Below are 56,960 nucleotides of genomic sequence, written 5' to 3' on the forward strand. Positions count from 1 at the left end.
AGTAAGCCGGTGCATAAATCCGGTGGTTACAGAAGTATTCGGTGGAGCGGTAGTTCAGTCGGTTAGAATACCTGCCTGTCACGCAGGGGGTCGCGGGTTCGAGTCCCGTCCGTTCCGCCACTTATTAAAAAAATTAAGCCTGCTGATTAAGCAGGCTTAATGATAAGAAACTTTAGGGGCGTAGCTCAGTTGGTAGAGCACCGGTCTCCAAAACCGGGTGTCGCGAGTTCGAGTCTCTCCGCCCCTGCCATATAATAATCCTTTGCTCAGGCAAAGGATTTTTTTTGCTTTAAATTTCCCTTCGTTCATCCTCCGTCCCTGGAGGAGTCATCCTATCCTAATATGCTGTGCTTCAGGATCTCACGGATTTGCGCTTGCTTATCGCTGTTCTGTAGCCAAATCGCATAAAGAGGCCTTGAAAGCGTCACGCTGTCAGTGACAGTATGCAGGTTATTTTTTTCCTGCGCCCAGAGTACAGGCAACCACGTGCAGCCGTTAAGCGCGCTGAGCTGCTGATACGCTAATTCGGCAGAACTGGTGGTCAGGAGAGGAATATCATCATTTCCGATCAATCCCGCTTCATTTTGTTGAAAGTCAGGGCCCCATTCCAGGCGCAAATAATTCAATTCATTTGTATTTTTAGCCGGCGAGGCGCAATAAAGCGCTAAGGTAAAATTACCCAGCAACTGGCTGCTTAGTTCATCCATCTTCGGCGATTCTGTCGTGATCAGTAAATCAAGCTGACGTTCGTGCAGCTGTTTGACCAACGATTGCCTCTGCGCGATTCGCGCCTCAAATTGTAGGTTATAGGGCTCTGTATAGAGCTTTCCTAACCACTCGTTAAGCAGGCATTCCCATAGCGAAGCGCTGGCTCCGATTGAAAATTCGTTATGCCGGGAGGCATTTGCGACCTCCTTGCGCGCAGCTTGCCAGGTGTTCATCAGGGTTTCGGCATAGGGCAGCAGTTTCTCTCCGGCTGAAGTCAGGCGGATATTATTGCGATGGCGGGTAAAAAGATTCACCCCCAGCTGGTTCTCCAGCTGACGAATACGAAAGCTAACTGCTGACTGCGTCAGATAAAGCGCCTCTGCGGCTCGGCCAAAGTGGCGAGTTCTGCTCACCTCGAGGAAAGTCTTGAGCAATTCCGTATCCACACTCTTCTCCGCAAAATTATTTGTCGTGATGATTTAAATGTTTTGTTTGACGCTCTGTCAAGCGTAACTAATACTCCGCGCCATAAATAGCTCGGCCAAAGAATCAGGAGCGTGTAGGATGGCGGAAAGCTTTACGACAACTAATCGTTTTTTCGACAATAAAAATTATCCGCGCGGGTTTTCCCGTCATGGAGATTTCACCATCAAAGAGGCGCAACTGCTGGAACGTCATGGTTATGCCTTTAATGAACTCGAACTAGGTAAACGCGAGCCTGTCACCGACGATGAAAAACAGTTTGTTTCGGTCTGCCGTGGTGAACGTGAGCCCGCAACGGAAGCAGAACGCGTCTGGATCAAGTACATGGCGCGCATTAAGCGTCCGAAGCGTTTCCATACTCTTTCCGGCGGCAAGCCGCAGGTGGAAGGCACGGAAGATTACACGGAAAGCGATGATTAAGAAAAAGGGCGTAAGCCCTTTTTTTACGTCATCATTTTTTGCAGATGGCTCAACATTCTGTCTATTGCCCGATAGCCAAGAGCCTCCTGCAAATGACGGCGTTCAATACGATCGACCTTCTCAATATCGGCAATCGTGCGTGAAACTTTAAGCAGGCGCTGCCAGGCCCGGATTGAGAGCCCCAGTTGCGTAAGCGTCTGCTCCAGCCAGATTGCGTCATCTTGATGAAGCTGGCACCAGATTTTCATCTCATTATTCCCCAGATTTGCATTGAGTTTTTTCTGTCGTGACAGTTGCCTTTCGTGCGCAGCCAAAACGCGTTGGCGTACGCAGGCGCTGCTCTCTTCTTCGTTTGTTCCCCGGCTAAGCACCCCCGGCGGCGGCAGAGGAATTTCCAGTGAGAGATCGAAACGGTCAAGAAATGGGCCAGATAAACGGGCCAGGTAGCGTAGCGTCTGTTCTGGAGATGCGCGATTATGCTGACCCTGATAGTGGCCCGTGGGGCTGGGATTCATTGCTGCAATAAGCTGAAAACGGGCGGGATAATCGATTTTCGCGCGCGTGCGGGAGATATGGATTACCCCGGATTCAATCGGTTCTCTTAATGCATCCAGAACCCTGCGTTCAAATTCGGGCAGCTCATCCAGGAACAGCACGCCATTATGAGCGAGAGAGATCTCTCCCGGTGTTGGAATAGAGCCGCCACCCACCATCGCAGCCAGGGACGCGCTATGATGCGGAGCTCGAAATGGCCTGCGGCGCCAGTTTTTCATCGCATAACTGGAATTGACCAGGCTAAGTATTGCCGCGCTTTCCAGCGCTTCCTGGTTACTCAGCGGCGGTAGTAGCCCAGGCAGCCGACTCGCAAGCATCGTTTTCCCTGTGCCGGGTGGGCCTATCATCAGCAGGTTATGTCCGCCTGCAGCGATAATTTCCAGCGCTCGCTTTCCTTGCTGCTGACCAATAACCTCGCGCAAGTCTAATGAAGACTCATCTGAGGTCTCCGCTTCCGGAATAGGATGATTTAGCGGGTTTTTTCCCTCCAGAAAGGCGCAGACCTCCTGAAGATGGGCGGCGATAAGACAGTCACTGCCGCCAATTAAACCCACCTCAGGAGAATTCTCATGAGAGACAATAATCTTTCTGCCCGCTCTTATCGCCTCCATCGCGCTGGATATAGCCCCAGGAACGCCACGTAGAGCGCCTGTAAGCGCCAGCTCGCCGACAAACTCGTATTGATTTAGCCTGGGAGCATTTAGCTGCTCAGAGGCCACCAGAAGCGCGAGAGCGATAGGTAAATCATATCTTCCCCCTTCTTTTGGTAAATCGGCTGGCGCCAGATTGATGGTGATTTTTTTCGCCGGCCAGGCGTAGCCGCTGTTGATAATCGCACTACGTACCCGGTCACGCGCTTCTCTGACCGTTGTTTCAGGCAACCCTACCATCGTCAGGCCAGGGAGTCCGTTGCTGATATGAACTTCAACTGTGATAAGGGGGGCGCCGATCCCAAGAGCGGCGCGGGTGTAAACAATGGCGAGTGACATAAAACCTCCTGAGAGCCGGCATTATGTCGGGGATTTTTTGTCGGGTAATTCAGCAATTTTAAATTTCAGGCGTTCGCTTCCAGCCAATTTTCCGTGAATTGCCGCTTTGCACTCGTTGCGGATACAGACTCGCAAAACATTGTTATCAGCCAGCGATGCGAGAAAAAGCTGTGGCGCTCGCCACAAATTGAAATATTTTCATTTCCTGTTTTTCCTATTAAAAACAATTGTTTTTTCGTAAATGGTTAGCAAGGTAAGAAATAGGGTCATAAAAAAATCTTGTATTTGATGCGATGTCTGTGGTACCTCTTTAGGTATTCCTTCGAACATGAAGCCAGAAAGAACATAAAATGACAGCCCTTCTACGAGTGATTAGCCTGGTCGTGATTAGCGTGGTGGTGATTATTATCCCACCGTGCGGGGCTGCACTTGGACGAGGAAAGGCTTAAAAAACAAGCCTTAACGAACTAAGACCCCCGCACCGAAAGGTCCGGGGGTTTTTTTATAACTTAAAAACAGAAAAGAGGAGCAGATGATGGTTGGCAGCATAAAATTCTGTTTCTCTCGATCTACGACGGGGAAGTAACTATGAATGGGGCGCGGTGGGTGGTACATGCTTTGCGAGCACAGGGTGTCGATACTGTTTTTGGCTATCCGGGTGGCGCAATTATGCCGGTTTACGATGCATTGTATGACGGCGGCGTGGAACACTTACTGTGCCGGCATGAACAAGGCGCAGCCATGGCGGCTATCGGCTATGCCCGGGCTACTGGCAAAACCGGCGTATGTATTGCGACGTCAGGACCGGGCGCAACCAACCTGATTACCGGCCTCGCCGACGCGCTGTTGGATTCCGTTCCCGTCGTTGCCATCACCGGCCAGGTTGCCGCTCCGTTCATTGGTACTGATGCATTCCAGGAAGTGGATGTTCTCGGTTTATCGCTGGCATGCACTAAGCATAGTTTTCTGGTGCAGTCGCTGGAAGAGCTGCCGCGCGTCATTGCCGAAGCATTCCATGTGGCAAACTCAGGGCGCCCCGGCCCGGTACTGGTCGATATCCCCAAAGACATCCAGCTGGCTCAGGGCGATCTCGATCCGCATTTCTCCATGGTAGCCGATGACGTTGACTTCCCATATGCGGATATCGAATACGCTTTGCAGATGTTGACTCAGGCGCAGAAGCCGATGCTCTACGTTGGCGGCGGCGTGGGTATGGCGCAGGCGGTACCGGCGCTGCGTGAATTTCTTGCCGTCACGCAGATGCCGGCAACGTCTACCCTGAAAGGGCTGGGCGTGGTGGCAGCTGATTATCCATACTATCTGGGCATGCTGGGGATGCATGGAACTAAAGCGGCCAATCTGGCGGTACAGGAGTGCGATCTGTTGATTGCCGTAGGCGCTCGCTTTGACGATCGCGTGACCGGCAAGCTGAATACGTTCGCCCCGCACGCCAAAGTTATCCATATGGATATCGATCCGGCAGAACTGAACAAGCTCCGTCAGGCGCATATTGGCCTGACTGGCGACTTGAACGTGATGCTGCCGGCGTTGCAACAGCCGCTGCCCATCGACGCCTGGCGTCAACGTAATGCTCAGCTGCGCGCCGAGCACGCGTGGCGCTACGATCATCCGGGCGAGGCCATCTATGCTCCATTGCTGCTGAAGCAGCTTTCCGAGCGCAAACCAGCAGATTGCGTCGTGACCACCGATGTGGGCCAGCATCAGATGTGGTCAGCGCAGCATATGACCTATACGCGTCCGGAGAATTTCATCACTTCCAGTGGATTAGGGACCATGGGCTTTGGCCTGCCGGCAGCAGTGGGCGCGCAGGTGGCCCGTCCTGATGATACGGTAATCTGTATCTCCGGTGACGGCTCCTTCATGATGAACGTGCAGGAGCTGGGCACCGTAAAACGCAAGCAGTTGCCGCTGAAGATAGTGTTACTGGATAACCAGCGTTTAGGAATGGTTCGACAATGGCAGCAGCTGTTTTTCCAGGAACGTTATAGCGAAACCACCCTTACCGATAATCCCGATTTTCTTACTCTGGCCAGCGCCTTCGGCATTCCTGGTCAACACATCACCCGTAAAGACCAGGTTGAAGCGGCACTCGACACCATGCTTTCGAGCCAGGGGCCTTACCTGCTTCATGTCTCAATCGACGAACTTGAGAACGTCTGGCCGTTGGTGCCGCCCGGTGCCAGTAATGCAGAAATGCTGGAGAAATTATCATGATGCAACATCAGGTCGCCTTGCAGGCTCGCTTTAATCCAGAAACCTTAGAACGCGTGCTGCGCGTCGTGCGTCATCGCGGGTTCCAGATTTGCGCGATGAATATGGAAACCGCCGCCGATGCCCGGAATATTAATATCGAACTGACCGTTGCCAGCCAGCGGCCCGTCGAATTACTGTTTAGTCAATTAAGCAAACTGGTGGACGTCGCCTGCGTCGAGATCCAGCAACCTACATCACAACAAATTCGCGCCTGAGCGCAAAGGAAGAATAATGACGACGAAAAAAGCTGATTACATTTGGTTCAATGGCGAGATGGTTCCGTGGGGAGAGGCGAAAGTTCACGTGATGTCCCATGCGCTGCACTACGGGACTTCCGTATTTGAAGGCATCCGTTGCTACGACTCTCACAAGGGGCCGGTTGTGTTCCGTCACCGTGAACATATGCAGCGTCTGCATGACTCAGCCAAAATTTATCGTTTCCCGGTTTCGCAAAGCGTTGATGAGCTGATGGAAGCCTGCCGTGAAGTCATTCGTAAAAACAATCTGACCAGCGCCTATATTCGCCCGTTAGTTTTTGTCGGCGACGTGGGCATGGGCGTCAACCCGCCTCCGGGCTATAACACTGACGTGATCATCGCGGCGTTCCCGTGGGGCGCCTACCTGGGTGCCGAAGCTCTGGATCAGGGGATCGATGCGATGGTTTCTTCCTGGAATCGCGCAGCGCCGAACACCATTCCGACCGCGGCCAAAGCCGGCGGTAACTATCTCTCTTCGCTGCTGGTCGGCAGCGAAGCGCGTCGTCATGGCTATCAGGAAGGTATCGCGCTGGACGTGAACGGCTATATCTCTGAAGGCGCCGGTGAAAACCTGTTTGAAGTGAAGGATGGCGTGCTGTTTACCCCGCCGTTCACCTCCTCCGCGCTGCCGGGCATCACCCGCGACGCGATCATCAAACTGGCGAAAGAGCTGGGTCTGGAAGTGCGCGAACAGGTATTGTCTCGCGAGTCGCTGTATCTGGCCGATGAAGTATTTATGTCCGGCACGGCTGCAGAGATTACGCCGGTGCGCAGCGTTGATGGTATTCAGGTGGGCGAAGGACGCTGCGGCCCGGTCACCAAACGCATTCAGCAAGCATTCTTTGGCCTCTTTACCGGTGAAACCGAGGATAAATGGGGCTGGTTGGATCAGGTTAATAACTAAGTATAAAAAGATGGGGCGGCACGCAACGCCCCATTTAACAGACACTGGGAGTAACTAAAGCATGCCTAAGTACCGTTCCGCCACAACCACTCACGGCCGTAATATGGCGGGTGCCCGCGCGCTGTGGCGCGCCACTGGAATGACCGACGATGATTTCGGTAAGCCGATTATCGCCGTGGTGAACTCTTTCACCCAGTTCGTGCCGGGGCACGTTCACCTGCGCGATCTCGGCAAGCTGGTTGCTGAGCAAATTGAAGCCGCTGGTGGCGTCGCTAAAGAATTCAACACCATTGCGGTGGATGACGGGATCGCGATGGGGCACGGGGGTATGCTTTATTCACTGCCATCCCGCGAACTGATCGCTGACTCGGTGGAGTACATGGTTAACGCCCACTGTGCTGATGCGATGGTCTGTATCTCCAACTGCGATAAAATCACTCCCGGGATGTTAATGGCGTCTCTGCGCCTGAATATTCCGGTAATTTTTGTTTCCGGCGGCCCTATGGAAGCCGGGAAAACCAAACTGTCCGATCAAATCATTAAACTCGACCTGGTCGATGCGATGATTCAGGGCGCTGACCCGAAAGTCTCTGACGATCAGAGTAATCAGGTTGAACGCTCCGCTTGCCCGACCTGCGGTTCCTGTTCCGGGATGTTCACCGCCAACTCCATGAACTGCCTGACCGAAGCGCTGGGCCTGTCACAGCCGGGTAACGGCTCGCTGCTGGCGACTCACGCCGATCGTAAACAGCTGTTCCTCAATGCGGGTTCGCGTATCGTCGAGCTGACTAAGCGTTACTACGAGCAGGACGACGCTTCTGCGCTGCCGCGTAATATCGCCAGCAAAGCGGCGTTTGAAAACGCCATGACGCTGGATATCGCCATGGGCGGTTCCACCAATACCGTCCTGCATCTGCTGGCGGCAGCGCAGGAGGCGGAAATCGACTTCACCATGAGCGATATCGATAAGCTTTCACGCAAAGTACCGCAGCTGTGTAAGGTGGCGCCAAGTACGCAGAAATATCATATGGAAGACGTGCACCGCGCGGGCGGCGTATTGGGTATTTTAGGCGAGCTGGATCGTGCCGGACTGCTGAACCGCGATGTGAAGAACGTGCTCGGTTTGACCCTGCCGCAGACGCTGGAGCAGTACGATATCACCGTCACGCAGGATGAAGCGGTTAAAAAGATGTTCCGCGCCGGGCCTGCGGGTATCCGCACGACGCAGGCTTTCTCTCAGGATTGCCGCTGGGACAGCCTGGATGACGATCGCGCAGAAGGCTGTATCCGCTCGCTGGAACACGCTTATAGCAAGGACGGCGGTCTGGCCGTTCTGTACGGCAACTTTGCCGAAAATGGCTGCATCGTGAAAACTGCCGGCGTAGACGATAGCATCCTGAAATTCACCGGCCCGGCTAAGGTATACGAAAGCCAGGACGCGGCCGTGGATGCCATCCTCGGTGGTAAAGTGGTTGCGGGTGATGTGGTGGTTATTCGCTATGAAGGTCCGAAAGGCGGACCGGGGATGCAGGAAATGCTCTATCCGACCACCTTCCTGAAATCCATGGGGCTGGGTAAAGCCTGCGCGCTGATTACCGACGGTCGTTTCTCCGGCGGCACTTCAGGCCTCTCCATCGGTCACGTTTCTCCGGAAGCCGCCAGCGGCGGCAATATCGCGATCATTGAAGATGGCGACATGATCGCCATTGATATCCCAAATCGCGGTATTCAGCTGCAGCTGAGCGATGCTGAGATCGCGGCGCGCCGTGAAGCTCAGGAAGCACGCGGTGATAAAGCCTGGACGCCGAAAGATCGCGAGCGTCAGGTTTCCTTTGCCCTTCGCGCCTACGCCAGCCTGGCAACCAGCGCCGACAAAGGCGCGGTGCGCGATAAATCGAAACTTGGGGGTTAATGATGGCCGAGTCGCAACCCCTGTCCGCCGCCCCTGAGGGGGCGGAATACCTCAGAGCCGTACTGCGCGCGCCGGTATACGAAGCCGCGCAGATTACGCCGCTGCAAAAAATGGAAAAGCTCTCGTCGCGCCTCGATAACGTTGTGCTGGTGAAGCGTGAAGATCGTCAGCCGGTGCACAGCTTTAAGCTGCGTGGGGCGTACGCGATGATGGCCGGGCTGACGGAAGAGCAAAAATCGCACGGCGTGATCACCGCTTCGGCGGGTAATCATGCGCAGGGCGTGGCTTTCTCCGCCTCTCGCCTGGGCGTGAAGGCGCTAATCGTCATGCCAACCGCCACCGCGGATATCAAGGTCGATGCGGTGCGCGGCTTCGGTGGTGAAGTGCTGCTGCACGGCGCGAACTTCGATGAAGCCAAAGCCAAAGCTATTGAGCTGGCGCAGCAGCAGGGATTCACCTGGGTACCGCCTTTCGACCATCCGATGGTGATTGCCGGGCAGGGGACGCTGGCGCTGGAGCTGCTGCAGCAGGATGCCCATATCGACCGCGTATTCGTACCGGTTGGCGGCGGAGGTCTCGCGGCGGGCGTGGCGGTGCTGATCAAACAGCTCATGCCGCAGATTAAGGTCATTGCGGTTGAAGCTGAGGATTCTGCCTGTCTGAAAGCCGCCCTGGATGCGGGCCATCCGGTTGATCTACCCCGCGTGGGGCTATTTGCCGAAGGCGTGGCGGTTAAACGTATTGGTGATGAGACTTTCCGTCTCTGTCAGGAGTATCTTGACGACATCGTCACCGTTGATAGCGATGCCATCTGCGCGGCGATGAAAGACCTGTTTGAAGACGTGCGTGCGGTAGCAGAACCTTCCGGCGCGCTGGCGCTGGCGGGAATGAAAAAATATATCGCTCAGCATAATATTCGCGGCGAACGCTTGGCGCACGTGCTTTCCGGTGCGAACGTCAACTTCCACGGTCTGCGCTACGTTTCCGAACGCTGCGAACTGGGAGAACAACGTGAAGCGCTGCTGGCGGTCACCATTCCTGAAGAGAAGGGCAGCTTCCTCAAGTTCTGCCAGCTGCTGGGTGGCCGGTCGGTGACCGAGTTTAACTACCGCTTCGCCGATGCAAAGAATGCCTGCATTTTTGTCGGTGTGCGCCTGAGTCGCGGTCTGGAAGAGCGGAAAGAGATCCTCAATCTGCTGCATGAAGGGGGCTACAGCGTGGTGGATCTCTCCGACGACGAAATGGCCAAGCTACACGTACGCTACATGGTCGGCGGGCGACCTTCGCAGCCGTTGCAGGAACGTTTGTTCAGCTTCGAGTTCCCGGAATCGCCCGGCGCCCTGCTGAAGTTCCTGCATACGCTGGGTACCCACTGGAATATTTCACTGTTCCACTACCGCAGTCACGGTACCGATTATGGCCGCGTGCTGGCGGCATTCGAACTGGGCGATCACGAGCCTGATTTTGAAACCCGCCTGCATGAGCTGGGCTACGACTGCCACGATGAAACCCATAACCCGGCGTTCCGGTTCTTCCTGGCGGGGTAGTTATTATGATGACCGGAAGAAACCGCCTCTTCCGGTCATCTGTCAGAATGACATAAATGGCAGCATGGGTTACTTCATCACCGTCCCACGTACATACTTATCCAGCTTGTCCGATTCATAAAAGTTCATGCATTGCGCCAGCACGTTATTGGCAGTCTGAGCATGGTCAGGGTGTAATGACATCGTTAGCCGATCAAAATCTTTCGTCTCTTTGGCGACGAACGTCTGAAATGCCTTCCACACGCCGGCATTATCCAGGGCGTATCTCTCAATCATAAATGACGCATCCTGCGACGGGGCCGATCGCGCGCCTTCAGGCGTTCGGGCTTTGTAATTCGCCACCAGGCATTGCTGAAGCGCCAGATGTTTGATATCCAGCACGGTAATGCCCTTCGGTTTTGCCTGGACGGTACAACATAACACCATGGCTATGGTTAATAGCAACGTCCCTGAACGCATGTTATCTCCTTATTTTGTTTGAACGATTTCCCAGAACGCATTAATCAGCGGTTCATGCAGTCGCTTTTTGGGCGCGCAGACGCCCAGTTCAAAAGGGGTTTTTTCGTCGCTACGCTCCAGAATCATTACGCGATTGCGCACCGGCTCCGGGCTATTTTCCAGCACCACTTCCGGCAGCAGCGCGACGCCGCAGCCGAGCGCCACCATGGATACCATGGCTTCATGTCCGCCCACCGTCGCGTAAATTGATGGATTACTGATTTTATGGCGACGAAACCACAGCTCAATGCGGCGGCGCACGGGGCCCTGGTCGGCCATGATAAAGGGTACCGTTGCCCAGTCAGGCTTCTCCACCGAGACCTGGTTGCGAACCGGACAAGGCAGCGCCGGGGCGATTAGCACCACCGCCAGATTTTCCAGCATTGCGAAGGCCACCGCGCCGGGAAGCGTTTCTGGCTTACCGGCTATTGCCAGATCGGCTTCACCCGTCACCACTTTCTCCATCGCATCGGCGGCATCGCCGGTGGTGAGCTTAATTTCCACCGAAGGGTGCTCGGCGCGAAAGCGATCGAGTATGGGAGGCAGGTGGCTGTAGGCGGCGGTTACCGAGCAGAAGATATGCAGCTCCCCCGACAGCGACGGCCCTTGCTGATCGATAGTGTGGCGCAGCTGCTGATACTGCAGCAGCGTCTGCTGGGCAAACGTTCGTAGCTCTTCTCCCGCTTCGGTAAGCGTCACCGTGCGGTTATCGCGGACAAACAGCGGCTGCCCGAGGTCTTCTTCCAGGCGCTGAATTTGCCGGGACAGTGTGGAAGGGCTGACGTGCATTGCCCGCGCGCTGCGGCCAAAATGGCGGCTTTCCGCCAGATGCAGGAAGGTTTTTAGATCGCGTAAATCCACCGGCGGCACTCCACGATTTTACATTGCAGAAATTGCAACGTGACGTTGTGAATATATCAATTTCCGCAATAAATTTCCTGTTGTAATGTGGGTACATTCTCGCTGAACCGCGAACCGAACAAAATAAGACACACAACATCACGAGGTATCACCATGGCTAACTACTTTAATACACTGAACCTGCGCCAGCAGCTGGCGCAGCTGGGCAAATGTCGCTTTATGGGTCGCGACGAATTCGCCGATGGCGCAAGCTACCTTCAGGGTAAAAAAGTGGTCATCGTCGGCTGTGGCGCTCAGGGTCTGAACCAGGGCCTGAACATGCGTGACTCCGGTCTCGATATCTCCTATGCGCTGCGTAAAGAAGCGATCGCCGAGAAGCGCGCATCGTGGCGTAAAGCGACCGAAAACGGCTTCAAAGTGGGTACCTACGAAGAGCTGATCCCGCAGGCTGACCTGGTGGTTAACCTAACGCCGGACAAGCAGCACTCTGACGTTGTGCGTTCCGTTCAGCCGCTGATGAAAGACGGCGCGGCGCTGGGCTACTCTCACGGTTTCAACATCGTGGAAGTGGGTGAGCAGATCCGTAAGGATATCACCGTTGTGATGGTAGCGCCGAAGTGTCCGGGTACCGAAGTGCGCGAAGAGTACAAACGTGGTTTTGGCGTACCGACTCTGATCGCGGTTCACCCGGAAAACGATCCGAAAGGCGAAGGCATGGCCATCGCTAAAGCCTGGGCTGCGGCCACCGGCGGTCACCGTGCGGGCGTTCTGGAGTCTTCCTTCGTGGCGGAAGTGAAATCCGACCTGATGGGCGAGCAGACCATTCTGTGCGGTATGCTGCAGGCTGGCTCTCTGCTGTGCTTCGACAAGCTGGTGGAAGAAGGTACCGACCCGGCATACGCTGAGAAACTGATTCAGTTCGGCTGGGAAACCATCACCGAAGCGCTGAAGCAGGGCGGTATCACCCTGATGATGGATCGCCTGTCTAACCCGGCTAAGCTGCGTGCTTATGCGCTGTCCGAACAGCTGAAAGAGATTATGGCGCCGCTGTTCCAGAAACATATGGATGACATCATCTCCGGTGAATTCTCCTCCGGTATGATGGCTGACTGGGCCAACGACGATAAAAAACTGCTGACCTGGCGTGAAGAGACCGGTAAAACCGCGTTCGAAACCGCGCCGCAGTTTGAAGGTAAAATCGGCGAGCAGGAGTACTTCGATAAAGGCGTTCTGATGATCGCGATGGTGAAAGCAGGCGTTGAGCTGGCGTTCGAAACCATGGTCGATTCCGGCATCATCGAAGAGTCCGCTTACTATGAATCGCTGCACGAGCTGCCGCTGATCGCCAACACCATCGCCCGTAAGCGCCTGTACGAAATGAACGTGGTTATCTCCGATACCGCAGAATACGGTAACTACCTGTTCTCTTACGCTTGCGTACCGCTGCTGAAAGAGTTCATGACTACCCTGCAGACCGGCGACCTGGGCAAAGCGATTGCCGAAGGCGCGGTAGATAACGCTCAGCTGCGCGACGTGAATGAAGCTATTCGCAGCCACGCTATCGAGCAGGTTGGTAAGAAACTGCGCGGCTATATGACCGATATGAAACGTATTGCGGTAGCGGGCTAATTCCCCGTCGCCTTTCAACTTGCAGATGCGTTGGCTGCGTTCGTACACCCCAGTCACATAGTTATCTATGCTCCTGGGGCTGTACTCACTTGCCGCCTTCCTGCAAGCTGAAATCCTTAGGGGAAAGCTGTGAGATAAAAAACCGGTGCAAATAAGACACCGGTTTTTTTATTTGCGGTACAGCACCTTGATGATGTGATAACCAAACTGAGTGTGCAGCGGGCCGGTTGGCTCCAGCTCCGGGCAGGAGAAGACGACTTTATCAAACGCCGGCACCATCTGACCCTGGCGGAATTCACCTAAATCGCCGCCGCGTTTGCCTGACGGGCAGATCGAGTGCTTCTTCGCCAGTTTGCCGAAATCGGCGCCGTTTTTAATTTGCTCCAGAAGATCCAGTGCCAGCTTCTCTTCTTTAACCAGGATATGCAGTGCTGCTGCCGTTTTTGCCATGATCGTACCTTGAGTGAATGGGGGATAAATCAGGGCGCAATAGTAGCATGGGCTAGCGGCGATAGAGCACCTTAATGATGTGGTAGCCGAACTTGGTTTTGACCGGTCCATATGGCTTGAGCAGCGGGCAGCTGAAGACCGCTTTATCAAACGGCCCGACCATAACGCCTTGATTAAACTCCCCAAGATCGCCGCCGTTGCGTCCTGATGGACATTTCGAATAGCGCTTTGCCAGGTGATCGAAGCTGACGCCACGTTCCAGTTTGGCGAGGATCTCGTGCGCCAGTTTCTCTTCTTTAATCAGGATGTGCAGGGCTGCTGCGCTTTTTGCCATTATGGTGTTCTCAGTCGCAAAGATATCCCGTTACTTTACCACCCGCTTTGGCCGTGGACCTATACTCTTCGCCATCGCGGGACAGATGTCTCGCCTGATAAACGGAAGCGGGAGATGAGCAACACTTTTATCCGGCGTATTCCCTCTGGTCGGGGACAGCCGTCCTGTCCTTATAGTCCTGGAGCGAGATAACATGGATACAATGAAAAAACCTGAATTTTCAGTTGGCTGGCTTTCGGGGCTGAGTGATATCGTGAGCGATCCACAGCTCTATGAATTACTAAAATATTGTCCCCTCGAGATCATGCAGCGCTGGCGCTTCGAAGAGATCCCGCGCGGCGATTTTATCTGTCGACAGGGGGAGGTGTGTCAGCGCTTTTCGCTGATTATCGCCGGTGAGGTGGATGTTTTCTACGAGGCTGAAGATGGGCGCCGCTATCGCCAGGCCCGCTACCGAAAAGGCGATATGGTGGGCGAGCTCGAGATCTTTGAGTCGCGTCAGTACATCTGCTCGGTGGCGGCGGTGGGGCATGTGCAGCTTCTCAGCCTGTCACAGGAATATTTCTGCCGCTGGCTGGCGTTAGATAACCATTTTAACCAGCGGATGCTGCGCTTCTTTAGCCAGCAATATTACCAGCTGTCGAAAAAGGCCAGCAGCGACAATCTTTATTCGTTGCATCAGCGGGTGTGCCAGGCCCTATGGCTGCGTTATCAGCAGGATGGCGCCAATGAAATCTTGCTGGATAAGCAGAATCTCAGCCAGGAATTTGCGGCGACGACCCGCAGTATTAACCGTATTTTGCATGATCTGAAAGCGCTACAAATTATTGATACCGATGGTGAACGCATTGTGTTGTTAGCTCCTGAAAAACTTAAACAGGAGGCTGATATCGGATAACCGCAAGAGTGAAGGAGGCGCGAGTATGTCGCTGCAACCCCATATCCAGTTAAACAAAGAGATGACCGGCGCGCGGTACGCGCTGCTGCCGGGCGACCCCCAGAGGGTCGACCGTATCGTCAGTTTTCTTGATAATCCCGAGCCGCTCGGTCAGAACCGGGAGTTTCGCGCCGCACGCGGCTGGTACCAGGGCGTGGAAATTTTGGTGCTCTCTACCGGAATTGGCGGCCCCTCCACTGCGATCGCCATTGAAGAGCTGCGCCAGATCGGCGTTACGACCCTGATTCGTATCGGCAGCTGCGGCGCCCTGCAGGATAATCTTGCGCTCGGCGACGTAATTATCGCCCACGGCGCGGTTATGGATGACGGCACCAGCCGAACCTATGCGCCGGCAGGCTATCCGGCCTGCGCCGACCCGCAGCTGACCTGGGAGCTGATGGCGCAGGCGCGGCAAATGAATATCCCCGCCGCGTGCGGACTGGTGCGCAGCCATGACAGTTTTTATACCGATCGCGAGGCGGAGCTGGATGCACAGTGGTCGGCGCTTGGTATTCTGGGTGCAGATATGGAAAGCGCCGCCCTGATGACCATCGGCGCGCTGCGCGGGTTACGTACAGCCTCATTGCTCAACGTAGTAGTTGCCCACAACGGTTGCCTGGATAGCAGCATCAATGATTATGTCCAGCAGGAGGCTCTGTGCCAGCAGGGCGAAGAACGGCAAATTACCCTGGCGCTGCGCGCCATTTATTCCGCTAGCCAGCAAGGAGGTTTATGATGGACTTTTTTAGCATTAACAATGTGATGGTCAATATTCCTCTCGGCGAAGGCGGCTATGCGCTATCGTGGATTGAAGCCATCGGTACCGTATTCGGCCTGCTGTGCATCTGGTGCGCAAGCCGGGAAAAAATCATCAATTATCTGTTTGGCCTGATTAACGTCACGCTGTTTGCGGCCATTTTCTTCCAGATTCAGCTCTATGCCAGCCTGCTGCTGCAGGTATTTTTCTTCGCCGCCAACATTTACGGCTGGTACGCATGGAGCCGGCAAAACGAGGCGCAGGAAGCTACGCTCAAGGTTCGCTGGCTTTCCCGTCAGCAAACGCTGGTGCTGGGTGCCGTTTGCGCGGTGGCGATCGTGCTGATGACGCTGTTTATCGATCCGGTGTTTGCGATGCTGACCCGCATCATGATTGCCCTGCTGCAAACGTTCGGCATGCAGGTGGCGATGCCCGACCTCCAGCCCGACGCCTTCCCGTTCTGGGATTCCACCATGCTGGTGTTGTCAATTGCCGCCATGGTACTGATGACGCGTAAGTTTGTCGAAAACTGGCTGCTGTGGGTCGTTATCGACGTGATTAGCGTGGTTATCTACGCGGTACAGGGCGTTTACGCAATGTCGCTTGAGTATGTTCTGCTGACGGCTATCGCGGTCATGGGCTCATACAGCTGGATCAAGAGCGCGCAGCGTAATGGCTATGCGCCGCTTGCCGCCGCCGGATCCTGATTTAGCGATTTACAGGCTGCCTGAAAGGGCAGCCTGTTGCTCTCTGTGCCCCTCTTTCTGCTACAATCCCCACCCCGTTCGAAGATTGAGCAAAAGACTCCCATGCGTTTAAACCCTGGCCAACAACAAGCCGTCGAATTCGTTACCGGACCGTGCCTGGTGCTGGCGGGTGCCGGTTCCGGTAAGACCCGCGTTATTACCAATAAAATCGCCCACCTGATCCGCGGCTGCGGCTATCAGGCGCGCCATATTGCGGCAGTCACCTTTACCAATAAGGCGGCGCGCGAAATGAAAGAGCGCGTCGGGCAAACGCTGGGGCGCAAAGAGGCGCGCGGGCTGATGATTTCCACCTTCCATACGCTGGGGCTGGACATTATCAAGCGCGAATACGCCGCGTTAGGGATGAAATCAAACTTCTCGCTGTTCGACGATACTGACCAGGTCGCGCTGTTAAAAGAGCTCACCGAGGGGCTGATCGAAGACGATAAAGTGGTGCTTCAGCAGCTGATCTCCACGATCTCCAACTGGAAAAACGATCTGAAAACACCTTCTCAGGCCGCCGCCGGCGCGAAAGGGGAGCGGGATCGGATCTTCGCTCACTGCTACGGCCTGTACGATGCGCACATGAAAGCCTGCAACGTACTCGATTTCGACGATCTGATCCTCCTGCCAACGCTGCTGCTGCAGCGTAACGAAGAGGTGCGGGAACGCTGGCAGAATAAGATCCGTTATCTGCTGGTGGATGAATACCAGGACACCAATACCAGCCAGTACGAGCTGGTAAAACTGCTGGTGGGACAGCGGGCGCGCTTTACCGTGGTCGGCGATGACGATCAGTCGATCTACTCCTGGCGCGGCGCGCGGCCGCAGAATCTGGTACTGCTAAGCCAGGATTTCCCGGCGCTGCAGGTGATCAAGCTGGAGCAAAACTATCGCTCATCAGGGCGCATCCTGAAGGCGGCGAACATCCTGATCGCCAATAATCCGCACGTTTTCGAGAAGCGCCTGTTTTCCGAACTGGGCTATGGCGTAGAGCTGAAGGTGCTCTCCGCCAATAACGAAGACCATGAGGCGGAGCGCGTTGCCGGTGAACTCATCGCTCATCACTTTATTAATAAAACCGCCTATAAGGACTACGCGATCCTGTATCGCGGCAACCATCAGTCGCGGGTTTTTGAAAAGATGCTGATGCAGAACCGCATCCCGTACAAAATTTCCGGCGGCACGTCGTTCTTTTCCCGCCCGGAAATTAAAGACCTGCTGGCCTATCTGCGCGTGCTGACTAACCCTGATGATGACAGCGCCTTCATGCGCATCGTCAATACGCCAAAGCGCGAGATCGGTTCGGCGACCCTGAAAAAGTTGGGCGAATGGGCGATGGGACGCAATAAAAGCATGTTTACCGCCAGCTTCGATATGGGGTTGACCCAGACGCTGAGCGGACGCGGCTACGAGTCTTTGACCCGCTTCACCCACTGGCTGCGTGAGATTCAACAGCTTTCCGAGCGCGAGCCGATTGCGGCTGTCCGCGATCTGATCCGCGGCGTGGATTATGAATCCTGGCTTTATGAGACCTCGCCCAGCCCGAAAGCCGCCGAGATGCGGATGAAAAACGTCAATACGCTGTTCACGTGGATGACCGAAATGCTCGAAGGCAGCGAGATCGATGAACCGATGACGCTTACCCAGGTCGTTACCCGCTTTACCCTCCGCGACATGATGGAGCGCGGCGAGTCGGATGAGGAGACGGATCAGGTGCAGCTAATGACGCTTCACGCATCAAAGGGGCTGGAGTTTCCCTACGTCTATCTGGTTGGTATGGAAGAGGGGCTGCTGCCGCACCAGAGCAGCATTGATGAAGACAACGTCGATGAAGAGCGTCGCCTTGCCTACGTTGGTATCACCCGCGCGCAGAAAGAGCTGACTTTTACCCTGTGCAAAGAGCGCCGTCAGTACGGCGAACTGGTGCGGCCAGAGCCGAGCCGTTTTCTGCTGGAACTGCCGCAGGATGATCTGATTTGGGAGCAGGAGCGCAAAGTTATTTCGCCGGAAGAGCGCATGCATAAAGGGCAAGCGAACGTCGCCAACATCCGGGCGATGCTGGCGAAAGCGCGTAAATAGCGGCTAGCGGCCGTTGCCCTCTCGACGCTGGAACTGGCGTAGCTCTTCGCGATTCGGAGCGCCGTCTGAACCAGGTTTGCTGACAACAATGGCCGCCACTTGATTGCCCAGCCGCGTTGCCTGCTGCAGATCCATCCCGCAGGCCAGCCCGGCGATAGTACCGGCACAGTGGCTGTCTCCTGCGGCAATCGTGTCGTGAACCTGTACACGGTAGGCCGGAATATGCTGCGGTTGCGCGTCAGGTTCAACCACCCACGCGCCATCCTTATCAAACCGACAAATTGCTCGTAGCTGCCAGTCGCTGGCGAGCCGAGTGGCGTCGTCAAGCGTGGCGCCATCCCGATCGTATAAACGCGCGCATAGCACCCTAAGTTCATCGCGATTAAGGGTGAGAACGGGGCGTTTGCGCAGCAGCGCCTGAATAAAGCGAATATCCAGATCGCCCAGGCGTGGGCCAAAATCGACAAACAGCGTTTTATCTTCTGCCTGGGCAAGGAGCCACTGGCGCAGCGCTTCGCTGGCCAGTTCGTAGCCCGAGACGTAAATAATCGCGTCATTCGGCAGCGGTATTTGCGCTAATAGTTCATCAGTCCAGTGCTGTTCGCAGCCCTCAATGGTGATAAACGTCCGCTCTTTGTCGGCTTCAACAAGAGCCAGACACCAGCCGTTATCGTGGGTGGGATGACGCAAGAGGACGGGCAAGTTTTCCAGCGCCATTTTTTGCGCAACGGCCTGCCCCCAGTCGCCATTGCCTACCGGTATGGCGTTAACGGGAAACAACTCGAGGCGCGAGAGCGCACGGGCGACGTTAAACGCGCAGCCGCCAATCTGCCGTCCGCCGTCGCGCGCGGGGACATCGCTACCGCTTTGCGGCAGCGCATCGAGATGGAGAATTATGTCGCCAAAAGCGGCGCCGATCACCACGATCGGCCGCCGCGGCGATAGCTGGTCAGCGCTGATTGTCACGGCTGTCCCCCTTTTTTGGTCCGAAGACAAGATAGAGCACCAGGCTCAGAATAAAAGAGACGAATAACCCGAGGCTGGAGTCCGCGAAAATGCCGACCGCGAAAGGTCCGTCGATAAACCCGGTTTTAGAGACCATCAACCCCGCCAGCGCGCCGACAATCCAGCAGCCCAGCGCGGTACGGTTGGCACCGCTTTCTCTGAACAAATCAGCTTCAGAATAGCCGACACGGCGGTGCATCCGATAAAAATCGACCATAAAGATGGCGGCCCAGGCGGCAAGAAATACGCCGCAGAAAATCAGAAACGCGATGAACGGCCCGAGAAAATCTTTCGAGACAAACAGCACGTAGAGGGCGATCCCCAGAACCAGCACGGCATCAATGGCTACGGCGGAACGCTGCTGCAGTTTAATTCCCATGCTTAACAGGTTAAGGCTGGCGGAATAGAGACTCAGCACGGCGATAGTCACAACCCCGGCGGTAGCTGCAGCCAGATAGGGGATTGCCATCCATGAAGGCAGCAGTTTACCGATCGCTGAAATGGGGTTTTCGCTGGAGGCCAGATCGGGGATTTGGGCGGTGAGCAGTATTCCGGTCAGCATTAGCAGCAGCAGGGGAAGGGCTGCGCCGCTGACAACGGCGAGGAAAATCCCCTTTTCGCCGGAGTCAGGGCGCTGATCGCGGCTATAGTCGGCGCCGGCGATCGCCCAGCTGATGCCGGTGCCCGCGGCAATAATAGAGACCGCCGGTAGAAAGCCCGTCAGCCAGCTACCTGACGGCAGCGCGAGTATGGCCTGCCAGTCCGCGGTGAAGAGCAGATAAATGACGACCAGCAGCGTCATGGCGCCAAAGATGCGGGTGATCCACTTTTGCATCATCAGCACGGCATTTTGGCCGAGCACGCTAACCAGCACGGTCAGGCCGCCAAACAGAAAAAGCGACAGCGCGGTGGTGGTCAGGCTCTCTTCAAAACCCATGGCGGCAAACAGCGCAACGAGGGTGAGCGTACCGGTAATGATATTGACCGACTCCCAGCCCATCAGGTTTACCCAGCAGAAGCTGGTAGGTGCAATGTTGCCGCGCTTGCCAAAAATGACGCGTGAAAGCGTCAGCGTCGTGGTGCGGCCGATTTTTCCGGCGATACTGGTGACGCCGACCAGCGCAAAGGAGGCGACGCCCGCCACGGCGGCAAGAATCGACTGCCAGAAGGAGAGGCCGAACGATACAATGACGGCGCCGTAAACGACGCCAAGAATGCCGATGTTTGCGGCGCACCAGACGAAAAATAGCTGGATCGGTTTTTGGGTCTGGTGGACCGGGGGGACCAGATCAATCCCCAACTCCGCCATTCCGGGATCTGCTGTCTGGATATTTCCATCGTATGAAGCTTTGCTGTCCATATTGATGCCCTCTGTCAATTAAGCGAAGCGGTATCCTGCAAGCCGCTGTGCGTAAGGCGCGAAGTCTATGCTATTGGCCCGATTAATCTGTTGGATATGTTCCTCAGGAAACGCCTCTATGCCATGAAGCGCGCCGCAGATGGCGGTTGCCATCGCGCCTATCGTGTCGGTGTCGCCGCCTAAATTGGCCGCCAGCATAGCGCATTTCATAGGCTGCGTTTTTGCCAGCTCGACCAGCGCAATCGCCGCGGGGACAGACTCGATAATATCCATTCCGGCGCCGATATCCTCATAAATACGTTCAATTCCTGTCAGATGGTCGGTTTCGCTGGCGATCGTGGTCAGCGCGAGATTAATTCGGTTACCGAGAAGTGGACTAAAAGTGGACTCATACTGGCGCTGGGTTTCATTGGCGAGCGATGCCAGCTCCGTTTTAATTAACAGCCATCCGGCTCCTTCAATGGCGCGACTGATCGCCCAGGCGATAACTACCGCGCCGGCGATGGCGATATCTGATTTGTGCGTCGGCAGGCAGGAGAGGCGAACTTGCTCAATGAAAAATGCCTTATTCCGGGTCGGCAGCAGACAGCCCATGGGCGCCACGCGCATTGCCGCACCGTTGGTCACGCCGTTGGCCGCGATCTCATCGAGCGCTTGCCCCTGTTCAAGCGCCAGCAGGGAGGCCTTCGAGGTTGGGCCGAGAATATTTTTTTCAAAAGCCTGGCAGCGTCTGGCCCATAGCAGAATATGCCTGGCAATAGCCAGTGGATCGGTCACACCGTTGGTATCATTCAGGGCATCCATTAGTGCGATGCACTGATGGGTGTCATCGGTAAACTCTGCGGCGTGAAATTCGCAGGCCGCAATATTCTCTTTCGGTCCAGGAAGGAAGCGTTCAATCCAACCAAAGTGATTGATAATGCGGCGTTTAGGCCACAGTTCGGAAGGCATGCCCATCGCATCACCGATGGCTTGCCCGTAAAGACAGCCAAGGATGCGGCTTTCGGCGGTATTAGTAGGGCGAATATCAGACATCGTCGACTCCCGGAAACAAGTGAATAAAAGTTATCCTAAAAATAGATCCAGATTAAGTCCAGTTAAAGTCCTTTATGGTCATGCTGTGATCGCAGGCGCATTCTGCAAGAAAAATGCGGCGCTCAAAAGGGCGGGGAGACGTTATGATGGGGCTACTAATTCCAGTATGGATCCACTAGGATAAATCCACTGCTACTAAATTCCGGAAGGCCACGAAACGATGTCGCAACCGTTGCTTGAGTATATAAAAGGGCGTCTGAATGCAGAGGCCCCCGCGCCGCTTTATATTCAACTTAAACAAGCCATTGAAGCGGCAATGACGGAGCGGCTGCTGACGCACGGCAGTATTTTGCCCTCAGAACGTAAAATGTCGCAGACGCTTGAGCTATCGCGCGTGACGGTGGTGAAGGCGCTGGATGCCCTGCTGGAAGCCGGGCTGGTGATTAAGCGTCACGGAAAGGGTACCGAGGTCAATTTGCCGGTAAGCTATAACCTTGCCAGCGGGGGATTTTCTGCCCAGCTGCAAAATTCGGGGACGGTATCTAACCGATGGCTGGTGAGGGAAAAACTGGCGGCGGATGATTTTTTGGCTCGTGAACTGGAGATCGCCGTCGGCGATCGGGTGGCGAAAATAAAACGCGTGCGTTTAGTCGATGCGCTTCCGGTCTCCATCGAAACCATGTTTATTCCCGAGCGTTTTTTACCCCGTCCGGATCTGCTTGAAGGGTCGCTGTACGCGCACTGGGCGGAAAATAATATTTTTCCCGATCTCCAGGACTACTCACTCACGGTACATATCCCTTCCGGCGAAGAACTGAATTTGCTCGACCTGCCGCAAGGCGTGCCATTGATGAAAATTACGCTGAAAAGTCGTAATGCTCAGGGAGAGGTGCTTGAGTACGGTACTGCATTTTGCCTGAGCAATTACTTTAACTTTGATTTCCGGGTGAAACTCCAGTCTGCGTCTGGCGGCAAACCGGGTAGCGCTCACAAAAAAGACGCGTAACACCAGCATCCGGGCGATGCTGGTACCATAGCGAGCGTTCAGGCGATCAACTGTTGCCAGGCGGCGGAGAAGGGCATCACCAGCAGTAGCGATGGCAGCATGTTCGCCGTCGGAAAAGCGCGAATCCCGCAGAGTCGAAAGCCCGTTGCCAGCATGATGATGCCGCCGCAGGCAGTAAAATCCGCGATCATTGAAGGGGTGATTAACGCCATAATAACGCTGGCGGCGAAGAAAAGGATCGCGAATACAATAAGCTGGGGCACAAAGATAACGGCGATGATGTACCCCAGCGCGGAGGCAAAAATAGCGGCGGTGAAAAAGTCGAGAATGGATTTGGTGAGCAGTATGGTCGCATCTCCTGTCATACCTTCGGTTAATGCGCCAAAAATACCGGTTCCGCTGGCGCAAAACAGGATCAGTACGGCGATAAACTGATTAGTGAAATCCTGGGGATCAATATCGGCACTGCCTTTGCCGGGAAATACTTTCTCAACGGGGCCCCGAAGCTTTATACCGGCATTTTCGATAACTTTTTCGATATGCAGCAGGCTACCGATAATGGTGCCGACGATGACAGCCAGGGCAATGGGCGGCAGATTCATCAGCTTATTGAGAAAAAACACGCCCATGCTAATAGAAATTAACCCGGCGATTAAAGGTAAGGTCTTTTTTAAATGTTCGGGAATAAATCGATTGAGCGATGCGCCAAAAATTGCGCCGACAAGTAGCGAGCCACTGCAAACAAAGATTCCTACCGGCATGATATATTCTCCATAAATGAAAGGGCCTGATATCAGGCCCTTTCATTAATACTGGATGGAATTATTTAATATTAAATACGCGGCTGGCATTACCCCAGGCGATTTTATTCTTCAGTTCACTATCCATTTCCAGAGGATCGAACCAATCACAGGCCTGATGAATATCTTCATACGGATAATCGACGGAGAACATCACGCGATCCGGACCCATAATAGCTAGCGCATTTTGCAGAGAGTAGGTATTAAAATGGCCGCTGGTGGTGACGATAAAGTTATTCTGCAAATAGTGCATTAACGGTTTTTCTGCTTTGCCCAGGCCGCAGCCGAAACGCTGACGATAGAGACGGTGTTGGGTGCGTGGCAGCATATGAACCAGGCCTTCGCCTAAGTGACCCAACACCAGATTCAGATTGGGATAGCGATCGAACAACCCGCTCATCATCAGGCGAATCGCATGAACCGCGGTTTCCTGGGCAAAGCCCCAGGCGGATCCGATCAGGCTTTCATAACCGGTGTAGATGCCGCGCGCCGGGCCTTCTAAGGGCTCACGCGGATGCAGGTAAACGGGAACGTTCAGTTCGTTGACTTTATCCCAGAATACCAGCATTGATTCATCATCCAGGTACAGACCGTGCTCGTTATCCTTGACGTTGGTGTAACCGTTAATCAGCGCGCCTTTCATGCCCAATTTTTTTACCGCACGCTCCAGTTCTTCGGCCGCAGCTTCGGGGTTTTGTAATGCCAGAGTAGCGAATGCGCTAAATTTATCCGGATTAGGTTTAACATAATTCTCGATGATGTAGTCGTTGGTTTCGCGCGCAAAAGATACGGCTGTGGCTTTATCCAAAATAGATTGGGCGCCTGGGGAAGTTAGAGAAAGAATAACATGGTCGATATTTCTCTGGGCCATTTCATCCAGTTGATAGCTACGATCTAATAAGCGGCGCTCAACGTCCATCATATATTCAGAACCGTTTCTTGAGGCTTCACCCGTAGAGTCCCAAAGGCTGTTGTTTGTAGGTGTTGAAACGTGTTCTTCTAACGCGATTTTTCCACGCATACTCTATTCCTCTATTTGGTTTTAATATGACCTGATGCGAGGAGAATAGGATTTTTTACGTACTGGCAGCAATAAACAGAATGCAATACTGGGTATCAGAAAAGCTAATACAGCATGACCTCCGGGAGCCGGAAAATTAATAGGGAATTTTGCTACTGCCGGTTGTGGGTAAGTTTACGATCAGCGACCGCAACCAGATGTGCCCGGGATCGCGGTGCAGACGCTGATGCCAGACCTGGCGAATAGCAATTTCCGGCAGCGAAAATGGCAGCGGCCAGCTGCAGCAGGGATAGCGAGTAATAATATGATTTGCCAGCTGCTCGGGGACGACGGCAATCAATTCACTGCCCGCAACCAGCTCGCCTGCGCCTAAAAAGCTGGGAAGAGTGAGGGCGATGCGTCGCGGCATACCGTACTCGTTAAGTAATCTATCGATATCGCCATGCCCGGTCCCGTTGACGTGAACGGCCAGATGCTTTTCCTGGCGCCAGTTCTCGGCGGTAAACGCGGCTCGGATCCGCGGATGGTTTTCTGCTGTCAGGCATACGTAGGATTGATCAAACAGGCGCTGCTGGTAAATGTTATCCGGTAGCTGCCTAAGATAGCCTATAGCTAAATCGCACTTCCCAGACTCAAGCGCGCCCAATGTTTGATCGTCGATATTCAGCACCGAAATAGTAATGCCTTCGGCGTTAAGCTGCTGTAGCTGTGCCTGCAACGGCGGCAACAACGTCATCTGGCTGATATCAGTCATGCCGATAGTGAAATTACGTGTGCTGGTTTGGGGGTTAAATTCAGGGTTGCCAGGGAGCTGGTTATCGACCAGTTGAAGAATAGTAAAAACGGTCTGAGCAATATCATCTGCGCGCGGCGTGGGCACCATACGCTGTCCGATTCGCACAAACAGGGGATCGTCGAAATGCTCGCGAAGTTTTTTCAACAATAAGCTGCCGGTCGGCTGGCTGATATTAAGCGCTTCGGCGGCGGGAGAGACATTGCCCAGACGGAAGAGGGCGGAAAAAAAACGCAGCGATTTGAAGTCCAGTTCTTCTCGCATGGTATCCCCCTGATTGGGCTATATTGCTGCGCTATCCTCGATAATCTGCAGCGGCCAGTGAACGTAGCTCTGCCACTGGCACTCCTGCTCGACCATTTCCCGACCCAGAGGATGGTTTTCCAGCCATCCCTGCGGCAGGGTCAGCGTCAGGCGCTCATCTTCAGCGGCCAGCGTCATCATCGGCAGCAGATCGTCGCGTCGGCGGTTGGCAAATAAAATAGCCAGGCGCAGCAGACGGCACATATGCTCAGCGACTCTCGGCGGCACCGCGTTCTGTTGATGAATGGAAGAAAGATCGACGGCGTTGGTTTGGTTTAACAGCAACGTCGCCAGCAGCTTCTTTTGCGCGGGGGTAAAGCCGGGCAGGTCCAGGTTGCGCACCAGCCAGGCGGCGTGCAGCGGAGCCTGTTTGTACTCCACGCTCAAACCGATTTCATGCAACTGGCAGGCGCTTTGCAGCAAATCAAAGCATAACGGCTCAATTTCCCAGCTCTTTTCTACCTGATGAGCGAAATGGGCGGCTAACTGAGCAACGCGCTGTGCCTGCTCGGTATCTACCAAAAACCGGCGCTGAATATTGCGTAACGTACGGCTGCGAATATCCTGATCGACCGACAGATGCAGCATGCCGTAAACGAGGCCTTCGCGCAGTGCCCCGCCCGCGAGAGTCATGCACTGAATATTGAGCTCGCTGAAAATGGCAATCAGAATCGCCAGGCCGCTAGGAAAGACGAGCGCGCGTTCAAGCGTCAGGCCTTCAATTTCGAGCTCTTCCAGACGTCCGCACTGAATCGCGCGCTGTTTGAGCTGCTGTAGCTTGGCTAAGGTGATGCGTTCATCCATCCCCTGCGCCATCATGATTTCCTGTAACGCCTGCACGGTGCCGGATGCGCCGACGCACACTTTCCAACCGTGGTAGCGCAGAACATCGGCGACGGGGCGCAGCACTTCACGCGCAGCGGTTTCGGCCTGGCTAAAGTTCTCTTTGGTCAGGCTGCGATCGGCAAAGTAGCGTTCCAGCCAGGTCACACAGCCCATCGACAGGCTGAAAAGCGAGGTCGTTTGCGCACCGGTGCCGGTAACCAGTTCGGTACTGGCGCCGCCAATATCCACAACCAGACGCTGATCTGCACCGCCGGTTGTATGGGCCACGCCCTGATAAATCAGGCGTGCTTCCTCTTCACCGCTGATAACCTGCACCGGGCAGCCGAGAATGTCCCGCGCTTTCTCCAGAAACTCGCCGGCGTTAACCGCCAGCCGCAGCGTCGCGGTAGCCACCACGCGGGTTTGCGCCGGAGGAATATCCTGCAAACGCTCGGCAAACAGGCGTAAACATTGCCAGCCGCGTTCCATAGCTTCCGCAGAGAGCGTGTTGTCGCTGTTCAGGCCTGCGGCCAGACGTACTTTGCGTTTGATGCGACTCAGGGTCTGGATGCTTCCGGCCACCTCGCGTACAACCAGCATATGAAAGCTATTAGATCCCAGATCGATAGCGGCATAGAGCGAGGTGGAACTCATACACTTCATCTTTCAAACTGCCTCTGTGTTGGCTGCGTTCTCTGTACCCGAATCGCTGACCAGCGTCAGCTTGTTGCGATTCGCTTTCTTGCGGCCTTGATGCTGCTTGAACGATTTTGTGTATGGCATATTTCTTTAACCTGAACGACGACGATTACGTGGCGGACCGTTGCGGCGCGGGCCGTTGCCCGGACGCGGGCGCGTGAGGCGCAGCGGCTTAGGCAGGTCAGTCATGAGCGCGTCCGAATTGTATTTGCTCACCGGAATCGAATGACCAATATAGGTTTCAATCGCCGGAAGGTTCAGCGCGTACTCTTCACAGGCCAGGCTGATGGAGTGACCGCTGGCGCCAGCGCGGCCGGTACGGCCAATACGGTGAACGTAGTCTTCGCAATCGTCCGGCAGATCGTAGTTAAAGACGTGCGTCACGGCTGGAATATGCAGACCGCGAGCAGCTACGTCGGTTGCGACCAGAATATCGATATCGCCGCGGGTAAATTCGTCGAGAATACGCAGACGTTTTTTCTGCGCGACGTCGCCGGTTAACAGGCCAACGCGATGGCCGTCCGCCGCCAGGTGACCCCAGATATCTTCACAGCGATGCTTGGTATTGGCGAAAATAATCGCGCGATCGGGCCACTCTTCTTCCAGCAGCGTCTGCAGCAGGCGCATTTTTTCTTCATTGGAAGGGTAGAACAGTTCTTCTTTAATTCGGTGGCCGGTTTTCTGCTCTGGCTCAACTTCAACGTACTCGGCGTTGTTCATTTGTTCGAACGCCAGTTCACGTACGCGATAAGAAAGGGTGGCGGAGAAAAGCATGTTCAGGCGCTGATTCGCGGGCGGCATACGGCGGAACAGCCAACGAATATCTTTAATAAAGCCGAGATCGTACATGCGATCGGCTTCGTCGAGCACGACAACCTGAATAGCGCCGAGGTTAATATGGTTCTGTTTAGCGTAATCGATAAGGCGACCGGTGGTACCGATCAGAATATCCACGCCGCTTTCCAGCACTTTCAGCTGCTTATCGTAGCCGTCGCCGCCGTACGCGAGTCCCAGCTTCAGACCGGTCGCCTGCGCCAGTGGTTCAGCGTCGGCATGGATCTGTACCGCCAGTTCACGCGTCGGCGCCATGATTAGCGCCCGCGGCTGATTGACCTGACGGTCAGCGATAGCCGGGTGTGTGAGAAGATAATGAAACGTTGACGTCAGAAACGCCATCGTTTTACCGGTACCGGTTTGCGCCTGCCCGGCGACATCGCGACCTTCCAGCGTTAGCGGGAGGGCGAGGGCCTGAATGGGTGTGCAATTATGAAACCCTTTCTTTTCAAGGGCTTCAATCACTGCCGGGTGCAGGGCGAAGTCGGAAAACTTCTGTTCTGTTAAATGTGTTTTGCTCATAGTGTGGTAGAATATCAGCTAACTATTGCATTAAGAAAGCGTATCCGGTGAAATAACGTCAACCTTTCGTTGGCTATGTATGAAATTATTCAAGGTGCGTCTGCGGCAACTGAACGAATCTTCGAAAGCTTAGACTACTAAGCAAGGCGAGGGTGACAAATCTGCGATAAGCCGGTTTGAACGCTGGTTGCTTTAACTTCTGTGGGACAAAGTTCATGATGGACATTGTGACGCAGAGCGTTATAAAAGAGGCATTCTGAAGAACAGCGTGCATAACGTAGCATTGACACGTCGTTGATGACTGCGACACCAACACACCAGGCTTATTCCTGTGGAGTTAAATATGAGCGATAAAATTATTCACCTGACTGACGACAGTTTTGACACGGACGTACTCAAGGCTGACGGGCTAACCCTCGTCGATTTCTGGGCAGAGTGGTGTGGTCCGTGCAAAATGATCGCCCCGATTCTGGATGAGATCGCTGAAGAGTATCAGGGCAAACTGACCATTGCGAAGCTGAACATCGATCAGAACCCGGGTACTGCGCCGAAATACGGCATTCGCGGCATCCCGACCCTGCTGCTGTTCAAAAATGGTGAAGTTGCAGCGACTAAAGTCGGCGCGCTGTCTAAAGGCCAGCTGAAAGAGTTCCTTGACGCCAACCTGGCGTAAGCGGCTTGCTGTTCCGGCGTCCAGGCTCCTATTTTTTGCGGATCTCTGGACGCCCGGCGAGAGTCGTGCTAAGTTAATCTCAGACTTCGTTTTAAACATACCTTTGTTTGAATCTTGTTTTACCCAAAGCGTCCCGCAAAAATGCGCGTGAGGCTTATAATCCGGGCTTATCACTCATTCCGTTTAGTCGTTTCAGTTCTGCGTTCTTTCCTGTGACCAGGCAACGTACAGACACGAGATGAAGGCCGTTAACAGGCATGGATGTTCCTGCCATACCATTCACAACATTAAGTTCGAGAATTACCCCGAGTTTAAGAACCCACACCATTATGAATCTTACCGAATTAAAGAATACGCCGGTTTCTGAGCTGATTACTCTCGGCGAAAATATGGGGCTGGAAAACCTGGCCCGTATGCGTAAGCAGGATATTATTTTTGCCATCCTCAAGCAGCATTCGAAGAGTGGCGAAGATATCTTTGGCGATGGCGTACTGGAGATACTGCAGGATGGATTTGGTTTCCTCCGTTCAGCAGACAGCTCCTACCTCGCCGGTCCCGACGACATCTACGTATCTCCCAGCCAAATCCGCCGCTTCAACCTCCGCACTGGTGACACCATTTCCGGTAAGATTCGTCCTCCTAAAGAGGGTGAGCGCTACTTTGCGTTGTTGAAAGTTAACGAAGTTAACTACGATAAGCCGGAAAACGCCCGTAACAAGATTCTGTTTGAGAACTTAACCCCGCTGCACGCAAATTCACGTCTGCGTATGGAACGCGGTAATGGCTCAACGGAAGACTTAACCGCTCGCGTGCTGGATCTGGCATCGCCGATCGGCCGCGGTCAGCGTGGTCTGATTGTTGCGCCGCCGAAGGCGGGTAAAACCATGCTGCTGCAGAATATTGCGCAGAGCATTGCGTACAACCATCCTGATTGCGTGCTGATGGTACTGCTGATCGACGAACGTCCGGAAGAAGTGACCGAGATGCAGCGTCTGGTTAAAGGCGAAGTGGTTGCTTCTACCTTTGACGAACCGGCCTCTCGCCACGTTCAGGTTGCCGAAATGGTTATCGAGAAGGCGAAGCGTCTGGTTGAACACAAGAAAGACGTTATCATCCTCCTCGACTCGATTACCCGTCTGGCGCGCGCCTACAACACCGTAGTTCCGGCTTCCGGTAAAGTGTTGACCGGTGGTGTGGACGCCAACGCCCTGCATCGTCCGAAGCGTTTCTTCGGCGCCGCGCGTAACGTGGAAGAGGGCGGTAGCCTGACCATCATCGCAACAGCGCTGATCGATACCGGTTCTAAAATGGACGAAGTTATCTACGAAGAGTTTAAAGGCACCGGTAACATGGAGCTTCACCTCTCACGTAAGATCGCTGAGAAACGCGTCTTCCCGGCTATCGACTACAACCGTTCCGGTACCCGTAAAGAAGAGCTGCTCACCACTCAGGAAGAGCTGCAGAAGATGTGGATCCTGCGTAAAATCATTCACCCGATGGGTGAAATCGACGCGATGGAATTCCTCATCAATAAACTGGCGATGACCAAAACTAACGACGACTTCTTCGATATGATGAAGCGCTCGTAAGTTAACAAAGCCAGAGAACGCCACGCTATTGCGTGGCGTTTTGTTTTCCGGGTTTGTATGATCCAGGAAGGGAAAACAAAATGGGCGTTAACGTATGATGTGCGCAGCAGGATGGCAGGCAGAGACAGCTTTAACAGTCTAAAATTTCTACAATAAATTTGTAATGTTCTGCTTTGCCCCTTCTGGAGTTGAGGCATCGTCGTTATACTTCCCGGATTAACTATGCTGAGAGCACATGCGTTGTGAATTTACTCACTGCTATTACTGAATTAATCAGTATTTTCTTATTCACCACCCTGTTTATATTTGTCGCCCGCAAGGCGGCAAAAAGAGTTGGGCTCGTGGATAAACCTAACTATCGTAAACGGCATCAGGGTTTGATTCCGTTAGTCGGTGGTATTTCAGTTTTCGCAGGTATTTGTTTTACGTTTGCCATCGCCGATTATTACATTCCCCACGCAAAGTTATACCTGGGGTGTGCCGGGGTGCTTGTGCTGGTCGGCGCGTTAGACGACCGCTTTGATATCAGCGTAAAAATTCGCGCGGTAATTCAGGCCGCCATCGCCGTCATTATGATGATGGTGGGAAATCTTCATCTAAGTAGCCTCGGCTTTATATTTGGCTCATGGGAGCTGGTGCTCGGCCCCTTTGGCTTCTTCCTCACGCTTTTCGCCGTTTGGGCCGCGATCAACGCCTTCAATATGGTTGATGGCATCGATGGCCTGCTGGGCGGCCTCTCCTCCGTCTCTTTTGCGGCAACCGGTATCATTCTGTGGTTTGATGGCCAGTACAGCCTGGCAATGTGGTGTTTTGCGATGATTGCCGCCATTTTGCCCTATATTTTACTTAACCTCGGGGCGCTTGGCCGTCGCTATAAAGTCTTTATGGGTGACGCCGGCAGCACCATGATTGGCTTCACTATCATCTGGATCCTGCTGGAGACCACGCAGGGAAAGACGCATCCCATTAGCCCTGTCACTGCGCTATGGATTATTGCGATCCCGTTGATGGATATGGTGGCGATTATGTACCGCCGCCTGCGTAAAGGAATGAGTCCGTTCTCCCCGGACCGTCAGCATATTCATCACTTGATCATGCGCGCCGGGTTTACTTCCCGCCAGGCATTCGTGCTGATCACCCTGGCCGCCGCGCTGCTGGCGCTGGTTGGGGTGGCAGCGGAATACACCCGTATTGTTCCTGAATGGGTGATGTTAATACTCTTTTTGGTGGCCTTCTTTCTTTATGGCTACTGTATTAAACGCGCCTGGAAAGTGGCGCGCATGGTTAAGCGCATTAGACGCAGAATACGGCGACACAGCGGCAATAATCCAAATTAACCAAGTCAATCTGGGGACGTGATGACTCAACCATTACCGGGAGCACAAACAGTGAACGTTGAGAATGAGCTGGATATTCGCGGGCTGTTTCGCGCCCTGTGGGCAGGAAAAAGCTGGATAGCAGGTTTCGCGGTGCTCTTTGCACTGATTGTTCTGGTCTATACCTTCTTTGCTCGCCAGGAGTGGAGCGCGACGGCAATTACCGACCGGCCGACGGTGAACATGCTGGGCGGGTACTATTCGCAACAGCAGTTTTTACGCAATCTCGATATCAAGGCCAATCTCGTCTCGGTCGATCAACCTTCGGTAATGGATGAAGCGTATAAAGAGTTCATTATGCAGCAGGCGTCATGGGATACCCGCCGCGATTTCTGGCTGCAAACGGACTACTACAAGCAGCGCCAGTCGGGTAACGCCCGCGCCGATGCCGCTTTGCTGGACGATCTGATTAACGACATTCAGTTTATGCCCGGCGATGCGCTCAAAAGCGTTAACGACAGCGTGAAGCTGACGGCGGAAACCGCCCCGGATGCCAATAATCTGCTGCGTCAGTATGTCGCCTTCGCCAGCCAGCGCGCGGCGGGTCACCTGAATGACGAGCTTAAGGGCGCCTGGGCCGCGCGAACCGTGCAGATGAAAGCGCAGGTTAAGCGCCAGGAAGAGGTGGCGCGCGAAATTTTCAATCGCCGCATGCATAGCGTGGAGCAGGCGCTGAAAGTCGCCCAGCAACACAATATTTCCCGCAGCGAAACCGATATTCCACCAGACCAGCTGCCGGATTCCGAACTGTTTTTACTGGGCCGGCCGATGCTGCAGGCCCGTCTGGAAAATCTGCAGGCGGTCGGGCCGCAGTACGATCTTGATTATGACCAAAGCCGCGCCATGTTAACGACGTTAAACGTGGGACCGACCCTGGACCCGCGTTTTCAGACTTACAGGTATTTGCGAACGCCTGAAGAACCGGTAAAACGCGATAGCCCGCGCCGCGCGTTTCTGATGGTGATGTGGGGGATTGTGGGCGCGCTCATCGGCGCAGGCGTTGCGTTAACGCGTCGCCGTGTCCAGTGAATGCGACCTGTGGTGAAGGACATCCAGCCTTCATCGCCTAATCGAAGAGAATCGATGTGAAAGTACTAACGGTATTTGGCACGAGACCAGAAGCCATCAAAATGGCGCCTCTGGTTCATGCGCTGGCAAGGGATCCTCATTTTGAGGCGAAAGTTTGCGTGACCGCGCAGCATCGGGAGATGCTCGATCAGGTGTTGAAACTTTTTTCTATTGTTCCGGACTACGACCTTAACATTATGCAGCCGGGTCAGGGGTTGACGGAGATTACCTGTCGCATCCTTGAGGGCTTAAAGCCGGTGCTGGAGTCGTTTAAGCCAGATGTGGTGCTGGTGCATGGCGATACCACCACGACGATGGCGGCAAGCCTTGCCGCTTTCTATCAGCGCATTCCGGTGGGGCACGTGGAAGCCGGACTGCGCACGGGCGATCTGAGCTCGCCGTGGCCGGAAGAGGGGAACCGCACGTTGACCGGGCATCTGGCAACGTACCATTTTGCGCCGACGGAAACCTCGCGGCAGAACCTGCTGCGGGAAAATATTGCCGATAATCGGATCACGATAACCGGCAATACGGTTATTGATGCGCTGTTTTGGGTGCGCGATCGGGTACTGAGCGATGAAGCGCTGCGTAACGAGCTGACTCAGCGTTATCCTTTTCTCGCCAACGGTAAGAAGATGATTCTGGTCACCGGGCATCGTCGGGAAAGCTTTGGCCGCGGTTTTGAGCAAATCTGCCACGCGCTGGCAGAGATCGCTGCCAATAACCCGGACGTACAGATTGTTTATCCGGTGCATCTGAACCCGAACGTCAGCGAACCGGTTAACCGTATTCTCGGCCACGTTGAGAACGTCATGCTTATTGAGCCGCAGGATTATCTGCCGTTCGTCTGGCTGATGAATCGCGCGTGGTTGATTCTGACCGATTCCGGCGGTATCCAGGAAGAGGCGCCATCGCTCGGCAAACCGGTGCTGGTAATGCGCGAAATGACCGAGCGTCCGGAAGCGGTCAGCGCGGGAACCGTATGCCTGGTGGGTACCGACAGCCAGCGCATCGTCAATGAAGTCACGCGCTTGCTGCATGATGAGTCCGCCTGGCAGGCCATGAGCCGGGCGCATAACCCGTACGGCGATGGACAAGCGTGTCATCGTATTTTGTCTGCACTTAAAAATAATCAGGTAACGCTATGAATTTTTCTACCATTTCAGTGATTGGCCTTGGATATATTGGCCTGCCAACCGCTGCCGCGTTCGCCTCCCGGCAAAAGCGGGTGGTCGGCGTTGATGTCAATCAACACGCCGTGGAGACCATTAACCGTGGTGAAATTCATATCGTGGAGCCGGATCTGGCGAGCGTCGTTAAAACGGCGGTCGAGCAGGGCTATCTGAGCGCCACCACCGCGCCAGTAGAAGCTGACGCCTATCTGATTGCGGTGCCGACGCCGTTTAAAGACCTGCACGAACCGGATATGGTTTTCGTCGAGTCGGCGGCTAAATCTATCGCGCCGACGCTGAAGAAAGGTTCGCTGGTTATCCTCGAGTCCACTTCGCCGGTAGGTTCAACCGAACAGATGGCGGACTGGCTGGCGGAAATGCGCCCCGATTTGAGCTTCCCGCAGCAGGCTGGCGAAGCGGCGGACGTGAATATCGCCTACTGCCCGGAGCGCGTTTTGCCGGGTCAGGTCATGGTTGAGCTGATCAAAAACGATCGCGTGATCGGGGGTATGTCGCCGGTTTGCTCAGCCCGCGCCAGCGAGCTGTATAAAATTTTCCTCGAAGGCGAATGTGTGGTGACTAACTCTCGCACCGCCGAAATGTGCAAGCTGACAGAAAACAGCTTCCGCGACGTTAATATCGCTTTTGCCAATGAACTTTCGCTGATTTGCGCCGATCAGGGGATTAACGTCTGGGAACTGATTCGCCTGGCGAATCGCCATCCGCGCGTGAACATTCTCCAGCCCGGTCCGGGCGTTGGCGGCCACTGCATCGCGGTCGACCCGTGGTTTATCGTGGCGCAAAACCCGCAGCAGGCGCGGCTTATCCGTACCGCGCGTGAAGTTAACGACCATAAACCAGAGTGGGTGATCGATGAAGTTAAAGCGCGGGTCGCCGACTGTCTTGCCGCCAGCAACAAACGCGCCAGCGAGATAAAAATCGCCTGCTTTGGCCTGGCGTTTAAGCCGAATATCGATGATCTGCGCGAAAGCCCGGCCATGGCCATCGCCGCACAAATCGCCCGCTGGCACGGCGGCGAAACCCTGGTTGTTGAGCCGAATATCCACCAGTTGCCGAAGAAGCTTGATGGCCTGTGCGCTCTGGCGTTGCTCGACGAAGCGCTGGCGAGCGCCGATGTGCTGGTGATGCTGGTCGATCATAAAGAATTTAAAGCGATTAGCGGGGATAGCGTCAGCCAGCAGTTTATCGTCGATACCAAAGGGGTATGGCGGTGAGAACGATTCTGGTCACCGGCGGCGCCGGTTTTATCGGTTCTGCGGTGGTGCGTGAAATCATCACTGTAACCAGCGATAACGTGGTGGTGGTTGATAAGCTGACCTACGCGGGGAATCTGATGTCGCTGGCGCCTGTCGCCGGGGATCCGCGTTTTGCTTTTGAACAGGTGGATATCTGCGATCGCGCTGAACTGGACCGGGTATTTCGCCACTATCAGCCCGATACGGTGATGCATCTGGCCGCTGAAAGCCACGTTGACCGCTCTATTGACGGCCCGGCGGCGTTTATCGAAACCAACATTGTCGGTACCTGGACGCTGCTGGAAGCGGCCAGGGCCTGGTGGAATACGCTGGCGAACGATAAAAAATCCGCCTTTCGTTTCCACCACATCTCAACGGATGAGGTCTATGGCGATCTGCACGACAGCGGCGCGTTTTTTACCGAAACCACGCCCTATGCGCCCAGCAGCCCCTATTCGGCGTCGAAAGCCAGCAGCGATCATCTGGTGCGCGCCTGGAAGAGAACCTATGGCCTGCCAACGCTGGTCACCAACTGCTCGAATAACTACGGACCGTATCATTTCCCGGAAAAACTGATCCCGCTGACTATCCTGAACGCGCTGGCGGGTAAACCGCTGCCGGTTTATGGCAACGGGCAGCAGATCCGCGACTGGCTGTACGTTGAAGATCACGCCAGGGCGCTCTATCGGGTGGCAACGAGCGGTGAGCCGGGCGAAACTTACAATATCGGCGGCCATAACGAGCGGAAAAATATCGAGGTAGTGGAAACCATTTGCGATCTGCTGGAAGAGCTGGCGCCGCGCAAACCGGAAGGCTTTGCGCGCTATCGCGATCTCATCACCTTTGTTGCCGATCGTCCCGGCCACGACCTGCGCTACGCTATTGATGCGGCGAAAATAGCGCGTGAACTGGGCTGGACGCCGGCCGAAACGTTCACCAGCGGGATGCGCAAAACCGTTGCGTGGTACCTGGCTAATGAAGCCTGGTGGCAGCAGGTGCTGGACGGCAGCTATCAGGGTGAACGCCTGGGGCTGCAAGCCTGAGCGCTTGAGGGGGTAAAATGAAAGGTATTATTCTGGCAGGCGGATCGGGTACCCGCCTGCATCCGATCACGCGCGGCGTCTCAAAACAGCTGCTACCCATCTACGATAAGCCGATGATCTACTATCCGCTCTCGGTGCTGATGCTGGCCGGGATTCGCGAAGTGCTGATCATTACCACTCCGGACGACCAGCGCGATTTCCAGCGCCTGCTTGGCGATGGTTCGGAGTTCGGCGTTCAGCTCAGCTACGCCGCGCAGCCAAGCCCGGACGGGCTGGCGCAGGCCTTTATCATCGGCGAGGCGTTCCTCAAGGGTGAGCCCTCATGCCTGGTGCTCGGCGATAATATCTTTTTCGGCCAGGGCTTTAGCCCGAAGCTCCGTAGCGTCGCGTCCCGCACTTCCGGGGCGACGGTGTTTGGTTATCAGGTGATGGACCCGGAACGCTTTGGCGTGGTGGAATTTGATGACGATTTCCGCGCGATTTCGCTGGAGGAGAAGCCAAAGCAGCCCAAATCCAACTGGGCGGTAACCGGCCTCTATTTCTACGACGGTAAAGTCGCGGAATACGCAAAACGGGTTAAACCCTCGGCGCGCGGCGAACTGGAGATCACCTCCATCAATCAAATGTATCTCGACGATGGCGCGCTAACGGTTGAGCTGCTGGGCCGCGGTTTTGCCTGGCTCGATACCGGCACGCACGATAGCCTGATCGAAGCCAGCATGTTTGTGCAAACGGTGGAAAAGCGTCAGGGTTTCAAGATTGCCTGCCTGGAAGAGATCGCCTGGCGCAACGGCTGGCTGGACGACGACGGCGTGAAGCGCGCGGCGAAACGGCTGGAAAAAACCGGCTACGGTCAATACTTACTGGATTTACTCCGTGCCCGCCCGCGCCAGTATTGAGTCCCTGGAGTGGGAGAACCGCTTCTTCGGCGTCAATAGCGCTATCCTGCGCTTTGGCGATGATGCGCCGCCGCTGACGGTGGACGCGCTGGCGAACTGGTCGCGGGTACAGGCGAAAGTTGCGGCGGATGATACCGCACGCCTGGATGCGCTGCAGGCATTGGGCTTCCGACTGGTGGAGGGCGAGGTCGATCTCGCGCTTTCGCCAGCCGCTTATGGTGATAGTGGCGCCGAGCCGGCGACCGAGGCGGATATTCCCCGGCTGCGTGAACTGGCAGCGCTGGCCTTTGCGCAGAGCCGTTTTCGCGCGCCCTGGTACGCAGCCGATGCCAGCGGCCGTTTCTATGCCCAGTGGATTGAAAATGCGGTGCGCGGCACCTTCGATCATCAGTGTCTGGTGTTTCGCGCCTCTGGCGGCGATATCCGCGCTTTTGTCTCCCTGCGCCAGCTTAGCGCGCACGAGGCAAGGATTGGCCTGCTGGCCGGACGCGGAGCCGGAGCGGAATTAATGCAGGCAGCTCAGGGCTGGACCGCGCTGCGCGGGCTGAAGACACTGCGGGTGGCGACCCAGATGGGCAACACCGCCGCGCTTAAACGTTACATTCTTAGCGGTGCGAATGTCGAAAGCACCGCGTACTGGTTATACAGGTGACATGATGATTCCATTTAACGCGCCGCCGGTGGTGGGAACCGAGCTTGATTATATGCAGTCCGCGATGGGAAGCGGCAAGCTGTGCGGCGATGGCGGTTTTACCCGCCGCTGCCAGCAGTGGATGGAGCAGCGCTTCGGTACTGCCAAAGCCCTGCTGACGCCGTCCTGCACCGCTTCGCTGGAAATGGCGGCGCTGCTGCTGGATATCCAGCCGGGCGATGAAGTGATTATGCCGAGCTATACCTTCGTCTCCACCGCCAACGCCTTTGTGCTGCGTGGCGCAAAAATCGTCTTCGTTGATATTCGTCGCGACACCATGAATATTGATGAAACGCTGATTGAAGCGGCGATCACCGACAAAACCCGCGCGATTGTGCCGGTCCACTACGCCGGCGTGGCCTGCGAAATGGACACCATTATGGCTATCGCCAGCAAACATAATCTGTTTGTCGTGGAAGATGCCGCTCAGGGCGTGATGTCGACCTATAAAGGCCGGGCGCTCGGTACTATCGGCCATATTGGCTGCTTCAGCTTCCATGAAACCAAAAACTACACCGCGGGCGGTGAAGGTGGCGCGACGCTGATTAACGATCGCAAGCTGGTAGAGCGCGCGGAGATCATTCGAGAAAAAGGCACCAACCGCAGCCAGTTTTTCCGTGGTCTGGTGGATAAATACACCTGGCGCGATATCGGCTCCAGCTACCTGATGTCCGATTTACAGGCGGCCTATCTGTGGGCGCAGCTGGAAGCGGCGGAGCGAATTAACCAGCAGCGCCTGGCGCTGTGGCAGAACTACTACGAGGCCCTGCTGCCGCTGGCGCGCGCCGGGCGTATCGAGCTGCCGATCGTGCCTGCCGACTGCGGGCACAATGCGCATATGTTCTACATCAAGCTGCGCGATATTGACGATCGCAGTAAGCTGATTGCCTGGCTGAAAGAGGCGGAGATTCTGGCCGTGTTCCACTATATTCCGCTGCATAGCTGCCCGGCCGGGGAGAACTTCGGCGTGTTCCACGGGACGGATCGCTTCACGACTCAGGAGAGCGAACGCCTGCTGCGTTTGCCGTTATTCTACAACCTGTCGAGCGTAAACCAGCGCACGGTGATTAACTCGCTGCTGAGCTATTTCTCCTGATATGTCGCTGGCTAAAGCTTCTCTGTGGACTGCAGCGTCCACGCTGGTCAAAATCGGCGCCGGTCTGCTGGTGGTTAAACTGCTGGCGGTGTCGTTCGGCCCGGCAGGCGTGGGGCAGGCGGGCAACTTCCGCCAGTTGGTGACCGTGCTTGGCGTGCTGGCGGGGGCCGGAATCTTTAACGGCGTCACGAAGCTGGTAGCCCAGCATCATGACGATCGCCGGCAGTTGCACAACGTCGTCGGCACCGCTTCAGCGATGGTGCTGGGGTTCTCCACCCTGCTGGCGCTGATATTCCTGCTGGCGGCGGCGCCGATAAGCCAGGGTCTGTTCGGTCATCAGCATTATCAGAATCTGGTACGGCTGGTGGCGCTGGTACAGATGGGCATTGCCTGGGCGAACTTCCTGTTAGCGCTGATGAAGGGGTTTCGCGATGCGGCGGGCAATGCGCTGTCGCTTATCGCCGGGAGCCTGATTGGCGTGGCGGCGTACTATGCCTGCTACCGTTTCGGCGGCTATCAGGGCGCATTGCTGGGACTGGCGCTGGTACCTGCGCTGGTGGTCGTGCCGGCGGCTATCGTACTGTGGCGACGCGGCAATATTCCGCTGAGCGCGCTGCGTCCGCGCTGGGACAACGGCCTCGCAGGGCAGCTGTCGAAATTTACCCTGATGGCGCTGATTACTTCGGTGACGCTGCCGGTAGCCTACGTGATGATGCGTAACCTGCTGGCGGCCCACTATGGCTGGGACGCGGTGGGGGTCTGGCAGGGGGTAAGCAGCATCTCCGACGCCTATTTACAGTTTATCACCGCATCATTTAGCGTTTATCTGTTACCGACATTGTCCCGCTTGACGGCGAAAGCGGATATCACCCGTGAGATTGGCAAATCGTTAAAATTTGTTCTCCCGGCGGTAGCTGCAGCCAGCCTGACCGTATGGCTGCTGCGCGATTTCGCTATCTGGCTGCTGTTTTCCGACCGCTTTACGGCAATGCGCGATCTGTTTGCCTGGCAGCTGGTGGGCGATGTGCTGAAGGTCGGGGCATATGTTTATGGCTATCTGGTGATCGCCAAAGCCTCGCTGCGTTTTTATATTCTGACGGAAATCAGCCAGTTCACGCTGTTGACCGCATTCTCGCACTGGCTTATACCGGCGCACGGCGCAATCGGCGCGGCGCAGGCGTATATGGCTACTTATATTGTTTATTTCGCCCTCTGTAGCGGCGTGTTTTTACTTTGGCGTAAACGGGCATGACAGCACTGATACATGTACTGGGATCGGATATCCCGCACCACAACCAGACCGTTCTGCGGTTCTTTAATGATGAGCTGGCCGTCAATGACGAGCAGGCTCGCCTGTTTATGGTCGTCGGTGATGCGACAGGAATTCGCGAAGCGTACCCCGCGCTCTCCATCAGCTGCTATCCGGGGAAGAAGTCGCTGGCAAAGGCGGTTATCGCGCTGGCAAAGGCGAACCGGCAGCAGCGCTTTTTCTTTCACGGCCAGTTTAATACCGGCCTGTGGCTGGCGCTGCTCAGCGGGGGGATCCGCCCGGCGCAGTTTAACTGGCACATCTGGGGGGCGGATCTGTATGAGAATTCCGCCAGCCTGAAGTTTCGCTTGTTTTATCCGCTGCGGCGCCTGGCGCAGGGGCGGGTAGGGCGCGTCTTTGCGACCCGCGGCGATCTCAGTTGGTTCGCCGCCCGGCATTCGGGCGTGCCGGGCGAACTGCTCTATTTCCCGACCCGCATGGATCCGGCGCTGAACTCGCTTGCTGAAAGCGCGCCGCGCGGCGAGACGCTGACTATCCTGGTGGGGAATTCCGGCGACCGCAGCAACGAGCATATCGCCGCGCTGCGCGCGATTCATCAGCAGTTTGGCGATACGGTCAACGTTGTCGTGCCGATGGGTTATCCGGCCAATAATAGCGACTACATCAATGAAGTTCGCGCGGCCGGCGAGGCGCTGTTCAGCCCGCCGCATCTTCAGGTACTGGGCGATAAGCTGGCGTTTGATGACTATCTGGCCCTGCTGCGCCGCTGCGATCTTGGCTACTTCCTGTTTGCCCGCCAGCAGGGGATCGGCACGCTGTGTCTGCTGATTCAGGCGGGGATCCCCTGCGTGCTGAACCGGGAGAATCCCTTCTGGCAGGATATGTCGGAGCAGCATATTCCGGTACTCTTTACCAGCGATACGCTGGACGCGGCCGTGGTGCGTGAAGCGCAGCGCCAGCTGGCCGGCGTGGATAAGAATCAGATTGCCTTTTTCCGTCCTAATTACCTGACGGGCTGGCGACGGGCGTTGCGGATTGCCGCGGGGGTGGATGCATGACATTAATGCAATTTAGCGGACTGCTGCTGGTTTGGCTGCTGTCGACGCTTTTTATCGCCACCGCCACCTGGTTTGAGTTTCGTCGGGTGCGCTTCAACTTCAACGTCTTTTTCTCGCTGCTGTTTCTGCTGACCTTTTTCTTTGGCTTTCCGCTGACCAGTATTCTGGTGTTTCGCTTCGACGTGGCGGTCGCCCCGCCGGAAATTCTGTTGCAAACTCTGCTGGTTTCCGTCTGTTTTTATGCGGTTTACTACGTGACTTATAAAACGCGGCTACGCTCGGCGGCGCAGAGCCATCAGCATCGTCCGCTGTTTACGATGAACCGCGTGGAGACCCATCTGGCCTGGGGGATTTTGCTGGGACTGGCGCTGCTCTGCGTCGGGATCTTCTTTGCGCATAACGGCTTTCTGTTATTCAAGCTCAACTCCTATAGCCAGATCTTCTCCAGCGAAGTTTCCGGCGTGGCGCTAAAGCGTTTCTTCTACTTTTTCATTCCGGCAATGCTGGTGGTCTATTTTCTGCGTCAGGATTATAAAGCGTGGATATTCTTCCTCGTCAGCACCGTCGCATTTGGTCTGCTGACTTACGCCATCGTTGGCGGGACCCGGGCGAATATCATCATTGCGTTTGCCATCTTCCTGTTTATTGGCATCATTCGCGGCTGGATAAGCCTGTGGATGCTGGCGGCGGCGGGCGTACTGGGCATCGTCGGCATGTTCTGGCTGGCGCTCAAACGCTACGGAATGAACGTCAGCGGCGATGAAGCGTTTTATACTTTCCTCTATCTGACCCGCGATACCTTCTCGCCGTGGGAGAACCTGGCTCTGCTGCTGCAAAATTACGACAAGATTGAGTTTCAGGGCCTGGCGCCAATCGTCCGCGATTTCTATGTTTTTATCCCCAGCTGGTTGTGGCACGGTCGACCGACAATGGTGCTCAATACTGCGAACTATTTCACCTGGGAAGTGCTGAATAACCATTCTGGCCTGGCGATTTCGCCAACCCTGATTGGCTCGCTGGTGGTGATGGGGGGCGTCTGGTTCGTGCCGCTGGGCGCGGTAGCGGTTGGGCTGATTATTAAATGGTTTGACTGGCTGTACGAGCTTGGCAACCGGGAAACGAACCGCTATAAAGCGGCGATCCTGCACAGTTTCTGTTTTGGCGCTATCTTCAACATGATCGTGCTGGCGCGTGAAGGGCTGGATTCCTTTGGCTCTCGCGTGGTTTTTTTCCTCGTTATCTTTGGGATCTGCCTACTGGCGGCGAAACTGCTGTACTGGTTCCTCGATAGCGTCGGGCTGATTCATAAGCGGGCTAAACCGCTGACGCAACCTCAAGTCTGATAAGGGTGTACATGACTGAGACTACATCCGCGCCGTTGTACCTGCTGAGAGGGTTGCAACTCATTGGTTGGCGCGATATGCAACATGCTCTGGACTATCTGTATGCCGATGGCGAGATCCGTACGGGTACGCTGGTGGCGATTAATGCAGAGAAGATGCTGGCGGTAGAGGATAACCCCGAAGTTCGGGCGCTGATCGAAGCCGCAGAGTTTAAATATGCTGACGGCATCAGCGTGGTGCGCTCATTACGTAAAAAATACCCTCAGGCGCAGGTATCGCGCGTCGCCGGGGCTGATTTATGGGAAGCGCTGATGGCGCGCGCTGGCGCTCAGGGAACGCCGGTATTTCTGATCGGCGGTAAGCCCGAAGTGCTGGCGCAGACGGAACAGCAGCTTCGTCAGCGCTGGAACGTAAACATCGTCGGCAGCCAGGACGGCTATTTCGCTGCTGACCAGCGTCAGGCGCTGTTTGAACGTATTCGCGATAGCGGGGCGAAGATCGTCACCGTGGCGATGGGGTCGCCGCGTCAGGAGATCCTGATGCGCGATTGCCGGGAAGTTTATCCGCAGGCGCTTTATATGGGCGTAGGCGGAACCTACGATGTCTTTACCGGTCATGTTCAGCGAGCGCCGAAGTTCTGGCAGGACCTGGGGCTGGAGTGGTTTTATCGCCTGGTTTCGCAGCCGAGCCGAATAAAAAGGCAGGCGCGTCTGCTGCGCTATTTACGCTGGTATTATACCGATAAGCTTTGATATTCCACTGCGAGCGGGCGGGTTTACCTGGATATTCTGTGTAATGTCTTCACTCGCCTGATACTTTATTTGCCATTTCCCTCAAATTCATTAACCATTCGCATGCTTAAAACGCGACGGTAAGGTATACCGTCGCGCAGGCAGGGCTATTCGTTCATAAAAATAACCGGCATAAGCCCATCTCGCCTGGGATGCGCTTAAATCCGGAGCAGGGCAAACACAAGAGGCTATATGACTGAGAAAAAAGCGGAACTTCAGCGGGGACTGGAGGCGCGGCACATTGAGCTAATCGCCCTTGGCGGCACGATTGGCGTGGGACTATTTATGGGGGCGGCAAGTACGCTGAAGTGGGCCGGACCTTCGGTTCTGCTGGCGTATATTATCGCGGGGCTCTTCGTCTTCTTTATTATGCGTTCGATGGGCGAAATGCTGTTCCTCGAACCGGTTACCGGCTCGTTCGCTGTTTATGCGCACCGCTATATGAGCCCGTTTTTTGGCTATCTGACCGCCTGGTCCTACTGGTTTATGTGGATGGCGGTCGGGATATCGGAGATTACGGCGATCGGGGTCTATGTCCAGTTCTGGTTCCCGGAGATGGCGCAGTGGATACCGGCGCTTATCGCGGTTGGGCTGGTCGCGCTGGCGAATCTGGCGGCGGTACGTCTGTACGGCGAAATTGAATTCTGGTTTGCCATGATTAAAGTGACCACCATTATTGTCATGATCGTGGTGGGGCTGGGCGTCATCTTCTTTGGCTTTGGCAACGGCGGACACTCCATTGGCTTTAGCAATCTGACCGAGCACGGCGGTTTCTTTGCCGGCGGCTGGAAGGGCTTTCTGACGGCGCTATGCATCGTGGTCGCTTCCTATCAGGGCGTCGAGCTTATCGGGATCACCGCCGGTGAAGCGAAAAATCCGCAGGTCACTCTGCGTAGCGCGGTCGGCAAAGTGCTGTGGCGAATCCTGATTTTCTATGTCGGGGCGATTTTTGTGATCGTCACTATTTTCCCGTGGGATCAGATAGGCTCCAACGGCAGTCCGTTCGTGCTGACCTTTGCCAAAATCGGTATCACCGCAGCGGCAGGGATTATCAACTTTGTGGTGCTGACGGCGGCGCTTTCCGGTTGTAACAGCGGAATGTATAGCTGTGGACGGATGCTCTACGCGCTGGCAAAGAATCGCCAGCTGCCTGCGGCCATCGCCAGAGTTTCGCGTAACGGCGTGCCGTCGGCGGGCGTGGCGCTGTCGATCCTGATTCTGCTGGTCGGTTCGTGCCTGAACTACATTATTCCTAATCCACAGCGGGTATTTGTTTACGTCTACAGCGCCAGCGTGCTGCCGGGAATGGTGCCATGGTTCGTAATTCTGATTAGCCAGCTACGTTTTCGTCTGGTACATAAAGAAGCGATGGCCAGCCATCCTTTCCGCTCGCTGCTATTCCCGTGGGCAAACTATTTAACCATGGCGTTCCTGGTTTGCGTGCTGATAGGGATGGGATTTAACGACGATACGCGTATGTCGCTCTTTGTCGGAATTATTTTCCTCGCCGCCGTGACGCTTATTTATAAGGTATTTGGCCTTGGTCGACGCGGAAATGTTGATAATGTGGCGTAATAAGCAACAAAACGCACAAAGCATGAGCAAACGATAATTTTCTTTTAAAAGGCACTAGACAGCGGGGTAGGAAGTCCGTATTATCCGACCCCGCAACGGCGCTAAGCGCCCGTAGCTCAGCTGGATAGAGCGCTGCCCTCCGGAGGCAGAGGTCTCAGGTTCGAATCCTGTCGGGCGCACCATTTACCCGGTGCTGGAGCTGCGGTGGTTTCAATACCGCGTAAAAGATTTGCAGTGGTGGCTATAGCTCAGTTGGTAGAGCCCTGGATTGTGATTCCAGTTGTCGTGGGTTCGAATCCCATTAGCCACCCCATTATTTAGAAAGTTGTGAAATTGCGAAGGTGGCGGAATTGGTAGACGCGCTAGCTTCAGGTGTTAGTGTTCTTACGGACGTGGGGGTTCAAGTCCCCCCCCTCGCACCACGACTTTATAAAGAATTGAACTAAAAATTCAAAAAAGCAGTACATCGGCGAGTAGCGCAGCTTGGTAGCGCAACTGGTTTGGGACCAGTGGGTCGGAGGTTCGAATCCTCTCTCGCCGACCAATTTTGAACCCCGCTTCGGCGGGGTTTTTTGTTTTCTGATTCTGCAGAAAAACGTTTATCTCCCTGATATCGCAAACAATACTTCGTTAACCCTGACGTCATTTATTGTCCAGAATAGTCCCAATTCTTTGTTCAGATAGATGCATCTTCTCCTGATCCTGTGCGATAATAATCGGGTAGATGCTCATTCCATCTCTTATGTTCGCCTTAGTGCCTCATAAACTCAGGAATGATGCAGAGCCGTTTTACGGTGCTTATCGTCCACTGACAGATGTCGCATTTTATATGCTAAATCATTCATGATGTGTCGAGACGGCCAGCACGGGAATCCCCAGGAGCTTACAAAGGTAAGTGACTGGAGTGAGCGTGTGCAGCTAACGAAGAGACAGCGTGAAGGATGAAGCATATAGCCTCATCAAACACCATGGACACTACGTTGAGTGAAGCACCCAATTTGTTGTCAAACAGACCTGTTTTAACGCCTGCCCTGGTTTCAGAGCAGGCGTTTTTTTCTTTTCAGGGAGCGGGAAACGTTCCGGCGGGAGAGGAAGTGATTCTCGCCCCCGGCGGAGGCGAGAGTGACATTACTGCTGCGGATTGTTTTGCAGGGTTAACAGCAGGCCGTCGCGACGCATCGTCGCCGCTTCTTCCGGCTGATGCAGGCGGTCAAGAGTATCCGCCAGCCATGCGTAGTCAAACGCATCCGGGCGCTGCTTGAGGGCTGCGCGGAACGCGATGCTGGCCTCCTGCCACTCACCGTGGCGCATCAGCGATTGCCCCAGCGTACTCCACAGCAGCGGACGATCGCCGACCGTTTTAAGCTGCTGACGCAGCACTTTTTCCAGCTGCTCAGGGTTATTGGTTTTCAGCCGCGGAATCGGCATAACCAGACGGTCGTCATAGTGCTTTTTCAGACCTTCGATAATAATCTGCTGCGCGGTATCATGATCGTCGCTTTCGATAAGACGATTCGCCATCGCCACCTGTAGCGCCACCTGGCTGCGGGTTTTACGGCTCTGGCTTTTCCACCAGTCGCGCAAACCTTCGCTACCGCCGTCGGCCAGCGTTTTATCCATCAGACCAATCCACGCCAGCTGTTCCAGTTCAGCGCGATGCTCTTCATCGCTGACGTTGGCTTTCGCCATTGACGGAATGATATCCAGCAGCGAATTCCAGGCGCCGGTACGGATGTAGGCCTGCTCGGCAAGGCGCAGAACCTCCGGATGACGCGGCGTGATTTCCAGCAGCCTGTCAATACCGTGGCGGGCGGCGTGGTTTTCATTACGCGCCAGCTGCAGACGTACGCGGGTTATTTCGACAGGGATCAGATCGTCACCGGCTAATTCAGCAGCGCGCTCCAGATGTTGGTTAGCGCGAGCTTCATCTCCACGCTGCTGGGCGGCTTCCGCTGCCAGCAGGTAGTTCACAACGGGCTGTTCAGCGTGATCGGCATTTTTCGCCATCAGCTTCTCAACCTGCTGATAATCACCTTCCGCCAGCTTCAGCAGCGCCTGCTCGGTTTGCTTACGGGCGCGACGACGCTTACGGCCAACGAACCAGCCGCGGGTGTGTGCGCCGGTGCGGAAAATCCGCCGCAGTAGCCACTCAATGGCAAACAGTACCACCATGGTGAGGATCAGGATGATCGCAAGCCCGGTCACGCTGGTTTCAATATTGTAGTTATCGGTCTGGATTAGCACGTAGCCCTGATGACCCGCGATCATCGGCCCGACCACAATCCCGGCAAGCAGCAGCGCGAAGAGTAAGAGAATTTTCAACATGCGTTACTCTCCTTGTGGCGCAGGCGTTGGCGCGTGGGCTGCAGGTGCAGGGGCAGGTGCCGGCGCGCTGGTCTGGGGTTCAGCCGGCTGCGCCATCAGATTACGCACTCGCGTCTGCATTAGTTTCTCAAGCAGCGCCTGGCTTTGCAGGTTTTCCGGTACGTTCATGGTGATGCTTTGCTGGCTGAGCTTATCCACATCCTCAAGGAAGGCTTTGGTGGTGGCGTCTTCCGTGTCGTAGTAAGCGCGAACCCAGGTCGAGACGTTATCCAGAGCCTGTTTGTAGGTTTCTTCCTGATGGCGAGGGACGGCCTGCGCTGCGACCAGCAGACGGGAGCGAATATTTTCGCGCAGGTAGACGTCCTGGTTCGGCGCCAGCAGCGGCACGGCGGTTTCATCGCGGCGGCGAACGGTAATAAAGCTGTCCATAAAGTTCTGCCAGCTTTTTTGCAGGTTTACACGCCATTCGGTAATGGAGCTGGATAGCTCATCGCTATCGGAATCCATCGGCGTGTCGTCATCGTTGTTGTCCGCCAGACGGAGATTATCGATCTGGTTGGCGAGCTGGTTCACCTTCAGAATGATGCCGTCGTAGTCGACCTGACTCACGGCAGAAAGCGAGGCAATATCGTCGGTAATGGCGCGGCGCGCGGCGATCAGGCTCGGATCGTTCATATCGGCGAGGCTGGCGTCGGCGCTTTTCAGCAGCGCGGCAGCGGTCGTTACGTCCTGATCGCTCCACAGCTTACGTCCGGCCAGTTTCACGAGGAAATCCGCCTGCGCGAGCAGCCAGGTTTTTGCGTCGCTGCCGGAAATAACCGCAACCTTCTCCTGAACTTCTTCCAGCTTCTTCGCCAGAGCCTCCTGCTGACGCTGCGCTTCCGTCAACTGGTCGGCCTGCTGCTTAATAATGCCTTCGAGTTCGCTTTTTTGGCTTTCCTGGGCTTTTTGCAGCGCGGCGATCTGGCTGGATAGCCCGGCGCTGGCTTCGCTCTGGCGGGTTGCCTGGGTCTTCGTCAGGCCATAAAGACCTATGCCAGCGGCGAGGGCGATAGCAATAGCTATTGCGCTCAGCGCGAGGCTGGTTTTACTGCCGCCGTTTTTCTTTTCTACGTTATTTTCTGGCTGTGACGTCGTGTCCACGGCCTCCCTGGTCTCTTCAACCACGGCGGATTGATTCTGTTGTTCCGTCATTATGGCTTCCAATGTTGAGAGTTATTGTAATGCGCGTAGCAGCGCATCGTTGTCGGCGCTATCGGCAACCTGGATATCCTGCCAGCCCAATTCTCTGGCCTGCTCGGCCAGACGTTCACTGACAACTAAAATGCGACAGCTCAGGAGCCAACGTTCGCGATACCACTGTGGTATCAGCGTCCAGAGCTGCTGCAGCATCTCGCCGCTGGTAATGACCAGCGTTGAAATACCGCGAGACTGCCAGCGCATTGCTTCTTCTGCGCCATCATAGTGCCTTGCACTACGTTGATAACATTCACAAAAAGTGACATCAGCACCGCGTTTGCGAAGCGTATCACCGAGTAATTCCCGCCCGCCGTTACCGCGCAGGATGAGCGCTCTTTTCCCCGCAATGTTTTGTAATTCAGGTAATTGTAGCAAGACTTCGCTGATTTCCCGATCTAACGGATAGCGAACATGACGATTGCTGACTTTATGCAGGGCCAGCGCGGTGGTGCGGCCAATGGCAAAATAGTCAGGCGCCGAAGGCCAGCGCAGCCTTTGCTGCTGGAGGCGAGAGTGGGCAAACTCAACGGCGTGCTGGGACAGTGCGAAGAGCAAATCGCCAGCCGCGAGGTTTTCCAGCTGGCCGCCCAGCTCAGGAAGCTGACGTCCAGGGGTAAATTCAATGAGCGGAAAGCTCCAGGCCACGCGCCCTAGCGCGCGCAGGCGGCTGACTAACTCTTCGCCTTGCGGCAGCGGACGGGTGACCAGGATACTCATTGTGGACCTTCTCCTGCATAGACGACGGCAAGTATGTCGCGAGCGCCGTTATTCAGAAGCTCTTCGGCAAGAGAGACGCCGAGCGTTTCTGCCTCTTCCGCACGGCCGCGCCGCTCGCCGCGCACCATTTGTGAGCCATCCGGCGCGCCAACCAGCGCGCGCAGCCATAGCTCACCGTCGATCAGTTCGGCATAGCTGCCGATTGGCACCTGACAGCCGCCTTCCAGCCGGGTGTTCATCGCCCGTTCAGCGCGTACGCGTATGGCCGTTTCCGTATGATTCAACGGGGCCAGTAGCGCTTTGGTCCATTCGTCGTCAAGGCGACACTCGATGCCGACCGCGCCCTGGCCAACGGCGGGCAGCGATTGCTCCGGCGATAGCGGTTGACGAATACGCGCCTCCAGGTTCAGGCGTTTTAGCCCTGCGGCGGCAAGAATAATGGCGTCATACTCGCCGCTATCAAGCTTGCCCAGACGCGTGCCTACGTTGCCGCGCAGGGAGCGGATCGTGAGATCCGGCCGCGCTGCGGCCAGCTGACACTGACGGCGTAAACTTGATGTGCCAACGATGCTGCCGTGCGGCAATTCATCAATGGAAGCGTAGTGGTTTGAGACAAACGCATCGCGCGGATCTTCACGCTCGCAGATGGTCACCAGCCCAAGCCCTGTGGGAAACTCCACCGGTACGTCTTTCATCGAATGGACGGCGATGTCGGCGCGGCCTTCCAGCATCGCCAGCTCTAACTCTTTCACAAACAGACCCTTACCGCCCACTTTTGCAAGGGGCGTATCAAGGATCACGTCGCCGCGGGTGACCATAGGCACCAGTTCAACGGAAAGCCCCGGGTGGCAGGACTCCAGACGCTCTTTCACATAATGTGCCTGCCATAGCGCAAGCGGGCTTTGCCGTGTGGCAATTCTCAAAACTTTGTCTAACATGCTTGTTACCGTCATTGTCGACCACTAACCATCCTAACATTGTTGTCTTAGGGATGTTAGTTTTGTGGGGTTAAGGGTCGCGGCCATCTTTTTAGCCTTTCATGCGTTTGCGGGTTGCCGCAAACGTAGTGAAGAATTTACACGTAGTAAAGGGTGCTACACTTGTATGTAGCGCATCTTTCTTTACGGTCAATCAGCAAGGTGTTAGATTGATCACGTTTTAAACCATTTGTCAGTCAGCAGTTCACCACAACCACACCGACGACGAATGGTGACGGTTTTTGTTGAAATACTGAAACTCTCCGTACTATTGTACGTCGGGTTTTTGAACATCAGGCGATATGTCTTGTACCTCTATATTGAGACACTGAAACAGAGACTGGATGCCATCAACCAATTGCGCGTGGATCGCGCCCTTGCTGCCATGGGACCCGCTTTCCAGCAGGTTTACAGTCTACTGCCGACATTACTACATTATCATCATCCGCTGATGCCGGGTTACCTTGACGGTAACGTTCCCCGTGGCATTTGCCTCTACACGCCTGATGAAACCCAACGTCACTATCTTGATGAGCTCGAGCTCAACCGTGGCATGCTGGCCAAGGAGCCGCCGAAAGGCGAGCTGCCGATCACCGGCCTTTACTCTATGGGCAGCACATCTTCCGTCGGCCAAAGCTGTTCGTCTGACCTGGATATCTGGGTTTGCCACCAGTCCTGGCTTGACACTGAAGAGCGTCAGCTGCTGCAGCGTAAATGTAGCCTGCTGGAGAGCTGGGCGGCATCGCTGGGCGTCGAGGTCAGCTTCTTCCTGATCGACGAAAACCGCTTCCGTCATAACGAAAGCGGCAGCCTGGGCGGCGAAGACTGCGGCTCCACCCAGCATATCCTGCTGCTGGATGAGTTTTACCGTACCGCGGTGCGCCTTGCCGGCAAACGTATTCTGTGGAATATGGTGCCGTGCGATGAAGAAGAGCATTACGACGATTACGTCATGAGCCTCTACGCGCAGGGCGTACTGACGCCGAACGAATGGCTGGATCTCGGCGGCCTGAGTTCTCTGTCGGCCGAAGAGTACTTCGGCGCCAGCCTCTGGCAACTGTATAAAAGCATCGACTCGCCCTATAAGGCCGTGCTGAAAACGCTGCTGCTGGAAGCGTACTCCTGGGAGTACCCCAATAACCGCCTGCTGGCGAAAGATATCAAACAGCGCCTGCATGACGGTGAGATCGTTTCGTTTGGCCTCGATCCTTACTGCATGATGCTGGAGCGCGTGACGCTCTATCTGCAGGCCATCGAAGATGAAACGCGCCTCGATCTGGTGCGTCGATGTTTCTATTTAAAGGTCTGCGAGAAGCTGAGCCGCGAGCGCGCCTGCGTCGGCTGGCGTCGCGAAGTCGTCAGTCACCTGGTGAAAGAGTGGGGCTGGGATGAAAAGCGTCTGATGATGCTCGACAACCGGGCCAACTGGAAGATTGACGAAGTCCGTAAAGCGCACAACGAACTGCTTGATGCGATGATGCAGAGCTATCGTAACCTGATTCGTTTTGCGCGCCGCAATAACCTGAGCGTTTCCGCCAGCCCGCAGGATATTGGCGTGCTGACGCGTAAGCTGTACGCCGCCTTTGAAGCGCTGCCGGGGAAAGTCACCCTGGTAAACCCGCAAATTTCACCGGATCTGTCTGAGCCGAATCTGACCTTTATCCACGTGCCGCCGGGCCGCGCCAACCGCACCGGTTGGTATGTCTATAACCGGGCGCCGGACATGGAATCGATCATCAGCCATCAGCCGCTGGAATATAACCGTTATCTTAATAAGCTGGTGGCCTGGGCCTGGTTTAACGGCCTGTTGACGTCACGTACGCGCCTGTTTATTAAGGGCAACGGCATTGTCGATCTGGCGAAGCTGCAGGAGATGGTGGCCGATGTGGCGCATCACTTCCCGCTGCGCCTGCCTTCTCCGACGCCGAAAGCGCTGTACAGTCCGTGCGAAATCCGCCATCTGGCGATTATCGTCAACCTGGAATATGACCCGACGGCGGCCTTCCGCAATCAGGTGGTGCATTTTGACTTCCGCAAGCTGGATGTTTTCAGCTTCGGCGAAGAGCAAAAGTGCCTGATTGGCAGCATCGACCTGCTGTACCGCAACTCGTGGAACGAGGTGCGTACGCTGCACTTTAACGGCGAGCAGGCGATGATCGAAGCGCTGAAGACCATTCTTGGCAAGATGCACCAGGACGCCGCGCCGCCGGATAGCGTGGAGGTTTTCTGCTATAGCCAGCATCTGCGCGGTCTGATCCGCACTCGCGTACAGCAGCTGGTGTCTGAATGCGTTGAGCTGCGTCTTTCCAGCACCCGTCAGGATACCGGCCGCTTTAAAGCGCTACGCGTTTCCGGGCAGACCTGGGGGCTGTTCTTCGAGCGTCTTAACGTTTCGGTTCAGAAACTGGAAAACGCCATCGAATTCTATGGCGCGATTTCTCATAACAAATTGCACGGGCTGTCGGTGCAGGTGGAGACTAACCACGTCAGGCTGCCGCAGGTAGTGGACGGCTTTGCCAGCGAAGGGATTATTCAGTTCTTCTTCGAAGATGCGGATAACGATAACGGTTTTAACATCTATATCCTCGATGAGAGCAACCGCGCCGAGGTGTATCACCACTGCGAAGGTAGCAAAGAGGAGCTGGTGCGCGACGTCAGCCGCTTCTACTCTTCATCCCATGACCGTTTTACCTACGGTTCCAGCTTTATCAACTTTAACCTGCCGCAGTTTTATCAAATCGTCGACGTTGACGGTCGCGAGCAGGTGATTCCGTTCCGCAGCCAGGTGATTGCCGCTGCCACCGCTTCAGCCGGTCAGGATGCTGCCTCATCACTGATGCTACAGCACTACTCCTGAGCCTGAACTGCGGGCCTTGAGGGTGTAATAGGTTTGAAATCTTCTACGGGTGGACTTGCCGGGGGCGCTGCGCTTGCCCGGGCTACAGGGCGATAGGGATTGTTGTAGCCCGGATAAGGCGTTAGCCGCAATCCGGGGAATTCGTATCACGCTCTCTTAGCGAAAACTCACCGCTTCACCGGCCTGCATGGTCGCCGCCTGTTCCAGCAGATCCCAGAAGGTTTCGCCGCTGCGGTCGCATACCCACTCGTCGCCTTTTAAGTCGAAATGGTAGCCGCCTTGTTTCGTTGCCAGCCACACCTGGTGTAGCGGTTCCTGACGGTTGATAATAATCTTGCTGCCGTTTTCAAAACTAATAGTCAGTACGCCGCCGTTGATTTCACAGTCGATATCGCTGTCGCCGTCCCAGTCGTCAAGGCGTTCTTCGATGGTCATCCACAGGGTATCGGCCAGGCGATGGAATTCACTGTCGTTCATGGTTCTTTCCCGCTTTTTTGATAGTGGCGGCAGTATAGCGCGAAACAAAAGCGCGCGCAGTGGGATGCTAAACGCTTGCTTTTACGTCTTCTCCTGCGATGATAGAAAGCAGTAAGAATGAATCACGGGCAACTATCCATGAAAAACGTTTTCCCAGCGCTTGCCGTTTTATTAGCGGTTCTCAGCCTTAGCGGCTGTGGTCTGAAAGGGCCGCTTTACTTCCCGCCGGCGGATAAGACGGCGCCTCCGCCGACTAAGCCGGTTGATAGCGGTATCCAGAGCTCTACGCCGGATCGGAACGATCGCGGCGATAGCGGTGGCCCGACCCAGGTGAATTACTGACAGTTCCGCGCAGCTGGAGTAGAAAATGCAGTTCTCTAAAATGCATGGCCTGGGTAACGACTTTATGGTCGTTGACGCAGTAACGCAGAATGTTTTTTTCTCACCTGAACTGATCCGTCGTCTGGCGGATCGGCATCTTGGCGTGGGTTTCGATCAGCTGCTGGTGGTGGAGCCGCCTTACGATCCGGAGCTCGACTTCCACTATCGTATCTTCAATGCCGACGGTAGCGAAGTGGCGCAATGCGGCAACGGCGCGCGCTGTTTCGCCCGCTTTGTGCGTCTGAAAGGCCTGACCAATAAACGTGATATCCGCGTCAGTACCTCGAATGGCCGTATGGTATTAAGCGTCACGGAAGACGATCTGGTGCGCGTCAATATGGGTGAGCCAAACTTCGAACCGTCCCAGGTGCCGTTCCGCGCCAACAAAGCGGAAAAGACCTATATTATGCGCGCCGCTGAACAGACAGTATTGTGCGGCGTGGTGTCGATGGGTAACCCGCACTGCGTTATCCAGGTTGATGATGTGGAAACCGCGACGGTGGAAACGCTCGGCCCGGTGATGGAAAACCACGAGCGCTTCCCGGAGCGGGCGAACATCGGCTTTATGCAGGTGATCAGCCGCTCTCATATTCGCCTGCGCGTGTATGAACGCGGTGCGGGGGAAACTCAGGCCTGCGGCAGCGGCGCCTGTGCGGCGGCGGCAGTCGGTATCCAGCAGGGATTACTGGGCGAGGAGGTCCGCGTGGAATTACCCGGCGGGCGTCTGGATATCGCCTGGAAAGGTCCGGGCCAACCGTTGTATATGACTGGCCCGGCGGCACATGTCTATGACGGATTTATTCATTTATGAAACAAGTCGGGGAAGAACAACAGGAACTTGCCAGCGAGCTAAACGATCGCGCAGTGGTGGACTATCTGTTGCAACATCCTGAATTCTTTATTCGTAATGCGGCGCTGGTGGAACACATGTCAGTGCCGCATCCGGTGCGTGGTTCGGTCTCGCTGGTGGAGTGGCACATGGCGCGGGCGCGGAACCATATCAACGTGCTGGAAGAAAATATGACGCTGCTGATGGAGCAGGCGACGGCTAACGAAAGCCTGTTTCAGCGCCTGTTTCACCTGCAAACGCGGCTGGCGGCGGCCGATAGCCTTGACGAAATGCTGAACCGCTTTCATCGCTGGGCGCGCGAGCTGGGTCTGGCGGGCGCCACGGTGCGCCTGTTTCCCGACCGCTGGCGGCTCGGCGCGCCTTCCAAATTCACCCATCTGGCGATAAGCCGTCAGGCGTTTGAGCCTATTCGCATTCAGCGTCTTGGACAACAGCGCCATTATCTTGGCGCTTTAAACGGCCCCGAGCTGCTGGTCGTGCTGCCGGAAGCTAAAGCCATCGGATCGGTGGCGATGTCGCTGCTGGGGGGAGACGACGCCCCCGGAGTGATGATATTCAGCAGTCGCGACCCCCAGCACTATCAGCAAGGGCAGGGAACGCAGCTATTGCAGGAAATCGCGTCGATGCTCCCGGGATTGCTGGAGCGCTGGATTGAACGCGCATGACCGACTCGCCTCTGTTTGCTCCCGTAGAACGCTTCTTACGCTATCTTGGCGTCGAGCGTCAGCTGAGCCCGATAACGCTGCTGAACTATCGCCGCCAGCTGGAAACGCTTATCGCGCTGGCGGATAGCGCCGGGCTGAAAAGCTGGCAGCAGTGTGATGCCGCCCAGGTCCGTAGCCTGGCGGTGCGCAGCCGTCGTCAGGGGCTGGGGCCTGCCAGCCTGGCCTTACGTCTCTCCGCCTTACGCAGCTTCTTTGACTGGCTGGTGAGCCAGGGCGAACTGGCCGCGAATCCGGCGAAGGGGATTTCGGCGCCGAAAATACCCCGCCATCTACCGAAAAATATCGACGTCGACGACGTTAATCGGCTGCTGGATATCGATCTCAACGATCCGCTGGCGGTACGCGACAGGGCGATGCTGGAAGTGATGTACGGCGCGGGGTTGCGTCTTTCGGAGCTGGTGAATCTCGATATTAAGCACCTCGATCTGGAATCCGGCGAGGTGTGGGTGATGGGCAAAGGCAGCAAAGAGCGCCGCCTGCCGATTGGCCGCAATGCGGTGGTGTGGATTGAGCACTGGCTCGATCTGCGCGGACTGTTCGGTGCCGATGAGGACGCCCTGTTCTTATCTAAACTGGGGAAGCGAATTTCCGCGCGCAACGTGCAAAAGCGCTTTGCCGAATGGGGCATAAAGCAGGGGCTCAACAGCCACGTGCATCCGCATAAGCTGCGCCACTCCTTCGCGACCCATATGCTGGAGTCGAGCGGCGATCTGCGCGGGGTGCAGGAGCTTCTGGGCCATGCTAACCTTTCCACCACTCAAATCTATACCCATCTCGATTTTCAACACCTTGCGTCGGTGTACGATGCGGCACATCCGCGCGCCAAACGGGGGAAATGATGCGTTTTTACCGACCTCTGGGCCAGATTTCAGCATTGACGTTTGACCTGGACGATACCCTTTATGACAACCGCCCGGTGATTGACCGGACGCTGCATGAGTCGCTGAGCTTTGTGCGCAGCTACCA

At 55.5% G+C, this 56,960-nt stretch carries 53 protein-coding genes and 6 tRNA genes (1 of these 59 running past the window's edge); 40 read left to right on the plus strand and 19 right to left on the minus strand.

The genetic code is table 11. From position 1 onward, the window contains the following. Nucleotides 1-43: 43 nt before the first annotated feature. A tRNA-Asp gene (locus K2184_RS24070) sits at nt 44-120 on the plus strand. A 54-nt stretch (nt 121-174) separates the two neighbouring features. Beyond that, nucleotides 175-250: transfer RNA gene (locus K2184_RS24075), tRNA-Trp, on the plus strand. A gap of 82 nt (nt 251-332) precedes the next feature. Here the strand turns inward: K2184_RS24075 and hdfR are convergent. Beyond that, nucleotides 333-1,154 carry an HTH-type transcriptional regulator HdfR gene (gene hdfR, locus K2184_RS24080; protein WP_004107593.1) on the minus strand — a complete coding sequence of 274 codons (822 nt, stop codon included), beginning with the start codon at nt 1,152-1,154 and terminating at the stop codon, nt 333-335. 118 nt (nt 1,155-1,272) lie between these two features. Between hdfR and K2184_RS24085 the strand changes: the two genes are divergently transcribed. Next, a complete protein-coding gene (locus K2184_RS24085; RefSeq protein WP_004097464.1) occupies nt 1,273-1,611 on the plus strand; it encodes a DUF413 domain-containing protein in 339 nt (112 codons plus the stop codon). 23 nt (nt 1,612-1,634) lie between these two features. On the opposite strand, the gene K2184_RS24090 is transcribed toward K2184_RS24085, so the two are convergent. Beyond that, a complete protein-coding gene (locus K2184_RS24090; RefSeq protein WP_004116935.1) occupies nt 1,635-3,155 on the minus strand; it encodes a YifB family Mg chelatase-like AAA ATPase in 1,521 nt (506 codons plus the stop codon). 350 nt (nt 3,156-3,505) lie between these two features. Here K2184_RS24090 and ilvL point away from each other — a divergent pair, with 350 nt between their 5' ends. The 6 genes from ilvL to ilvA all read left to right on the plus strand — a co-directional run bounded on the left by ilvL (nt 3,506) and on the right by ilvA (nt 10,049). Beyond that, nucleotides 3,506-3,604 carry an ilv operon leader peptide gene (gene ilvL, locus K2184_RS24095; RefSeq protein WP_001311244.1) on the plus strand — a complete coding sequence of 33 codons (99 nt, stop codon included), beginning with the start codon at nt 3,506-3,508 and terminating at the stop codon, nt 3,602-3,604. A 139-nt stretch (nt 3,605-3,743) separates the two neighbouring features. After that, on the plus strand, nt 3,744-5,390 hold the full coding sequence (gene ilvG, locus K2184_RS24100; RefSeq protein WP_064371103.1) for an acetolactate synthase 2 catalytic subunit: 1,647 nt from the start codon (nt 3,744-3,746) through the stop codon (nt 5,388-5,390). Next, nucleotides 5,387-5,644, plus strand: coding sequence for an acetolactate synthase 2 small subunit (gene ilvM, locus K2184_RS24105; protein ID WP_004107599.1), 258 nt, complete (start codon nt 5,387-5,389; stop codon nt 5,642-5,644). Before ilvG ends, ilvM begins: the two co-directional genes overlap by 4 nt. Nucleotides 5,645-5,660: 16 nt before the next feature. Next, nucleotides 5,661-6,590 (plus strand): branched-chain-amino-acid transaminase, encoded by a 930-nt coding sequence (ilvE, locus tag K2184_RS24110; RefSeq protein WP_004107600.1) that lies wholly within the window; start codon nt 5,661-5,663, stop codon nt 6,588-6,590. 61 nt (nt 6,591-6,651) lie between these two features. Next, nucleotides 6,652-8,502: a dihydroxy-acid dehydratase gene (ilvD, locus tag K2184_RS24115; RefSeq protein ID WP_004107602.1), complete on the plus strand. Its 1,851-nt coding sequence runs from the start codon at nt 6,652-6,654 to the stop codon at nt 8,500-8,502. Between the two features lie 2 nt (nt 8,503-8,504). Then, the gene (gene ilvA / locus K2184_RS24120) at nt 8,505-10,049 is read left to right on the plus strand and encodes a threonine ammonia-lyase, biosynthetic (protein ID WP_024274874.1); all 1,545 of its coding nucleotides are present in this window, start codon (nt 8,505-8,507) and stop codon (nt 10,047-10,049) included. Between the two features lie 69 nt (nt 10,050-10,118). Here ilvA and K2184_RS24125 read toward each other — a convergent pair whose 3' ends face one another. Both K2184_RS24125 and ilvY read right to left on the minus strand, forming a co-directional pair. Then, a complete protein-coding gene (locus K2184_RS24125) occupies nt 10,119-10,508 on the minus strand; it encodes a hypothetical protein (protein WP_004107609.1) in 390 nt (129 codons plus the stop codon). A 9-nt stretch (nt 10,509-10,517) separates the two neighbouring features. Continuing rightward, nucleotides 10,518-11,408: an HTH-type transcriptional activator IlvY gene (ilvY, locus tag K2184_RS24130; protein ID WP_004107613.1), complete on the minus strand. Its 891-nt coding sequence runs from the start codon at nt 11,406-11,408 to the stop codon at nt 10,518-10,520. A gap of 153 nt (nt 11,409-11,561) precedes the next feature. Between ilvY and ilvC the strand changes: the two genes are divergently transcribed. Continuing rightward, a complete protein-coding gene (gene ilvC, locus K2184_RS24135; RefSeq protein ID WP_003018001.1) occupies nt 11,562-13,037 on the plus strand; it encodes a ketol-acid reductoisomerase in 1,476 nt (491 codons plus the stop codon). Between the two features lie 168 nt (nt 13,038-13,205). Here the strand turns inward: ilvC and ppiC (K2184_RS24140) are convergent, their stop codons facing one another. Then, nucleotides 13,206-13,487 (minus strand): peptidylprolyl isomerase PpiC, encoded by a 282-nt coding sequence (gene ppiC / locus K2184_RS24140; protein ID WP_004107616.1) that lies wholly within the window; start codon nt 13,485-13,487, stop codon nt 13,206-13,208. Between the two features lie 52 nt (nt 13,488-13,539). Further along, a complete protein-coding gene (gene ppiC / locus K2184_RS24145) occupies nt 13,540-13,821 on the minus strand; it encodes a peptidylprolyl isomerase PpiC (RefSeq protein WP_023321861.1) in 282 nt (93 codons plus the stop codon). Between the two features lie 193 nt (nt 13,822-14,014). On the opposite strand from ppiC (K2184_RS24145), the gene K2184_RS24150 reads away from it, so the two are divergent. The 4 genes from K2184_RS24150 (at nt 14,015) to rep (ending at nt 18,343) form a co-directional block, all read left to right on the plus strand. Further along, nucleotides 14,015-14,719 carry a Crp/Fnr family transcriptional regulator gene (locus K2184_RS24150; RefSeq protein WP_023321862.1) on the plus strand — a complete coding sequence of 235 codons (705 nt, stop codon included), beginning with the start codon at nt 14,015-14,017 and terminating at the stop codon, nt 14,717-14,719. 25 nt (nt 14,720-14,744) lie between these two features. Beyond that, complete coding sequence (locus K2184_RS24155; RefSeq protein ID WP_004107619.1) at nt 14,745-15,494, plus strand: nucleoside phosphorylase; 750 nt, start codon at nt 14,745-14,747, stop codon at nt 15,492-15,494. Beyond that, a complete protein-coding gene (gene pnuC, locus K2184_RS24160; protein ID WP_016808200.1) occupies nt 15,494-16,222 on the plus strand; it encodes a nicotinamide riboside transporter PnuC in 729 nt (242 codons plus the stop codon). Before K2184_RS24155 ends, pnuC begins: the two co-directional genes overlap by 1 nt. A 102-nt stretch (nt 16,223-16,324) precedes the next feature. Next, nucleotides 16,325-18,343 (plus strand): DNA helicase Rep, encoded by a 2,019-nt coding sequence (gene rep, locus K2184_RS24165; protein WP_016808201.1) that lies wholly within the window; start codon nt 16,325-16,327, stop codon nt 18,341-18,343. A gap of 3 nt (nt 18,344-18,346) precedes the next feature. Here the strand turns inward: rep and K2184_RS24170 are convergent, their stop codons facing one another. The 3 genes from K2184_RS24170 to K2184_RS24180 are packed head-to-tail and all read right to left on the minus strand — an operon-like array spanning nt 18,347 to nt 21,743. Next, complete coding sequence (locus K2184_RS24170) at nt 18,347-19,309, minus strand: PfkB family carbohydrate kinase (protein WP_023329096.1); 963 nt, start codon at nt 19,307-19,309, stop codon at nt 18,347-18,349. Next, entirely contained in the window at nt 19,293-20,708 is a 1,416-nt protein-coding gene (locus K2184_RS24175; protein WP_163525620.1) for a purine-cytosine permease family protein, read from the minus strand. The genes K2184_RS24170 and K2184_RS24175 overlap by 17 nt, the downstream gene beginning before the upstream one ends. Nucleotides 20,709-20,726: 18 nt before the next feature. Beyond that, on the minus strand, nt 20,727-21,743 hold the full coding sequence (locus K2184_RS24180; protein WP_004107627.1) for an ADP-ribosylglycohydrolase family protein: 1,017 nt from the start codon (nt 21,741-21,743) through the stop codon (nt 20,727-20,729). A gap of 220 nt (nt 21,744-21,963) precedes the next feature. On the opposite strand from K2184_RS24180, the gene K2184_RS24185 reads away from it, so the two are divergent. After that, nucleotides 21,964-22,749 (plus strand): GntR family transcriptional regulator, encoded by a 786-nt coding sequence (locus K2184_RS24185; RefSeq protein ID WP_004107628.1) that lies wholly within the window; start codon nt 21,964-21,966, stop codon nt 22,747-22,749. A gap of 38 nt (nt 22,750-22,787) precedes the next feature. On the opposite strand, the gene K2184_RS24190 is transcribed toward K2184_RS24185, so the two are convergent. The 5 genes from K2184_RS24190 to rhlB form a co-directional block, all read right to left on the minus strand. Continuing rightward, entirely contained in the window at nt 22,788-23,510 is a 723-nt protein-coding gene (locus K2184_RS24190) for a DUF554 domain-containing protein (RefSeq protein WP_004116965.1), read from the minus strand. A gap of 61 nt (nt 23,511-23,571) precedes the next feature. Beyond that, entirely contained in the window at nt 23,572-24,570 is a 999-nt protein-coding gene (locus tag K2184_RS24195) for an amidohydrolase family protein (protein ID WP_163525619.1), read from the minus strand. Between the two features lie 136 nt (nt 24,571-24,706). Further along, nucleotides 24,707-25,627 carry a LysR family transcriptional regulator gene (locus tag K2184_RS24200; RefSeq protein ID WP_004107631.1) on the minus strand — a complete coding sequence of 307 codons (921 nt, stop codon included), beginning with the start codon at nt 25,625-25,627 and terminating at the stop codon, nt 24,707-24,709. An 18-nt stretch (nt 25,628-25,645) separates the two neighbouring features. Next, nucleotides 25,646-27,154 (minus strand): guanosine-5'-triphosphate,3'-diphosphate diphosphatase, encoded by a 1,509-nt coding sequence (gene gppA, locus K2184_RS24205; protein ID WP_160887375.1) that lies wholly within the window; start codon nt 27,152-27,154, stop codon nt 25,646-25,648. A gap of 126 nt (nt 27,155-27,280) precedes the next feature. After that, a complete protein-coding gene (gene rhlB, locus K2184_RS24210) occupies nt 27,281-28,546 on the minus strand; it encodes an ATP-dependent RNA helicase RhlB (RefSeq protein ID WP_004107637.1) in 1,266 nt (421 codons plus the stop codon). Between the two features lie 343 nt (nt 28,547-28,889). On the opposite strand from rhlB, the gene trxA reads away from it, so the two are divergent. From trxA to K2184_RS24305, 19 genes are all read left to right on the plus strand, one after another. Continuing rightward, on the plus strand, nt 28,890-29,219 hold the full coding sequence (gene trxA / locus K2184_RS24215; RefSeq protein ID WP_004097507.1) for a thioredoxin TrxA: 330 nt from the start codon (nt 28,890-28,892) through the stop codon (nt 29,217-29,219). 329 nt (nt 29,220-29,548) lie between these two features. Next, nucleotides 29,549-30,808 carry a transcription termination factor Rho gene (gene rho / locus K2184_RS24220; protein WP_002883293.1) on the plus strand — a complete coding sequence of 420 codons (1,260 nt, stop codon included), beginning with the start codon at nt 29,549-29,551 and terminating at the stop codon, nt 30,806-30,808. 242 nt (nt 30,809-31,050) lie between these two features. Then, the gene (wecA, locus tag K2184_RS24225) at nt 31,051-32,145 is read left to right on the plus strand and encodes a UDP-N-acetylglucosamine--undecaprenyl-phosphate N-acetylglucosaminephosphotransferase (RefSeq protein WP_004107647.1); all 1,095 of its coding nucleotides are present in this window, start codon (nt 31,051-31,053) and stop codon (nt 32,143-32,145) included. Between the two features lie 21 nt (nt 32,146-32,166). Continuing rightward, nucleotides 32,167-33,213, plus strand: a complete 1,047-nt coding sequence (gene wzzE, locus K2184_RS24230) for an ECA polysaccharide chain length modulation protein (RefSeq protein ID WP_024274881.1) — start codon at nt 32,167-32,169, stop codon at nt 33,211-33,213. Between the two features lie 56 nt (nt 33,214-33,269). Continuing rightward, nucleotides 33,270-34,400, plus strand: a complete 1,131-nt coding sequence (wecB, locus tag K2184_RS24235; protein WP_004107651.1) for a non-hydrolyzing UDP-N-acetylglucosamine 2-epimerase — start codon at nt 33,270-33,272, stop codon at nt 34,398-34,400. Continuing rightward, nucleotides 34,397-35,659: a UDP-N-acetyl-D-mannosamine dehydrogenase gene (wecC, locus tag K2184_RS24240; RefSeq protein WP_004116973.1), complete on the plus strand. Its 1,263-nt coding sequence runs from the start codon at nt 34,397-34,399 to the stop codon at nt 35,657-35,659. The genes wecB and wecC overlap by 4 nt, the downstream gene beginning before the upstream one ends. Beyond that, nucleotides 35,656-36,723, plus strand: coding sequence for a dTDP-glucose 4,6-dehydratase (gene rffG, locus K2184_RS24245; protein ID WP_163525617.1), 1,068 nt, complete (start codon nt 35,656-35,658; stop codon nt 36,721-36,723). The genes wecC and rffG overlap by 4 nt, the downstream gene beginning before the upstream one ends. Before the next feature lie 17 nt (nt 36,724-36,740). After that, nucleotides 36,741-37,622 (plus strand): glucose-1-phosphate thymidylyltransferase RfbA, encoded by an 882-nt coding sequence (rfbA, locus tag K2184_RS24250; protein ID WP_016808208.1) that lies wholly within the window; start codon nt 36,741-36,743, stop codon nt 37,620-37,622. Then, complete coding sequence (gene rffC / locus K2184_RS24255) at nt 37,600-38,274, plus strand: dTDP-4-amino-4,6-dideoxy-D-galactose acyltransferase (RefSeq protein WP_105889458.1); 675 nt, start codon at nt 37,600-37,602, stop codon at nt 38,272-38,274. Before rfbA ends, rffC begins: the two co-directional genes overlap by 23 nt. 4 nt (nt 38,275-38,278) lie before the next feature. Then, entirely contained in the window at nt 38,279-39,409 is a 1,131-nt protein-coding gene (gene rffA, locus K2184_RS24260; RefSeq protein ID WP_004107661.1) for a dTDP-4-amino-4,6-dideoxygalactose transaminase, read from the plus strand. A gap of 1 nt (nt 39,410) precedes the next feature. Next, the gene (wzxE, locus tag K2184_RS24265; RefSeq protein ID WP_163525615.1) at nt 39,411-40,661 is read left to right on the plus strand and encodes a lipid III flippase WzxE; all 1,251 of its coding nucleotides are present in this window, start codon (nt 39,411-39,413) and stop codon (nt 40,659-40,661) included. Beyond that, the gene (locus tag K2184_RS24270; protein ID WP_126489627.1) at nt 40,658-41,737 is read left to right on the plus strand and encodes a TDP-N-acetylfucosamine:lipid II N-acetylfucosaminyltransferase; all 1,080 of its coding nucleotides are present in this window, start codon (nt 40,658-40,660) and stop codon (nt 41,735-41,737) included. The genes wzxE and K2184_RS24270 overlap by 4 nt, the downstream gene beginning before the upstream one ends. Beyond that, nucleotides 41,734-43,080: an ECA oligosaccharide polymerase gene (gene wzyE, locus K2184_RS24275; protein WP_004116984.1), complete on the plus strand. Its 1,347-nt coding sequence runs from the start codon at nt 41,734-41,736 to the stop codon at nt 43,078-43,080. The genes K2184_RS24270 and wzyE overlap by 4 nt, the downstream gene beginning before the upstream one ends. Before the next feature lie 11 nt (nt 43,081-43,091). After that, on the plus strand, nt 43,092-43,832 hold the full coding sequence (wecG, locus tag K2184_RS24280; protein ID WP_004107669.1) for a lipopolysaccharide N-acetylmannosaminouronosyltransferase: 741 nt from the start codon (nt 43,092-43,094) through the stop codon (nt 43,830-43,832). Between the two features lie 231 nt (nt 43,833-44,063). Next, nucleotides 44,064-45,446 carry a bifunctional threonine/serine APC transporter ThrP gene (gene thrP, locus K2184_RS24285; protein WP_004107670.1) on the plus strand — a complete coding sequence of 461 codons (1,383 nt, stop codon included), beginning with the start codon at nt 44,064-44,066 and terminating at the stop codon, nt 45,444-45,446. A 105-nt stretch (nt 45,447-45,551) separates the two neighbouring features. Beyond that, nucleotides 45,552-45,628 (plus strand) — tRNA-Arg (locus K2184_RS24290). A 55-nt stretch (nt 45,629-45,683) separates the two neighbouring features. After that, nucleotides 45,684-45,759 (plus strand) — tRNA-His (locus tag K2184_RS24295). Between the two features lie 22 nt (nt 45,760-45,781). Beyond that, nucleotides 45,782-45,868: transfer RNA gene (locus K2184_RS24300), tRNA-Leu, on the plus strand. A gap of 45 nt (nt 45,869-45,913) precedes the next feature. Then, nucleotides 45,914-45,990 (plus strand) — tRNA-Pro (locus K2184_RS24305). A gap of 584 nt (nt 45,991-46,574) precedes the next feature. Here K2184_RS24305 and hemY read toward each other — a convergent pair. The 4 genes from hemY to hemC are packed head-to-tail and all read right to left on the minus strand — an operon-like array spanning nt 46,575 to nt 50,665. Continuing rightward, nucleotides 46,575-47,771: a protoheme IX biogenesis protein HemY gene (gene hemY, locus K2184_RS24310; protein ID WP_004107671.1), complete on the minus strand. Its 1,197-nt coding sequence runs from the start codon at nt 47,769-47,771 to the stop codon at nt 46,575-46,577. Between the two features lie 3 nt (nt 47,772-47,774). Beyond that, nucleotides 47,775-48,965: a uroporphyrinogen-III C-methyltransferase gene (gene hemX, locus K2184_RS24315; RefSeq protein WP_004107672.1), complete on the minus strand. Its 1,191-nt coding sequence runs from the start codon at nt 48,963-48,965 to the stop codon at nt 47,775-47,777. Between the two features lie 21 nt (nt 48,966-48,986). After that, on the minus strand, nt 48,987-49,727 hold the full coding sequence (gene hemD, locus K2184_RS24320; protein WP_163525612.1) for a uroporphyrinogen-III synthase: 741 nt from the start codon (nt 49,725-49,727) through the stop codon (nt 48,987-48,989). After that, nucleotides 49,724-50,665 (minus strand): hydroxymethylbilane synthase, encoded by a 942-nt coding sequence (gene hemC / locus K2184_RS24325; protein ID WP_032726923.1) that lies wholly within the window; start codon nt 50,663-50,665, stop codon nt 49,724-49,726. Before hemC ends, hemD begins: the two co-directional genes overlap by 4 nt. Before the next feature lie 346 nt (nt 50,666-51,011). Between hemC and cyaA the strand changes: the two genes are divergently transcribed. After that, entirely contained in the window at nt 51,012-53,561 is a 2,550-nt protein-coding gene (gene cyaA / locus K2184_RS24330; protein WP_163525610.1) for a class I adenylate cyclase, read from the plus strand. Nucleotides 53,562-53,717: 156 nt separating this feature from the next. Here the strand turns inward: cyaA and cyaY are convergent, their stop codons facing one another. Then, on the minus strand, nt 53,718-54,038 hold the full coding sequence (gene cyaY / locus K2184_RS24335) for an iron donor protein CyaY (protein ID WP_004107678.1): 321 nt from the start codon (nt 54,036-54,038) through the stop codon (nt 53,718-53,720). Nucleotides 54,039-54,176: 138 nt separating this feature from the next. Between cyaY and lptM the strand changes: the two genes are divergently transcribed. The 5 genes in view from lptM to yigB are tightly spaced (at most 25 nt apart) and all read left to right on the plus strand, a layout consistent with a single transcriptional unit that may run on beyond the window. After that, nucleotides 54,177-54,380 (plus strand): LPS translocon maturation chaperone LptM, encoded by a 204-nt coding sequence (gene lptM / locus K2184_RS24340; protein WP_016808214.1) that lies wholly within the window; start codon nt 54,177-54,179, stop codon nt 54,378-54,380. 25 nt (nt 54,381-54,405) lie between these two features. Further along, nucleotides 54,406-55,230, plus strand: coding sequence for a diaminopimelate epimerase (dapF, locus tag K2184_RS24345; protein ID WP_004107680.1), 825 nt, complete (start codon nt 54,406-54,408; stop codon nt 55,228-55,230). After that, nucleotides 55,227-55,934 (plus strand): DUF484 domain-containing protein, encoded by a 708-nt coding sequence (locus K2184_RS24350; protein ID WP_004107681.1) that lies wholly within the window; start codon nt 55,227-55,229, stop codon nt 55,932-55,934. The genes dapF and K2184_RS24350 overlap by 4 nt, the downstream gene beginning before the upstream one ends. After that, nucleotides 55,931-56,833, plus strand: a complete 903-nt coding sequence (gene xerC, locus K2184_RS24355; RefSeq protein ID WP_004107682.1) for a tyrosine recombinase XerC — start codon at nt 55,931-55,933, stop codon at nt 56,831-56,833. The genes K2184_RS24350 and xerC overlap by 4 nt, the downstream gene beginning before the upstream one ends. Beyond that, nucleotides 56,833-56,960 carry the start of a 5-amino-6-(5-phospho-D-ribitylamino)uracil phosphatase YigB gene (gene yigB / locus K2184_RS24360; RefSeq protein ID WP_016808215.1) on the plus strand. It continues 589 nt past the right edge of the window, so the window shows 128 of its 717 coding nt (coding positions 1-128); it begins with the start codon at nt 56,833-56,835; its stop codon lies beyond the right edge, outside the window. Before xerC ends, yigB begins: the two co-directional genes overlap by 1 nt.

Source organism: Klebsiella sp. K5-306 (assembly GCF_051835185.1).
GTDB lineage: Bacteria > Pseudomonadota > Gammaproteobacteria > Enterobacterales > Enterobacteriaceae > Klebsiella > Klebsiella oxytoca.

What these genes read in the sequence shown, in the direction of transcription:
- K2184_RS24085 (WP_004097464.1), top strand. Translation starts at nt 1,273, where the DNA reads ATGGCGGAAAGCTTTACGACAACTAATCGTTTTTTCGACAATAAAAAT.
- K2184_RS24090 (WP_004116935.1), bottom strand. Translation starts at nt 3,155, where the DNA reads ATGTCACTCGCCATTGTTTACACCCGCGCCGCTCTTGGGATCGGCGCC.
- ilvL (WP_001311244.1), top strand. Translation starts at nt 3,506, where the DNA reads ATGACAGCCCTTCTACGAGTGATTAGCCTGGTCGTGATTAGCGTGGTG.
- ilvG (WP_064371103.1), top strand. Translation starts at nt 3,744, where the DNA reads ATGAATGGGGCGCGGTGGGTGGTACATGCTTTGCGAGCACAGGGTGTC.
- ilvM (WP_004107599.1), top strand. Translation starts at nt 5,387, where the DNA reads ATGATGCAACATCAGGTCGCCTTGCAGGCTCGCTTTAATCCAGAAACC.
- ilvE (WP_004107600.1), top strand. Translation starts at nt 5,661, where the DNA reads ATGACGACGAAAAAAGCTGATTACATTTGGTTCAATGGCGAGATGGTT.
- ilvD (WP_004107602.1), top strand. Translation starts at nt 6,652, where the DNA reads ATGCCTAAGTACCGTTCCGCCACAACCACTCACGGCCGTAATATGGCG.
- ilvA (WP_024274874.1), top strand. Translation starts at nt 8,505, where the DNA reads ATGGCCGAGTCGCAACCCCTGTCCGCCGCCCCTGAGGGGGCGGAATAC.
- K2184_RS24125 (WP_004107609.1), bottom strand. Translation starts at nt 10,508, where the DNA reads ATGCGTTCAGGGACGTTGCTATTAACCATAGCCATGGTGTTATGTTGT.
- ilvC (WP_003018001.1), top strand. Translation starts at nt 11,562, where the DNA reads ATGGCTAACTACTTTAATACACTGAACCTGCGCCAGCAGCTGGCGCAG.
- ppiC (WP_004107616.1), bottom strand. Translation starts at nt 13,487, where the DNA reads ATGGCAAAAACGGCAGCAGCACTGCATATCCTGGTTAAAGAAGAGAAG.
- ppiC (WP_023321861.1), bottom strand. Translation starts at nt 13,821, where the DNA reads ATGGCAAAAAGCGCAGCAGCCCTGCACATCCTGATTAAAGAAGAGAAA.
- K2184_RS24150 (WP_023321862.1), top strand. Translation starts at nt 14,015, where the DNA reads ATGGATACAATGAAAAAACCTGAATTTTCAGTTGGCTGGCTTTCGGGG.
- K2184_RS24155 (WP_004107619.1), top strand. Translation starts at nt 14,745, where the DNA reads ATGTCGCTGCAACCCCATATCCAGTTAAACAAAGAGATGACCGGCGCG.
- pnuC (WP_016808200.1), top strand. Translation starts at nt 15,494, where the DNA reads ATGGACTTTTTTAGCATTAACAATGTGATGGTCAATATTCCTCTCGGC.
- rep (WP_016808201.1), top strand. Translation starts at nt 16,325, where the DNA reads ATGCGTTTAAACCCTGGCCAACAACAAGCCGTCGAATTCGTTACCGGA.
- K2184_RS24175 (WP_163525620.1), bottom strand. Translation starts at nt 20,708, where the DNA reads ATGGACAGCAAAGCTTCATACGATGGAAATATCCAGACAGCAGATCCC.
- K2184_RS24180 (WP_004107627.1), bottom strand. Translation starts at nt 21,743, where the DNA reads ATGTCTGATATTCGCCCTACTAATACCGCCGAAAGCCGCATCCTTGGC.
- K2184_RS24185 (WP_004107628.1), top strand. Translation starts at nt 21,964, where the DNA reads ATGTCGCAACCGTTGCTTGAGTATATAAAAGGGCGTCTGAATGCAGAG.
- K2184_RS24190 (WP_004116965.1), bottom strand. Translation starts at nt 23,510, where the DNA reads ATGCCGGTAGGAATCTTTGTTTGCAGTGGCTCGCTACTTGTCGGCGCA.
- K2184_RS24195 (WP_163525619.1), bottom strand. Translation starts at nt 24,570, where the DNA reads ATGCGTGGAAAAATCGCGTTAGAAGAACACGTTTCAACACCTACAAAC.
- K2184_RS24200 (WP_004107631.1), bottom strand. Translation starts at nt 25,627, where the DNA reads ATGCGAGAAGAACTGGACTTCAAATCGCTGCGTTTTTTTTCCGCCCTC.
- gppA (WP_160887375.1), bottom strand. Translation starts at nt 27,154, where the DNA reads ATGAAGTGTATGAGTTCCACCTCGCTCTATGCCGCTATCGATCTGGGA.
- rhlB (WP_004107637.1), bottom strand. Translation starts at nt 28,546, where the DNA reads ATGAGCAAAACACATTTAACAGAACAGAAGTTTTCCGACTTCGCCCTG.
- trxA (WP_004097507.1), top strand. Translation starts at nt 28,890, where the DNA reads ATGAGCGATAAAATTATTCACCTGACTGACGACAGTTTTGACACGGAC.
- rho (WP_002883293.1), top strand. Translation starts at nt 29,549, where the DNA reads ATGAATCTTACCGAATTAAAGAATACGCCGGTTTCTGAGCTGATTACT.
- wzzE (WP_024274881.1), top strand. Translation starts at nt 32,167, where the DNA reads ATGACTCAACCATTACCGGGAGCACAAACAGTGAACGTTGAGAATGAG.
- wecC (WP_004116973.1), top strand. Translation starts at nt 34,397, where the DNA reads ATGAATTTTTCTACCATTTCAGTGATTGGCCTTGGATATATTGGCCTG.
- rfbA (WP_016808208.1), top strand. Translation starts at nt 36,741, where the DNA reads ATGAAAGGTATTATTCTGGCAGGCGGATCGGGTACCCGCCTGCATCCG.
- rffA (WP_004107661.1), top strand. Translation starts at nt 38,279, where the DNA reads ATGATTCCATTTAACGCGCCGCCGGTGGTGGGAACCGAGCTTGATTAT.
- wzxE (WP_163525615.1), top strand. Translation starts at nt 39,411, where the DNA reads ATGTCGCTGGCTAAAGCTTCTCTGTGGACTGCAGCGTCCACGCTGGTC.
- K2184_RS24270 (WP_126489627.1), top strand. Translation starts at nt 40,658, where the DNA reads ATGACAGCACTGATACATGTACTGGGATCGGATATCCCGCACCACAAC.
- wzyE (WP_004116984.1), top strand. Translation starts at nt 41,734, where the DNA reads ATGACATTAATGCAATTTAGCGGACTGCTGCTGGTTTGGCTGCTGTCG.
- wecG (WP_004107669.1), top strand. Translation starts at nt 43,092, where the DNA reads ATGACTGAGACTACATCCGCGCCGTTGTACCTGCTGAGAGGGTTGCAA.
- thrP (WP_004107670.1), top strand. Translation starts at nt 44,064, where the DNA reads ATGACTGAGAAAAAAGCGGAACTTCAGCGGGGACTGGAGGCGCGGCAC.
- hemY (WP_004107671.1), bottom strand. Translation starts at nt 47,771, where the DNA reads ATGTTGAAAATTCTCTTACTCTTCGCGCTGCTGCTTGCCGGGATTGTG.
- hemX (WP_004107672.1), bottom strand. Translation starts at nt 48,965, where the DNA reads ATGACGGAACAACAGAATCAATCCGCCGTGGTTGAAGAGACCAGGGAG.
- hemD (WP_163525612.1), bottom strand. Translation starts at nt 49,727, where the DNA reads ATGAGTATCCTGGTCACCCGTCCGCTGCCGCAAGGCGAAGAGTTAGTC.
- hemC (WP_032726923.1), bottom strand. Translation starts at nt 50,665, where the DNA reads ATGTTAGACAAAGTTTTGAGAATTGCCACACGGCAAAGCCCGCTTGCG.
- cyaY (WP_004107678.1), bottom strand. Translation starts at nt 54,038, where the DNA reads ATGAACGACAGTGAATTCCATCGCCTGGCCGATACCCTGTGGATGACC.
- lptM (WP_016808214.1), top strand. Translation starts at nt 54,177, where the DNA reads ATGAAAAACGTTTTCCCAGCGCTTGCCGTTTTATTAGCGGTTCTCAGC.
- dapF (WP_004107680.1), top strand. Translation starts at nt 54,406, where the DNA reads ATGCAGTTCTCTAAAATGCATGGCCTGGGTAACGACTTTATGGTCGTT.
- K2184_RS24350 (WP_004107681.1), top strand. Translation starts at nt 55,227, where the DNA reads ATGAAACAAGTCGGGGAAGAACAACAGGAACTTGCCAGCGAGCTAAAC.
- xerC (WP_004107682.1), top strand. Translation starts at nt 55,931, where the DNA reads ATGACCGACTCGCCTCTGTTTGCTCCCGTAGAACGCTTCTTACGCTAT.